The sequence below is a fragment of the Nocardioides luteus genome (genome assembly GCF_014648595.1).
Lineage (GTDB): Bacteria > Actinomycetota > Actinomycetes > Propionibacteriales > Nocardioidaceae > Nocardioides > Nocardioides luteus.
On the sequence record NZ_BMRK01000005.1, the window covers coordinates 68,516 to 122,878 of the forward strand.

59 protein-coding genes and 1 pseudogene (1 of these 60 running past the window's edge) are annotated in these 54,363 nt (G+C 70.4%); 27 read left to right on the forward strand and 33 right to left on the reverse strand.

Annotated features, from left to right (window positions below; genetic code table 11):
• Positions 1-166: 166 nt before the first annotated feature.
• Genes glpX through IEY81_RS08210 form a run of 5 tightly spaced genes read right to left on the reverse strand, consistent with a single transcriptional unit; the run spans position 167 to position 3,883 of the window.
• On the reverse strand, positions 167-1,186 hold the full coding sequence (gene glpX, locus IEY81_RS08190) for a class II fructose-bisphosphatase (RefSeq protein WP_189117986.1): 1,020 nt from the start codon (positions 1,184-1,186) through the stop codon (positions 167-169).
• Between the two features lie 43 nt (positions 1,187-1,229).
• On the reverse strand, positions 1,230-1,928 hold the full coding sequence (locus IEY81_RS08195; protein WP_189117987.1) for a sulfate/molybdate ABC transporter ATP-binding protein: 699 nt from the start codon (positions 1,926-1,928) through the stop codon (positions 1,230-1,232).
• Positions 1,925-2,686, reverse strand: coding sequence for an ABC transporter permease (locus IEY81_RS08200; protein ID WP_189117988.1), 762 nt, complete (start codon positions 2,684-2,686; stop codon positions 1,925-1,927). Before IEY81_RS08200 ends, IEY81_RS08195 begins: the two co-directional genes overlap by 4 nt.
• A gap of 58 nt (positions 2,687-2,744) precedes the next feature.
• Positions 2,745-3,497, reverse strand: coding sequence for a molybdate ABC transporter substrate-binding protein (modA, locus tag IEY81_RS08205; RefSeq protein ID WP_189117989.1), 753 nt, complete (start codon positions 3,495-3,497; stop codon positions 2,745-2,747).
• Positions 3,494-3,883, reverse strand: coding sequence for a TOBE domain-containing protein (locus IEY81_RS08210; RefSeq protein WP_189117990.1), 390 nt, complete (start codon positions 3,881-3,883; stop codon positions 3,494-3,496). The genes modA and IEY81_RS08210 overlap by 4 nt, the downstream gene beginning before the upstream one ends.
• Positions 3,884-4,103: 220 nt before the next feature.
• On the opposite strand from IEY81_RS08210, the gene IEY81_RS08215 reads away from it, so the two are divergent.
• Entirely contained in the window at positions 4,104-4,727 is a 624-nt protein-coding gene (locus IEY81_RS08215; protein WP_189117991.1) for a DUF4245 family protein, read from the forward strand.
• Positions 4,728-4,734: 7 nt separating this feature from the next.
• Here IEY81_RS08215 and IEY81_RS08220 read toward each other — a convergent pair whose 3' ends face one another.
• On the reverse strand, positions 4,735-4,935 hold the full coding sequence (locus IEY81_RS08220) for an exodeoxyribonuclease VII small subunit (protein ID WP_189117992.1): 201 nt from the start codon (positions 4,933-4,935) through the stop codon (positions 4,735-4,737).
• Complete coding sequence (gene xseA, locus IEY81_RS08225) at positions 4,928-6,160, reverse strand: exodeoxyribonuclease VII large subunit (RefSeq protein ID WP_189117993.1); 1,233 nt, start codon at positions 6,158-6,160, stop codon at positions 4,928-4,930. The genes IEY81_RS08220 and xseA overlap by 8 nt, the downstream gene beginning before the upstream one ends.
• A 239-nt stretch (positions 6,161-6,399) precedes the next feature.
• Between xseA and IEY81_RS08230 the strand changes: the two genes are divergently transcribed.
• Together IEY81_RS08230 and IEY81_RS08235 are read left to right on the forward strand one after the other, a co-directional pair.
• On the forward strand, positions 6,400-7,398 hold the full coding sequence (locus tag IEY81_RS08230) for a 4-hydroxy-3-methylbut-2-enyl diphosphate reductase (protein ID WP_189117994.1): 999 nt from the start codon (positions 6,400-6,402) through the stop codon (positions 7,396-7,398).
• Between the two features lie 33 nt (positions 7,399-7,431).
• Positions 7,432-8,061, forward strand: coding sequence for an L-threonylcarbamoyladenylate synthase (locus IEY81_RS08235; RefSeq protein WP_189117995.1), 630 nt, complete (start codon positions 7,432-7,434; stop codon positions 8,059-8,061).
• Positions 8,062-8,084: 23 nt separating this feature from the next.
• Here IEY81_RS08235 and IEY81_RS08240 read toward each other — a convergent pair whose 3' ends face one another.
• The gene (locus tag IEY81_RS08240) at positions 8,085-8,528 is read right to left on the reverse strand and encodes a DUF6542 domain-containing protein (RefSeq protein WP_189117996.1); all 444 of its coding nucleotides are present in this window, start codon (positions 8,526-8,528) and stop codon (positions 8,085-8,087) included.
• A 4-nt stretch (positions 8,529-8,532) separates the two neighbouring features.
• Entirely contained in the window at positions 8,533-9,624 is a 1,092-nt protein-coding gene (locus IEY81_RS08245; RefSeq protein ID WP_189117997.1) for a DNA recombination protein RmuC, read from the reverse strand.
• Between the two features lie 59 nt (positions 9,625-9,683).
• Here IEY81_RS08245 and IEY81_RS08250 point away from each other — a divergent pair, with 59 nt between their 5' ends.
• Entirely contained in the window at positions 9,684-10,010 is a 327-nt protein-coding gene (locus tag IEY81_RS08250; protein ID WP_189117998.1) for a TfoX/Sxy family protein, read from the forward strand.
• A 24-nt stretch (positions 10,011-10,034) separates the two neighbouring features.
• On the opposite strand, the gene IEY81_RS08255 is transcribed toward IEY81_RS08250, so the two are convergent.
• Positions 10,035-10,817: an exodeoxyribonuclease III gene (locus IEY81_RS08255; protein WP_189117999.1), complete on the reverse strand. Its 783-nt coding sequence runs from the start codon at positions 10,815-10,817 to the stop codon at positions 10,035-10,037.
• 45 nt (positions 10,818-10,862) lie between these two features.
• On the opposite strand from IEY81_RS08255, the gene IEY81_RS08260 reads away from it, so the two are divergent.
• The 3 genes from IEY81_RS08260 to IEY81_RS08270 are packed head-to-tail and all read left to right on the forward strand — an operon-like array spanning position 10,863 to position 13,557.
• Positions 10,863-11,654 (forward strand): ABC transporter ATP-binding protein, encoded by a 792-nt coding sequence (locus tag IEY81_RS08260; RefSeq protein ID WP_229787533.1) that lies wholly within the window; start codon positions 10,863-10,865, stop codon positions 11,652-11,654.
• A 47-nt stretch (positions 11,655-11,701) separates the two neighbouring features.
• Entirely contained in the window at positions 11,702-12,448 is a 747-nt protein-coding gene (locus IEY81_RS08265) for an ABC transporter permease (RefSeq protein ID WP_189118000.1), read from the forward strand.
• A 20-nt stretch (positions 12,449-12,468) separates the two neighbouring features.
• Positions 12,469-13,557, forward strand: a complete 1,089-nt coding sequence (locus IEY81_RS08270; protein ID WP_189118001.1) for an ABC transporter substrate-binding protein — start codon at positions 12,469-12,471, stop codon at positions 13,555-13,557.
• Between the two features lie 180 nt (positions 13,558-13,737).
• Here the strand turns inward: IEY81_RS08270 and IEY81_RS08275 are convergent, their stop codons facing one another.
• Positions 13,738-15,612, reverse strand: coding sequence for a glycoside hydrolase family 3 protein (locus tag IEY81_RS08275; RefSeq protein ID WP_189118002.1), 1,875 nt, complete (start codon positions 15,610-15,612; stop codon positions 13,738-13,740).
• 192 nt (positions 15,613-15,804) lie between these two features.
• On the opposite strand from IEY81_RS08275, the gene IEY81_RS08280 reads away from it, so the two are divergent.
• Positions 15,805-16,875 carry a WD40/YVTN/BNR-like repeat-containing protein gene (locus IEY81_RS08280; protein ID WP_189118003.1) on the forward strand — a complete coding sequence of 357 codons (1,071 nt, stop codon included), beginning with the start codon at positions 15,805-15,807 and terminating at the stop codon, positions 16,873-16,875.
• Here the strand turns inward: IEY81_RS08280 and IEY81_RS08285 are convergent.
• Genes IEY81_RS08285 through IEY81_RS08300 form a run of 4 tightly spaced genes read right to left on the reverse strand, consistent with a single transcriptional unit; the run spans position 16,872 to position 20,743 of the window.
• Positions 16,872-17,279, reverse strand: coding sequence for a VOC family protein (locus tag IEY81_RS08285; protein WP_189118004.1), 408 nt, complete (start codon positions 17,277-17,279; stop codon positions 16,872-16,874). The genes IEY81_RS08280 and IEY81_RS08285 overlap by 4 nt on opposite strands.
• Positions 17,276-18,871, reverse strand: a complete 1,596-nt coding sequence (locus IEY81_RS08290) for a PH domain-containing protein (RefSeq protein ID WP_189118005.1) — start codon at positions 18,869-18,871, stop codon at positions 17,276-17,278. Before IEY81_RS08290 ends, IEY81_RS08285 begins: the two co-directional genes overlap by 4 nt.
• Entirely contained in the window at positions 18,868-19,386 is a 519-nt protein-coding gene (locus IEY81_RS08295; protein WP_189118006.1) for a PH domain-containing protein, read from the reverse strand. Before IEY81_RS08295 ends, IEY81_RS08290 begins: the two co-directional genes overlap by 4 nt.
• A gap of 28 nt (positions 19,387-19,414) precedes the next feature.
• Positions 19,415-20,743 (reverse strand): GH1 family beta-glucosidase, encoded by a 1,329-nt coding sequence (locus IEY81_RS08300; protein ID WP_189118007.1) that lies wholly within the window; start codon positions 20,741-20,743, stop codon positions 19,415-19,417.
• 79 nt (positions 20,744-20,822) lie between these two features.
• On the opposite strand from IEY81_RS08300, the gene ychF reads away from it, so the two are divergent.
• Positions 20,823-21,896 (forward strand): redox-regulated ATPase YchF, encoded by a 1,074-nt coding sequence (gene ychF, locus IEY81_RS08305; protein WP_189118008.1) that lies wholly within the window; start codon positions 20,823-20,825, stop codon positions 21,894-21,896.
• Between the two features lie 45 nt (positions 21,897-21,941).
• Here the strand turns inward: ychF and IEY81_RS08310 are convergent, their stop codons facing one another.
• On the reverse strand, positions 21,942-22,487 hold the full coding sequence (locus IEY81_RS08310; protein ID WP_189118009.1) for a TetR/AcrR family transcriptional regulator: 546 nt from the start codon (positions 22,485-22,487) through the stop codon (positions 21,942-21,944).
• 123 nt (positions 22,488-22,610) lie between these two features.
• On the opposite strand from IEY81_RS08310, the gene IEY81_RS08315 reads away from it, so the two are divergent.
• Positions 22,611-23,522, forward strand: coding sequence for an alpha/beta hydrolase (locus IEY81_RS08315; RefSeq protein ID WP_189118010.1), 912 nt, complete (start codon positions 22,611-22,613; stop codon positions 23,520-23,522).
• 46 nt (positions 23,523-23,568) lie between these two features.
• Here the strand turns inward: IEY81_RS08315 and IEY81_RS08320 are convergent, their stop codons facing one another.
• Positions 23,569-24,231 carry a M15 family metallopeptidase gene (locus IEY81_RS08320; RefSeq protein WP_229787535.1) on the reverse strand — a complete coding sequence of 221 codons (663 nt, stop codon included), beginning with the start codon at positions 24,229-24,231 and terminating at the stop codon, positions 23,569-23,571.
• 36 nt (positions 24,232-24,267) lie between these two features.
• Complete coding sequence (locus tag IEY81_RS08325; protein ID WP_229787537.1) at positions 24,268-24,903, reverse strand: TetR/AcrR family transcriptional regulator; 636 nt, start codon at positions 24,901-24,903, stop codon at positions 24,268-24,270.
• Positions 24,904-24,987: 84 nt separating this feature from the next.
• Between IEY81_RS08325 and IEY81_RS08330 the strand changes: the two genes are divergently transcribed.
• Both IEY81_RS08330 and IEY81_RS08335 read left to right on the forward strand, forming a co-directional pair.
• On the forward strand, positions 24,988-26,181 hold the full coding sequence (locus IEY81_RS08330) for an MFS transporter (RefSeq protein ID WP_229787539.1): 1,194 nt from the start codon (positions 24,988-24,990) through the stop codon (positions 26,179-26,181).
• A gap of 161 nt (positions 26,182-26,342) precedes the next feature.
• On the forward strand, positions 26,343-26,990 hold the full coding sequence (locus IEY81_RS08335) for a DUF6518 family protein (protein ID WP_229787540.1): 648 nt from the start codon (positions 26,343-26,345) through the stop codon (positions 26,988-26,990).
• Here the strand turns inward: IEY81_RS08335 and IEY81_RS08340 are convergent.
• Complete coding sequence (locus IEY81_RS08340) at positions 26,965-27,846, reverse strand: helix-turn-helix transcriptional regulator (protein ID WP_189118011.1); 882 nt, start codon at positions 27,844-27,846, stop codon at positions 26,965-26,967. The genes IEY81_RS08335 and IEY81_RS08340 overlap by 26 nt on opposite strands.
• Before the next feature lie 170 nt (positions 27,847-28,016).
• On the opposite strand from IEY81_RS08340, the gene IEY81_RS08345 reads away from it, so the two are divergent.
• On the forward strand, positions 28,017-28,883 hold the full coding sequence (locus IEY81_RS08345) for an SDR family NAD(P)-dependent oxidoreductase (RefSeq protein WP_189118012.1): 867 nt from the start codon (positions 28,017-28,019) through the stop codon (positions 28,881-28,883).
• Between the two features lie 34 nt (positions 28,884-28,917).
• Here the strand turns inward: IEY81_RS08345 and IEY81_RS08350 are convergent.
• Positions 28,918-29,493: pseudogene (locus IEY81_RS08350) on the reverse strand (oxidoreductase); the annotation flags it as partial.
• 15 nt (positions 29,494-29,508) lie between these two features.
• Positions 29,509-29,859 carry a nuclear transport factor 2 family protein gene (locus tag IEY81_RS08355; protein ID WP_189118013.1) on the reverse strand — a complete coding sequence of 117 codons (351 nt, stop codon included), beginning with the start codon at positions 29,857-29,859 and terminating at the stop codon, positions 29,509-29,511.
• A 115-nt stretch (positions 29,860-29,974) separates the two neighbouring features.
• Here IEY81_RS08355 and IEY81_RS08360 point away from each other — a divergent pair, with 115 nt between their 5' ends.
• Positions 29,975-30,754 (forward strand): helix-turn-helix transcriptional regulator, encoded by a 780-nt coding sequence (locus tag IEY81_RS08360; RefSeq protein WP_189118014.1) that lies wholly within the window; start codon positions 29,975-29,977, stop codon positions 30,752-30,754.
• On the opposite strand, the gene IEY81_RS08365 is transcribed toward IEY81_RS08360, so the two are convergent.
• The gene (locus IEY81_RS08365; RefSeq protein WP_189118015.1) at positions 30,744-31,196 is read right to left on the reverse strand and encodes an Lrp/AsnC family transcriptional regulator; all 453 of its coding nucleotides are present in this window, start codon (positions 31,194-31,196) and stop codon (positions 30,744-30,746) included. The two genes, IEY81_RS08360 and IEY81_RS08365, sit on opposite strands and share 11 nt — an antisense overlap.
• Before the next feature lie 69 nt (positions 31,197-31,265).
• On the opposite strand from IEY81_RS08365, the gene IEY81_RS08370 reads away from it, so the two are divergent.
• From IEY81_RS08370 to IEY81_RS08380, 3 genes are all read left to right on the forward strand, one after another.
• Entirely contained in the window at positions 31,266-31,988 is a 723-nt protein-coding gene (locus tag IEY81_RS08370) for an AzlC family ABC transporter permease (RefSeq protein ID WP_229787590.1), read from the forward strand.
• Positions 31,981-32,310 carry a branched-chain amino acid transporter permease gene (locus IEY81_RS08375; RefSeq protein WP_189118017.1) on the forward strand — a complete coding sequence of 110 codons (330 nt, stop codon included), beginning with the start codon at positions 31,981-31,983 and terminating at the stop codon, positions 32,308-32,310. The genes IEY81_RS08370 and IEY81_RS08375 overlap by 8 nt, the downstream gene beginning before the upstream one ends.
• Positions 32,311-32,385: 75 nt before the next feature.
• Positions 32,386-32,715 (forward strand): nuclear transport factor 2 family protein, encoded by a 330-nt coding sequence (locus tag IEY81_RS08380; protein ID WP_189118018.1) that lies wholly within the window; start codon positions 32,386-32,388, stop codon positions 32,713-32,715.
• Positions 32,716-32,721: 6 nt separating this feature from the next.
• On the opposite strand, the gene IEY81_RS08385 is transcribed toward IEY81_RS08380, so the two are convergent.
• Both IEY81_RS08385 and arr read right to left on the reverse strand, forming a co-directional pair.
• On the reverse strand, positions 32,722-33,474 hold the full coding sequence (locus IEY81_RS08385; RefSeq protein ID WP_189118019.1) for a dienelactone hydrolase family protein: 753 nt from the start codon (positions 33,472-33,474) through the stop codon (positions 32,722-32,724).
• A gap of 20 nt (positions 33,475-33,494) precedes the next feature.
• On the reverse strand, positions 33,495-33,914 hold the full coding sequence (arr, locus tag IEY81_RS08390) for an NAD(+)--rifampin ADP-ribosyltransferase (RefSeq protein ID WP_189118020.1): 420 nt from the start codon (positions 33,912-33,914) through the stop codon (positions 33,495-33,497).
• 107 nt (positions 33,915-34,021) lie between these two features.
• Between arr and IEY81_RS08395 the strand changes: the two genes are divergently transcribed.
• Positions 34,022-34,474 (forward strand): GNAT family N-acetyltransferase, encoded by a 453-nt coding sequence (locus IEY81_RS08395; protein WP_189118021.1) that lies wholly within the window; start codon positions 34,022-34,024, stop codon positions 34,472-34,474.
• Here the strand turns inward: IEY81_RS08395 and IEY81_RS08400 are convergent.
• Entirely contained in the window at positions 34,463-35,098 is a 636-nt protein-coding gene (locus tag IEY81_RS08400; protein ID WP_189118022.1) for a dihydrofolate reductase family protein, read from the reverse strand. The genes IEY81_RS08395 and IEY81_RS08400 overlap by 12 nt on opposite strands.
• 88 nt (positions 35,099-35,186) lie before the next feature.
• On the opposite strand from IEY81_RS08400, the gene IEY81_RS08405 reads away from it, so the two are divergent.
• Positions 35,187-36,068, forward strand: coding sequence for a carbohydrate kinase family protein (locus IEY81_RS08405; protein ID WP_189118023.1), 882 nt, complete (start codon positions 35,187-35,189; stop codon positions 36,066-36,068).
• Here the strand turns inward: IEY81_RS08405 and IEY81_RS08410 are convergent.
• Positions 36,049-36,819, reverse strand: coding sequence for a CPBP family intramembrane glutamic endopeptidase (locus IEY81_RS08410; protein WP_189118024.1), 771 nt, complete (start codon positions 36,817-36,819; stop codon positions 36,049-36,051). The two genes, IEY81_RS08405 and IEY81_RS08410, sit on opposite strands and share 20 nt — an antisense overlap.
• 189 nt (positions 36,820-37,008) lie before the next feature.
• Here IEY81_RS08410 and IEY81_RS08415 point away from each other — a divergent pair, with 189 nt between their 5' ends.
• From IEY81_RS08415 to IEY81_RS08425, 3 genes are read left to right on the forward strand one after another with little or no spacing between them, the layout of a single operon-like run.
• Positions 37,009-37,863 (forward strand): CPBP family intramembrane glutamic endopeptidase, encoded by an 855-nt coding sequence (locus IEY81_RS08415; RefSeq protein ID WP_189118025.1) that lies wholly within the window; start codon positions 37,009-37,011, stop codon positions 37,861-37,863.
• Complete coding sequence (locus tag IEY81_RS08420) at positions 37,860-39,020, forward strand: sensor histidine kinase (protein WP_189118026.1); 1,161 nt, start codon at positions 37,860-37,862, stop codon at positions 39,018-39,020. Before IEY81_RS08415 ends, IEY81_RS08420 begins: the two co-directional genes overlap by 4 nt.
• Positions 39,017-39,673 carry a response regulator gene (locus IEY81_RS08425; RefSeq protein WP_268244490.1) on the forward strand — a complete coding sequence of 219 codons (657 nt, stop codon included), beginning with the start codon at positions 39,017-39,019 and terminating at the stop codon, positions 39,671-39,673. Before IEY81_RS08420 ends, IEY81_RS08425 begins: the two co-directional genes overlap by 4 nt.
• A 6-nt stretch (positions 39,674-39,679) precedes the next feature.
• On the opposite strand, the gene IEY81_RS08430 is transcribed toward IEY81_RS08425, so the two are convergent.
• From IEY81_RS08430 to IEY81_RS08440, 3 genes are all read right to left on the reverse strand, one after another.
• A complete protein-coding gene (locus tag IEY81_RS08430; RefSeq protein ID WP_189118027.1) occupies positions 39,680-40,660 on the reverse strand; it encodes a DUF5829 family protein in 981 nt (326 codons plus the stop codon).
• Between the two features lie 67 nt (positions 40,661-40,727).
• Positions 40,728-41,366 carry a LysE family translocator gene (locus IEY81_RS08435; RefSeq protein WP_189118028.1) on the reverse strand — a complete coding sequence of 213 codons (639 nt, stop codon included), beginning with the start codon at positions 41,364-41,366 and terminating at the stop codon, positions 40,728-40,730.
• 43 nt (positions 41,367-41,409) lie between these two features.
• Complete coding sequence (locus tag IEY81_RS08440; protein WP_189118029.1) at positions 41,410-42,330, reverse strand: LysR family transcriptional regulator; 921 nt, start codon at positions 42,328-42,330, stop codon at positions 41,410-41,412.
• Between the two features lie 84 nt (positions 42,331-42,414).
• Between IEY81_RS08440 and IEY81_RS08445 the strand changes: the two genes are divergently transcribed.
• From IEY81_RS08445 to IEY81_RS08460, 4 genes are read left to right on the forward strand one after another with little or no spacing between them, the layout of a single operon-like run.
• A complete protein-coding gene (locus IEY81_RS08445) occupies positions 42,415-44,472 on the forward strand; it encodes an oxidoreductase (RefSeq protein WP_189118030.1) in 2,058 nt (685 codons plus the stop codon).
• Between the two features lie 37 nt (positions 44,473-44,509).
• Positions 44,510-45,811: an aromatic ring-hydroxylating oxygenase subunit alpha gene (locus tag IEY81_RS08450; RefSeq protein ID WP_189118031.1), complete on the forward strand. Its 1,302-nt coding sequence runs from the start codon at positions 44,510-44,512 to the stop codon at positions 45,809-45,811.
• Positions 45,804-46,922: an FAD-binding oxidoreductase gene (locus tag IEY81_RS08455; RefSeq protein ID WP_189118032.1), complete on the forward strand. Its 1,119-nt coding sequence runs from the start codon at positions 45,804-45,806 to the stop codon at positions 46,920-46,922. Before IEY81_RS08450 ends, IEY81_RS08455 begins: the two co-directional genes overlap by 8 nt.
• Before the next feature lie 10 nt (positions 46,923-46,932).
• A complete protein-coding gene (locus IEY81_RS08460) occupies positions 46,933-48,261 on the forward strand; it encodes an NAD(P)/FAD-dependent oxidoreductase (RefSeq protein ID WP_229787545.1) in 1,329 nt (442 codons plus the stop codon).
• Positions 48,262-48,410: 149 nt separating this feature from the next.
• Here IEY81_RS08460 and IEY81_RS08465 read toward each other — a convergent pair whose 3' ends face one another.
• From IEY81_RS08465 to IEY81_RS08480, 4 genes are read right to left on the reverse strand one after another with little or no spacing between them, the layout of a single operon-like run.
• Complete coding sequence (locus tag IEY81_RS08465) at positions 48,411-48,884, reverse strand: DinB family protein (protein WP_189118033.1); 474 nt, start codon at positions 48,882-48,884, stop codon at positions 48,411-48,413.
• 16 nt (positions 48,885-48,900) lie between these two features.
• Entirely contained in the window at positions 48,901-49,482 is a 582-nt protein-coding gene (locus tag IEY81_RS08470) for a histone deacetylase (protein ID WP_189118034.1), read from the reverse strand.
• Positions 49,483-49,502: 20 nt separating this feature from the next.
• Positions 49,503-51,317 (reverse strand): DNA helicase RecQ, encoded by a 1,815-nt coding sequence (recQ, locus tag IEY81_RS08475; protein ID WP_229787546.1) that lies wholly within the window; start codon positions 51,315-51,317, stop codon positions 49,503-49,505.
• Between the two features lie 45 nt (positions 51,318-51,362).
• Entirely contained in the window at positions 51,363-53,843 is a 2,481-nt protein-coding gene (locus IEY81_RS08480) for an MMPL family transporter (RefSeq protein WP_189118036.1), read from the reverse strand.
• Positions 53,844-53,980: 137 nt separating this feature from the next.
• Here IEY81_RS08480 and IEY81_RS08485 point away from each other — a divergent pair, with 137 nt between their 5' ends.
• Positions 53,981-54,363: the 5' portion of a TetR/AcrR family transcriptional regulator gene (locus tag IEY81_RS08485; RefSeq protein WP_189118037.1), read on the forward strand. 196 nt of this gene lie beyond the right edge of the window; only the first 383 of its 579 coding nucleotides appear in the window; the start codon lies at positions 53,981-53,983; its stop codon lies beyond the right edge, outside the window.

The following is a 54,363-nucleotide window of genomic DNA, read 5'->3' on the forward strand; positions in this document are numbered from 1 at the left end:
CATACCCAGGCTTCGGTGGTCGAGCTTGTCGAGACCTGGCTGCCTCCGGTGGTCGAGCCTGTCGAGACCCGGCCCCACCGGTGGTCGAGCTTGTCGAGACCTGGCTGCCTCCGGTGGTCGAGCCTGTCGAGACCCGGCCCCACCGGTGGTCGAGCTTGTCGAGACCTCAGAATTCGATCGAGCTGTAGGCCTTCAGCTTCGCGAGCTGATGCTCGGAGGTGACCTTGCGGATCGTCCCGGAGCGACTGCGCATGACCAACGAGTCGGTGACGACCGCGCCGTGGGGGAGGTACTGCACACCCCGCATCAGGTCACCGTCGGTGATGCCGGTGGCGACGAAGAAGCAGTCGTCGCCGGTGACCAGATCGTCGGTGTGGAGCACGAAGTCGGGGTCGAGGTTGTGGCCGGCGTCGAGGGCGCGCTGGCGCTCCTCGTCGTCCTTGGGCCACAGCCGGCCCTGGATGGTGCCGCCCATCGCCTTCATCGCACAGGCGGCGACGATACCTTCCGGCGTGCCGCCGATGCCCATCAGCAGGTCGGCGCCGGAACCGACGCGGGCCGCCGAGATCGCCCCGGCGACGTCGCCGTCGACGATGAACTTGATCCGGGCGCCGGTCTCGCGGATCTCCTCGACCAGCTTCTCGTGACGCGGCCGGTCGAGCACGATCACGGTGACGTCGGAGGCGGTGGTCTCCTTGGCCTTCGCGACCGCGGCGATGTTCTCGGCGACCGGCAGCCGGATGTCGACGACGCCGGCGGCCTCGGGGCCGGTGACCAGCTTCTCCATGTAGAAGACGGCGCTGGGGTCGTACATGCTGCCGCGCGGGGCGACCGCCATCACCGCGACCGCGTTGCTCATCCCCTTCGCGGTCAGGGTGGTGCCGTCGATCGGGTCGACCGCGACGTCGCAGTCGGGGCCGGTGCCGTCGCCGACCTGCTCGCCGTTGAAGAGCATCGGGGCGTTGTCCTTCTCGCCCTCCCCGATGACGACGGTGCCGTTCATGGCGACCGTGGAGATCATGGTGCGCATCGCGTGGACCGCGACGCCGTCGGCGCCGTTCTTGTCCCCGCGGCCCACCCAACGAGCGGCCGCCATCGCCGCTGCCTCGGTCACACGCACGAGCTCCAGGGCCAGGTTGCGGTCAGGAGCAGTGGGGTCGACGCCGAGTGGCTGGGTGTCGTTCATGGGGTTCAATCTATCGGCCACAGCTCATCGGGTGGCCGGGGTGTCACTTGATCGATCCAGAGACCAGCCTGACGGCGAACGCCGACTGCGGGTCGTCCAGAACCTGCTCGGCGGGGCCGTCCTCGACGATGCGACCGTGCTCGACCACCACGACGCGGTCGGCCAGAGCGCGCGCGTCGGCGGCGTCATGGGTGACGATCACGGCGGTACGGTCCGCGAGCGCCGTGCGCAGCGTCTGCCTCAGGGCGGGGCGCACGTCGACGTCGAGCGAGGCCATCGGCTCGTCGAGAAGGAGGAGCTCCGGATCGGCAGCCAGGGCACGAGCCACCGCGACCCGCTGGGCCTGGCCGCCCGAGATCTGCGTGGGCCGCCGGTCGGTGAGGGTCTCGACACCGACCTCGGCCAGGTGGCGGGTGGCGAGCTCGTGGGCGTGCCGGCGGCGTACGCCTCGGGCTCGCGGTGCGAAGGCGACGTTGGCCAGCACGGACATGTGCGGGAACAGGAGCGGGTCCTGGGCCAGCAGCGCGACCCCGCGGGCGTGCGGGGGAGTGGCGTCGAGGACGCGGTCGCCGAGGCGTACCTCTCCTTCGTCGGGGCGGAGCAGCCCGGCGATGATGCCGAGGATGCTGGACTTGCCGGCGCCGTTGGGGCCGGTCAGCGCGACCGTCTCCCCGGCGGCCACGTCGAGGGTGACGTCGATGCCGCGCTGGGCGATGACGGCACGAAGATGAAGGTCGCTCATATCGCCCTCCCGTGCCGGGCGAAGCCGATGACGGCGATCGCGACGACGACGAGCACCAGCGAGAGCGCGACCGCCGCGTCGGGGTCGTCGACGCGGAGCAGGTAGACCCGTAGCGGCATCGTGCTGGTGACGCCGGGGAGGTTGCCGGCGAAGGTGATCGTGGCGCCGAACTCGCCGAGGCAGCGGGCGAAGGCGAGGACCGAACCGGAGAGCAGTCCGGGGCCGACGAGGGGGAGGGTCACCCGGCGGAAGACAGTGGTCGGGCGGGCGCCGAGGGTGGCCGCGACCGCCTCGTAGCGGGTGCCGCTGGTGCGCAGCGCCCCCTCGAGACTGATGACGAGGAACGGCAGCGCGACGAACGTCTGGGCCATCACCACGGCGAGCGTCGTGAAGGGGATCTGGATGCCGATCAGGTCCAGCGACTGACCGAGCAGGCCGCGGCGTCCGAAGGTGTAGAGCAGGGCCAGCCCGCTCACGACCGGAGGCAGCACGAGCGGGAGCAGCACCAGCGACCGCACCAGTCCTTGGCCGGGGAAGCTGGTGCGGGCGAGGACGGTGGAGAGGGGTACGCCGAGGGCGATGCACAGCAGGGTGCTGGCGAGGGCGGTGCGGAGGCTGAGCCAGAGCGCCTCGAGCGCCGAGGGCGAGGTGATGAGCGCGGGCAGGCTGGGCAGGTCGACGCGGAGGACGATCGCGGCGAGCGGCACGACCAGGAAGGCGGCAGCGACCCCTGCCGGGAGCCACAGCCAGCGCGGCATGCCGACGGACGGACCGGCCCCCCTCTGCCGGTCCGTCCGCCTGCCGTTCCCGAGAAGATCAGGGCCGGATGAAGCCTGCATCGGTCAGGACCTTCTGTCCGGTCTCGCTCAGCACCATCTCGATGAACTCCCGGGCGAGGTCGGCCTCGTCGGTGCCGTCGATGGTGCTGATCGGATAGGTGTTCACGACCCGGTCGGACTCCGCGAAGTCGACGCCGGTGACCGAGTCGCCGGCGGCGGCCACGTCGGTCACGTACACGAGCCCGGCGTCGGCGTCGCCGGAGGTGACCTTGGCGAGCACGTCGCTGACCGACTGCTCCTCGCTGACCGGATCGATGTCGACGCCGGTCCTCTCCTCCATCTGCGCGGTCGCGCTGCCGCACGGCACCTCGACGGCGCAGACGACGACCTTGGTGCCGGGCTCGGCGAGGTCCGCGAAGCGGGAGATCCTCGCCGGGTTGCCCTTGGGAGTGGCGATCTCGAGCGTGTTGGCCGCGAAGTCCTGCGGGTCGGTGGCCAGGTCGCCGAGCTTCTCCATGTTCGTGGTGTCGGCCGAGGCGAAAACGTCGGCCGGGGCGCCGTCCTCGATCTGGGCGACCAGATCCGAGGAGCCGCCGAAGCTGGTGGTCACCTTCACGCCGGGGTGCTCCTTCTCGAACTCCTCGGCGAGCTGGGTGAAGGTGTCGGTCAGCGAGGCTGCCGCGAAGACGGTCAGCTCCTGGTCGTCCGCGCCGCTCGCGCTCCCGCAGCCGGCGAGGGCGAGGATGGCCGCGGTGGCGACCGCGATACGGGTCCAGCGCCTCGTGGTCATGGGCGCTCCACCACGACGTTGGTCGACTTGATCGACGCGACCGCGCTGACGCCGGGCTCGAGGCCGAGCTCGGTGGCGGCCTCGGCACTCATCAGCGAGACGATCCGGTAGGGACCGCAGACCATCTCGACCTGGGCCATCACCGTGTCCATGGTGGTGCGCGTGACGATCCCGAGCATCCGGTTGCGAGCGCTGACGGCCCGCGCCCGGTCGGGAGCGGGGGCATCGGCCAGCTCGGCGGCGAGCTCGGCCAGAGCGATGCCGTCGACGACCGCGCGCCCGTTCTCCGTGGTCGCCTCGATCCGTCCCGCGTCCACCCAGCGACGCACCGTGTCATCGCTGACGCCGAGGAGCTCGGCGGCTTCGGCGATGCGGTAGCTGGTCACGTAAGGAGTATCGCATCTGCGGAGGAATCCGGCAGGATCTGTCCTCATCTGCGGAACAATGGCCTTCGATGATCGAACCTGTCGAGACCGTTGTTGGAGTGTGTGTCGCTCCGGTGGTCGAGCCTGTCGAGACCGTCTTTCGAGCGTGTGTCGCTCCGGTGGTCGAGCCTGTCGAGACCACGATTCGAGCGAACATGAGACGAGTGGGACCATGGAGGGCGTGAGCGACACCGATCAGCAGCCTGCCCAGCCCTCGAGCGAGCAGCCGAGCGAGCAGCCGGAGACCCCGGCCCGCAGCTACCCGCGTACCTTCGGCGCACTGATCGGGTCGATGATCTTCCTGCTCGTCCTCGTCGTCCCGATCGTGCTGATCGTGCAGTGGCGCGGCAACCTCGAGCGCGAGGTCAGCGGTGCCAACCAGACCTACAAGGCCGACTGGGCCGAGGCCGTACGCAGCGCCCAGGCCGCCGACATCGACGTGATCTACCCCCGCGAGCTGCCCTCGGGATGGTACGCGAACACCGACCCGTCCTACCAGGGCGGCGAGGAACCGGCCTGGACGATGTCGTTCGTCAAGGGCGAGACCTCCTACGTCGGCCTCGAGCTCTCCTCCCGCTCCGCGCAGTCGCTCGCCCAGAAGAACATCGACACCCAGGCCAAGGAGGGTGACGAGGTCGAGATCGAAACCGACGTCGCCACCACCTGGACCGAGTGGTCCGACTCCGACGGCGACAGCGGCTACTCGACCGAGGTCGACGGCCAGACCCTGATGCTCTGGGGTCCCAAGGACGGCGACGTACGCGACTACCTCGACCTGCTCACCGACGAGCCGCTGGCGAAGTAGCTGCCGCTCAGTCGTCGGCGATCGCGGCGTCGATCTTCTTCCGCGCGCCGTCGAGCCACTCCTGGCAGAGCGTGGCGAGCTTCTCGCCGCGCTCCCACAGCGCCAGCGACTCCTCGAGGGTGATGCCGCCCGCCTCGAGCTTGCGGACCACCTCGACCAGCTCCTCGCGGGCCTGCTCGTAGGAGAGGTCGCTGTTGTCGTCAGTCATCCGTGGGGTCCTTCTCGATCGAGTTGATGGTGGTGGTCAGGCGGCCGTCGGCGAGGCGGATGCTGACCGCGGCGCCCTCGGCCGCCTCCGCCACGCTGGTCAGCACGTGCCCGTCGGCGTCCTGGGCGACGGCATACCCCCGCTTCAACGTCTCCAGCGGCGAGAGCGCGCGGGCCCGGGCACGGTGGTGACCGATGTCGTCGGCGGCCCGGTCGAGCGCGTGACCCACGGTGCGGCGGGCGCGGTCGCGCAGCATCGTGACCTCGTCCCGCCGGGCGTCGATCAGCGAGCGGGGGTCGGCCAGCACGGGGCGCGAGCGAAGCGAGTCGAGCAGCGTCTGCTCGCGGTGGATCAGGGCTGCGATCCCGCCGCGGAGCCGGTCCCTGCCGGTGGCGACGATCCGCTGCTCCTCGACGACGTCGGGCACCACGAGCTTGGCGGCGTCGGTCGGCGTCGAGGCGCGTACGTCGGCGGCCAGGTCGAGCAGCGGTGAGTCGGGCTCGTGGCCGATCGCGGAGACGATCGGGGTGCGCGCGGCGTGCACCGCACGGATCAGGTGCTCGTCGGAGAAGGGGAGCAGGTCCTCGACCGAGCCGCCGCCGCGGGCGACGACGATCACGTCGACCTCGGCGTCCCGGTCGAGCCGCTGCAGCTTCTCCACGACGTCGGCAGCGCTGCGGCTGCCCTGCATCGCCGCGTACGCCACCTCGAACCGCACCTGCGGCCACCGCCTCCGCGCGTTCTCGAGCACGTCGCGCTCGGCAGCCGAGTTGGCGGCGGTGACGAGGCCGACCTTCGTCGGGAGGAAGGGGAGCGGGCGCTTGAGCTCGGAGGCGAAGAGCCCCTCGGCGGCCAGCAGCTGCCGGCGCTGCTCGAGCCGCGCGAGCAGCTCACCGAGCCCGACCGGCCGGATGTCGCGGGCCTGCAGCGAGAGCGTGCCGCGGTTGGCGTAGTAGGACGGCTTCGCGTGGATGATCACCGAGGCGCCCTCGACCAGCGGCGGGTTGAGGCTGTCGAGCAGGAACCGGGTGCACGTCACCGGCACCGAGATGTCGGCCACCGAGTCGCGCAGGGTCAGGAACACCGTCTGCATCCCCGGCCGCCGGCTCATCTGCGCCACCTGCCCCTCCACCCACACCGCGCCCAGCCGGTCGATCCACGAACCGATCGCGTTCGCGATCTGCCGCACCGGGGCGGGCGACTCGGGGGAGGTTTCCAACGCCATGCGGGCAACCCTAATCCCCCCGAGTCGGCGCATCTGCCCCACGTGAGGACGCCGAGTCGGCGCGTCTGCCCCACGTGAGGATGCCGAGTCGGCGCGTCTGCCCCGAGACGTCAATCCCCGGTGGGGCAGTTGCGCCGACTCGGCGCCTGTCGATGGGGCAGATGCGCCGACTCGACGTTGCTGGGTGGGGCAGATGCGCCGACTCGGCGGTCTCATGCCCGGGTCCCTAGACTGGAGGCATGAGTATCGACCTCGGCACCCCACGCCTGATCTCCGACGACGAGAAGGCTGTCCTCCTCGCGGAGCCCCGGGGTTACTGCGCCGGGGTGGACCGGGCGGTGATCACCGTGGAGCAGGCTCTGGACCTCTACGGTGCGCCGGTCTACGTACGCAAGGAGATCGTGCACAACAAGCACGTCGTCGACGATCTCCGCAACCGCGGAGCGGTCTTCGTCAACGAGCTCGACGAGGTGCCGACCGGTGCGACCGTCGTCTTCTCGGCCCACGGTGTCTCGCCGGCGGTCCACGCCGACGCGGTCCAGCGCGACCTGAAGACGATCGACGCGACCTGCCCGCTGGTCACCAAGGTCCACCTCGAGGCGAAGCGGTTCGCGCGCGAGGGCTACAGCATCCTGCTGATCGGCCACGCCGGTCACGAGGAGGTCGAGGGCACCATGGGCGAGGCGCCGGAGGCGACCACGCTCGTCGAGGGCCCTGGCGACGTCCCCGGCATCGAGGTGCCCGACCCCTCCAAGGTCGTCTGGCTCTCCCAGACCACCCTCTCGGTCGACGAGACCATGGACACCGTGGCCGCGCTCCGGGTGAAGTTCCCCGAGCTGCTCGACCCGCCCAGCGACGACATCTGCTACGCCACCCAGAACCGCCAGCAGGCGGTCAAGGAGATCGGCGCGGCCAGCGACCTGGTCATCGTCGTCGGCTCCGGCAACTCCTCCAACTCCGTCCGCCTGGTCGAGGTCGCTCTCGAGGCCGGTGCCAAGGCCTCCTACCGCGTCGACGACGCCAGCGAGATCGACGAGGCCTGGCTCGAGGGCGTACGCAGCGTCTCGGTCACCTCGGGTGCCAGCGTGCCCGAGAAGCTGGTCGAGGGGGTCGTCGACTTCCTCAAGGGCCACGGCTTCCCGGACGCCAAGGCTCACAAGAGCGCCGAGGAGTCGCTGATCTTCGCGTTGCCCAAGGAGCTGCGAAAAGACCTCAAGGCAGCTGCCGCAAGGGGTTGATCCCCAGCGGGCAGAGGGCGTTAGGGTCGAGGGGTGGCCCGATTCCTCGACGTACACCCTGACAATCCGCAGACTCGTCTGATCAGCCAGGTCGTCGATGCGCTGCGTGACGACCAGCTGATCGCCTATCCCACCGACTCCGGCTATGCCCTCGGCTCCCGGATCGGCAACAAGGACGGCCGCGACCGGATCCTGCGTATCCGCGGCCTCGATGACCGGCACCACTTCACGCTGATCTGCAGGGACTTCGCGCAGCTCGGCACGATGGTGCACGTCGACAACAGCGCCTTCCGGGCGATCAAGCACGCGACGCCCGGCCCCTACACCTTCATCCTCCCGGCCACCCCCGAGGTGCCGCGGCGGCTGATGCACCCGAAGAAGAAGACCGTCGGCGTACGCATCCCCGAGCATGCCGTGGTGCAGGCGCTGCTCGAGGAGCTCGGCGAGCCGTTGCTCTCCTCGACGCTGATCCTTCCCGGCGACACCGAGCCGCAGGTCTTCGGCTGGAACGTCAAGGAGGAGCTCGACCATCAGGTCGACATCGTCATCGAGGCCGGTGAGACCCCGGCCGAGCCGACCACCGTGATCAACTGGGCCGACGGGCAGCCCGAGATCATCCGTGAGGGCGCCGGCGACGTGTCCGGCTTCCTCGCCCTGGACTGACCCTCGGTCGGACCCCAGATCGCTCAGGAGGCGAGCGCGCGCTCACGCTCGACGTCCGCGCTCGCCTCGCCGCGCTGTCGCAGAACGCGGCGGCGCATCGCCAGACAGCCGAGGCAGCCGGCGTAGCCGATGAAGAGGCTGACCGCGTGATGGCCGAGGCCGCTGAAGATCGCCTGGATGAAGCCGTCCTCGGCATCGGCGATCGACCCGGGCTGGGTGGCGGCCAGCAGGATGAAGATGCCGAGCATGATCAGCGGCGGCAGCACGCCGACCACGAAGAAGTCGCTGGGCCTGACGATCAGGGCGAGGGTCAGGGCGATCGCCACGAAGGTCAGGTCGAAGAGCAGGCCGATCTTGTCGTCGATGAGCAGATCCACGAAGGTCACCGTCAGCGAGGTGGCGGATCCGAGCGCGACGACATGGCGGCCGGACTCGCGTCCTTCCTCCCAGATGGTGCGCTGACTCATGGGGTCACGGTCTCTCGTATGCAGCCTGTGTATCCGATCCCACGGTAGGGCCCGGCACACCGTCATTCTCGGCGGCGCGCCGATCATCCTCCCTTACGCTGCTCAGCCGCTCAACCGCACGTATCTCCACGGGTCGGGGCGTCTGGAGGTCGTCATCGGTCACCGACAGCTCGTTGAACCTCCTGGCGGCCACCAGGACCCGGTTGTCCAAGGACCCGATCGCTTGGTTGTAGCGGGTCACCGCGGTGTTCAGCGAGCGCCCGATCCCGTCCAGGTGGCCGGACATCGTCGAGAGGCGTTGGTGCAGGTCACGGCCCAGTCTATGGATCTCGCGGGCCTGCTCGGCGAGGGCCTCGTGGGACCAGCCGTGGGCGACCGTGCGCAGCAGCGCGATCAGCGTCGTGGGGGAGGCGAGCACGACCCGGCGCTCCCCGGCGTACTCGATCAGGCCCGGCTCGGTCTCGACTGCCGCAGAGAGGAACGATTCGGCCGGCACGAAGAGCACGACGAACTCGGGAGACTCCTCCAGGAAGCGCCAGTAGGCCTTCGAGGCGAGCTGGTCCACATGCGTACGCAACTGGGCGGTGTGCCTGCGCAGGTGGGCTCGATAGTCGTCCTCGTCGTCCGCGGCCGCCGCGTCGAGGTAGGCGTCGAGCGGGACCTTGGAGTCCACGACCAGCTCCTTCCCACCGGAGAGGTGCACCACCAGGTCCGGACGCAGGCGTCCGTCCTCGAGATGGACCTGCTCGGAGAAGTCGCACTTGTCGACGAGCCCGGCCAGCTCCACCGCACGACGCAGGTGCATCTCGCCCCAACGGCCCCTGACCTGGGGTTTGCGGAGCGCGGTCGACAGCGACCGGGTCTCGAGCTGCAGCCGGCTGACCTCGGTCTCGAACTGGCCCTGCCAGCGAGCCCGCTCCCGGTCGAGATGCTGCATCTGGTCGCTGAGCCGGTCGAGCCCCTGCATCACCTCGGCCTGGTCGACCATCCCGGCCCCGACCGCGTCCACGCTTCTGGCACGCACCCACAGCACCCCGAGCACGACGCCCAGGGCGAGACCGATCATCAGTCCGAGCACCAGGATCCAGATCTCCATGTGCTGATCCTCGCAGGGACCACCGACACAATTGCGTCGACTCGTGGTTGCATGGGGACATGGCCTACGACGCCGAGCTCGCCGAACGTGTCCGCGCCCTGATGCCTGCCGAGGTCACCGAGCAGAAGATGTTCGGAGCGCTGGCGTTCATGGTCAACGGCAACATGGCCTGCGCCGTCGGCCCCGACGACCTGCTCGTACGCACCGGCAGGTCCGCCTACGAGGCCGCCATCGCCGCCGGCGCCGAGCCGATGACGATGGGGGAGCGGACGATGTCCGGCTACGTCAACGTCGCCGCCGACCTGGTCGCCGGTGACGCGCTCGCCGACTGGGTCCGGCGTGGCATCGCAACCGCGCAGTCCCTGCCGCCGAAGCCTCCGAAGTAGGTCGCCCGCAAGGGACGGCCGGTCTCAGTCGGACAGGTCGACGATCACCGGGGCGTGGTCGGAGGGAGCGCCGGTGCCGATGGCGGGGTTGCGCTCGTCGAGGTCGACGAAGGCGTTGGTGACTCGCGAGGCGAAGGCGGGGGAGCCGAGGACGAAGTCGATGCGGAGACCGCGGTTGCGCTCGAAGCGCTGTCGGTAGTAGTCGAAGTAGGTGTAGGCCTCCGGGCCGGGTACGTAGGGGCGTACGACGTCCTTGAAGTCCTTCTCGATCGCGAAGAAGGCGTCGCGCTCGGCGGGGGTGAGGTGGGTCTTGCCGACGAACTGCTTGGGGTCGAAGCAGTCCTCGTCGTAGGGGCAGACGTTCCAGTCGCCGACCATCGCCGAGGGGCCGTCGTGCCAGGCCGTGGCAGCCTTCTGCAGGGCGGCCAGCCACTCGAGCTTGTAGGCGTAGTGGGGGTCGTCGGGCTTGCGGCCGTTGGGCACGTAGACCGAGGTCACCCGCACCCCGCCGCAGTCGGCCGAGAGCGCGCGGGCCTCGGCGACGTCCTTGAACGTCGGCATCCCGTCGAAGCCGACCTGTACGTCGGAGAGGCCGACGCGCGAGACCAGCGCGACGCCGTTCCACTGGTCGTACCCCACCGAGGCGACCTCGTAGCCGCGCGCCTCGATGCCCATCGTGGGGATCTGGTCGGGCCGGGCCTTGGTCTCCTGCAGCGCGAGCACGTCGATCGAGTGGCGCTCGAGGAAGGCCTCGACGCGGTCGATGCGGGAGCGGATGGAGTTGATGTTCCAGGTGGCGATACGCACGCCCGTCAGACTATCGAGGTCTACCACTGGACTAACGTTTGAGGCGTGGCCAGCGCGACGATCGAGATGCACGGGGTCCGCCGTCTCTACCAGCAGGCCGATCTCACCGACACGATCGCCCTCGACGGCATCGATCTCACCATCGAGCCCGGCACCTTCGTCAGCATCATCGGCCCCTCCGGCTGCGGCAAGTCGACGCTGCTGCGGCTGATCAGCGGCCAGGAGCCGACGGACGCGGGCCGGATCACCGTCTGCGGTCTGACGCCCACGGAGGCGGCCGAGGCGAAGGCCTTCGGATTCGTGCCGCAGTCGCCCGCGCTGCTGCCCTGGCTCAGCGTGCTCGGCAACGTGACGCTGCCCCACAAGGTCAACCGGCGTCACGACCGCGGCCTGCCCGACCTGGAGGGGATGCTGCGCGAGGTCGGTCTGGGGGAGTCGATCCACAAGCTCCCTGCCGAGCTCTCCGGCGGCATGAAGCAGCGGACCGCGATCGTACGCGCCTTCGGGCTGCGCCCCGACGTACTCCTCCTCGACGAGCCGTTCGGTGCACTCGACGAGTTCACCCGCGAGGCGCTCCAGGAGCAGCTGCTGCAGCTGTGGGAGCAGACCCGCGCGACCGTCGTCTTCGTGACCCACTCGATCGCCGAGGCGGTCCGGCTCTCCGACAGGGTCGTGGTGATGGCGCCGCGGCCGGGCCGGGTCACCGACGTCATCGACATCGACCTGCCCCGCCCGCGCCACCAGGAGGTCATCACCTCCCCGGAGTTCCACGCCTTCGAGCTCACCCTGCGCGAGCGGCTCAGGGACGCGTTCAGCGGAAGCGGGCTCCAGAGGTGAGCCGCGACGGACAGGGGGTCTCGACGAGATCGACCGTCGTTCGCCGCATGCTGCGCCCGGCGTACTGGCTGCCGTTCGTCCTCCTCCTGGTGGTGCTCGGGCTCGGCTGGGAGCTGGGCGCGCGGCACGTGCCCTACCTGTTCGCACCCCTGGGTGACATCGCGGGCGTGCTGACCGGCGACCCCGGCTACTTCGTCTCCAACACCCTGGTCACGCTCAGCGAGGCGCTGGTGGGGCTCGGGATCGGCTTCGTCGCCGCCTTCGCGCTCGCCGTCGTGGTGAGCGAGGTCGGTGTGGTGCGGCGGGCGGTGATGCCGGTGGCCGTGGTGCTCTCGGTGACGCCGCTGGTCGCGATCGCGCCGCTGCTCGTGGTGGCGCTCGGGTTCGGGATGGCGCCGAAGGTGGTGCTGACCGCGCTCGTCTGCTTCTTCCCGATCCTGATCAACGTCGCCGCCGGGCTGCGAGCGGTGCCGGGCCCGGTGCTGCAGGTCTATCGCACGGTCGCGGCGAGCCGGCTGGAGGTGCTGCGACACCTGCGGGTGCCGGCCTCGCTGCCGTACGTCTTCGCGTCCCTGCGCATCGTCTTCCCGCTGTCGCTGATCGGCGCCGTCGTCGCCGAGCTCTCGGCCGCGGGATCGGCCGACGGGCTCGGCAGCGTGATCCAGGTGGCCAGCTCGCAGAACAGACTGGCTACCGTGTGGGCAGCGATCTTCGTCCTCGCGGCGCTCGGTTCGCTGCTGTTCTGGCTCGTGACGCTCGCCGAGCGGCGAGTGCTCCACTGGCACGAGTCCTGATCCCCTTGAAGGAGCCCCTGATGCCTCGCGTACGTCTGATCGCCGCTGCCCTCACCTCGGCGACGGTCCTGCTGGGTGCCCTGACCGCCTGCGGCTCGTCGTCCGACTCCGCAGGCGAGGAGGGGAGCGCGGTCTCGGCCGAGCGCTGCGAGCAGAACAAGGACGCCGGGAAGATCACCTACATGTCCGGCTACTACTGGCAGGCGTCGGCCTCGATCATGGAGGCGATCGCCGCCGACCGGCTCGGCTACTTCGAGGACCTGTGTCTCGACGTCGAGCTCCAGCCCGGCTCGGGCGACGTCTCCCAGAACGCCAAGCTGATCGCCGCCGGGAAGGTGCAGGTCGGCCCGCTCTCCGAGCAGGACATCATGACCTCGAACGCCAGCGGTCTCGAGGTGCTGGGCGTCTCGTCCTACTCCAACGCGGGCCTGGACGTGCTGATGACCGGCACCGGCATCACCGACCTCAAGGAGCTCGAGGGCAAGACCCTCGGCCACAAGGGGTGGGTGCCCGTCGGTGTGCAGGCGATGCTCGCCGAGGCGGGCGTCGATATGTCCAAGGTCAAGCAGGTCAAGGTCGGCTACGACCCCGGCGTCCTGACTCGCGGCCAGGTCGACGCGCTGGTCGGCTTCGTCTCCAACGAGCCCAACCAGCTGAAGGAGGCCGGGGAGGACGTCACCGTCTGGGAGCCGACCGACTTCGACGTGCCGGGCTCGCTGGGCGCCTACTCCGTCAACCCGGCCTGGGCGAAGAAGCACCCGACCGCGGTGCAGGACGTCCTCCGCGCCGTCTTCAAGGCCTACACCTACTGCGCCGCCGACGAGCACGTCGGGGAGTGCATCGGCTACCAGCACGACCTCGCCGGCGCCGAGTCCGACGAGAAGCACGAGACCGCCATCTGGCGCACCGAGGTCGAGGTCGCTGCCGACAACCCGCTCCCGGTCAGGTTCGGCTCGGTCGACCCCGACAACGTCGCCGCGCTGGCCGAGGTCGTCACGACGTACGCAGGGCAGAAGGTCACGCCCGAGCAGGCCGCCTCCTGGTTCGACACGTCCTTCGCCGAGGCCGTGGTCGACGCGGACGGCAAGGTGATCTGGCCCGCCCCCTGACCGCCGAGACGTCGATTCTCGACGCCGAGACGTCGAAAATCGACGCCGAGAGGTCAGAGTTCGAAATGCCGGTTCATGGGCAGCGGCAGTTTCCCGCCATGGCGGGAAACTGCCGCGTTCCGATGACCATTCGGCGTCAGAATTCGACCTCTCGGGGCCAGAAACTGACCGTTCGGGGCGCTAGTAGGACAGGCCGTGACCGAGCGGGAAGAGACCCGGGATCTCGACCGGGAGCTTGCCGGTCGGGTCGACCTCACCGTGGATCACCTTCACCAGCGACTCGATCTGGTGGGAGGTGTAGCCGTAGGTGTCCAGGACGGTCGCGGCCTCGGGGAAGGACGCCACGTCGTAGGGGTTTCGCATCGCGGCCACGACCACCGGGGTGTCGGTGGCCAGCAGCGCCTTGACCAGCTTGGTCTGGGCCACGGCGGCCGGGGTGGGGTCCCCTGTCGCGGGGTTGATCTGCCAGGCGTTGTTGGTCGAGACCACGACGAGGTCCTTGCCCTCGGCGGCCGCGACGGCGGCGTCGATGTTGGCGTCGGTCGGGGTCGTACCCGACTGCAGCACCTCGGTCGTGGCTCCGCGCTCCTCGAACCCCGCGGCGATGCCCGAGGTCGTGTCGACACCCCAGCCCGCGACCAGGACGTCCTTGGCGCCGGCGTCGAGCGGCAGCAGGCCGTCGTCGTTCTTCACCAGGGTCGTGGTGCGGTCGGAGATCGCCTGGGCGTCGGCCTTGTGCGTCGGGTCGGCGAAGACGGCCGAAGCGGCGGCGGGGTCGACGAACGGGCTCTTGAAGATCTCGTTGTCGAGCTTGTGCTTCAGGATGCGGTAGACCGACTCGTCGAGCCGCTTGCGGGAGATGGTGCCGTCCTTGACGGCGTCGACGACCGCGGCGTACGCGGTGTCCATCTGCGGCGGGATGAGCAGCTGGTCGGCACCGGCGAGGAAGGCCTCGACCGGCGCCACGTCGGCCGGGTAGGTGTCGCTGGCACCCTGCATGTCGAGAGCGTCGGTCACGATCAGGCCGTCGAAGCCCAGCTCCTCGCGGAGCAGGCCGGTGAGGATCGGCTCCGACATGGTGGCCGGCTCGCCGCTCGGGTCGATCGAGGGCACGGTCACATGGGCGGTCATGATCGCGTCGATCCCGGCGTCGATCGCAGCCTCGAAGGGCGGCAGGTCGATCGCCTCGAGCTCCTCGCGGCTGTGGGTCACCTCGGGCAGGCCGTAGTGGCTGTCGGTGCCGGTGTCGCCGTGGCCCGGGAAGTGCTTGGCGATCGAGGAGAGGCCGCCGTCGTCGAAGCCGCCGACCTCGGCGGCCACGATGTCGGAGACCGCGCCGGCGTCGGCACCGGCGGAGCGGATCCCGATCACCGGGTTGTTCGGGTTGAGGTTGACGTCGGCCACGGGCGCGTAGTCCTGGGTGATGCCGACGGCGGCCAGCTCGGAGCCGATCACCTCGGCGGACCGGGCCGCATCGTCGGTCGAGCCGCCGGCGCCCAGCGCCATCTGGCCGGGCATCTGGGTCGCGCCGCTGGCCGGACCGAACCGGGCCACGAGCGCACCGCCCTCCTGGTCGACGGCGATGTTGAGCGGGATCTTGGGGCGCTGCTCGAGCGCGGCACGCTGGAGACCGTTGGAGAGGGTCGCGACCTGGGCCGCGTCACCGATGTTGTCGGGGCCGCGCGTGGTGAAGTAGATGACCCCGCCGGGCTGGTACTTCGCGATCGCCTGCGCCGGGGTGTCGACGCCGTAGAGCTTCTGGTTGCCGGCCTTCGCCGCGTCGCTGACGTCGTCGGCGTCGCGTCCGTAGACCTCGATGACGAAGAGCTGACCGATCTTCTGCTCGAGCGACATGTGTCGCATCAGCGAGGTGATCTGGCCGTGCTGGTTCGGGTTGTCAGGTTTGCCGGGCTTGTCCGGCTTCTTGCTCGCCGTGATGGCGGGCCGGTCCGAGTCGGTGGCGTGGCTCGCTGTGTACGGCATGGCGACCGCCACTGCCGCGGCAAGACCTGCCGCCGCCATCCTTCCGCCCCTGGTCAGCGTCGTTCTGCCCATGACAACTCCTCAGTCTGAGCCGCCCGTGCGCGGCACGGCGACTCACTCTAGGTCCTTCCAACCGGTCATGGAAGAAAATTCCAGAGTCTTTGGAAATCGCACGCAGATTCGCCTGTGTGGACCGCGATCTCGGCGGACGAATTTTGCCGAAGCGGGTGGACAGAATGCCCCGGCAGGGACAAGGTGACCTTCGTGCGCATCGTTGTCGGAGCCGCAGCGGCGGCCACTCTCGCCCTCACCACCCTCACCCTCGCGCCGGCGGCGCAGGCTGTGCAGACCGGCCAGCCGGGTCACCCAGGGGGTGCGTACGACTGGACGGCCGTGGACGTCGACACGACCCAGGGCTTCCGGGCGCTCGACGCCGTCGACGCGGACACCGCGTGGCTCGGCGGCGACGGCGGTGGCGTGTTCCGTACGACGGACGGCGGCCAGAGCTGGGACGAGGTCTCCCCGCCCGGATCGGAGGGGCTGCTCTTCCGTGACGTGGAGGCGCGCTCGGCCGATGAGGCGGTCGTGCTCTCGATCGGCGAGGGCGAGGCCAGCCGGATCTACAAGACCGTCGACGGCGGTGCGACCTGGACCGAGACGTTCCGCTCCACGGAGGCGGCCGCCTTCTACAACTGCGTCGACTTCTGGCCCGGCGGCGAGCGCGGCATCGCGATGAGCGACCCGGTCGACGGCGAGTGGCGGATCATCACCACCGACGACGGTGGCGACAGCTGGGAGATCGCGGACACGCGCGGCCTGGAGGCGCCGGGCGAGTTCGGCTACTCGGCCAGCGGCACCTGCCTGGTCACCGCCGGTGGGCGCGACGCCTGGATCGGCGGCGGTGGCGCCGCCTCGAAGATCTACGCCACCCACGACGGCGGCCGGTCCTGGTCCTCGGCCGACTCCACGATCGCGACCGGCGAGGCGGCCGGCGTCTTCGGCCTCGGCTTCCGAAACCCGCGCCAGGGCATCGCCGTCGGCGGCGACTTCGGCTTCGAGGACGACGGCGTCGACCGTGCTGCGTACTCCACCGACGGCGGCCGCACCTGGACCAACTCCACCTCTGACCTGGGCGGATTCCGGGAGGCGGTCTCCTGGATCGGCGGCCGCACCGCGATCGCGGTCGGGCCGAACGGCAGCGACATCAGCCACGACAACGGCCGTACGTGGGAGCCGTTCGGCGCCGCGCAGACGCGGTTCCACGTCGTCGACTGCGTCCACGGCACCTGTTGGGCCGCAGGTGCGGGCGGACGCGTCGGGGTGCTCGCGCGCTAGATCGTGAGCCCGATCTTCATCGGGCCGTGCGGCTTCCGCTCGTGGTCGCCGAGCTCGATGCAGAACTCGTTGCCCTCCGGGTCCTGGAGGGCAACGAAACCGCCGCCGTCCTCCGTGCGGTGGTCGCCGAGGATGGTGGCACCGAGCCCGAGCGCGCGCTCGACGAGCTCGTCGCGGGTGGTGTCCACGGGCTTGATGTCCATGTGGAGCCGGTTCTTCGCGGTCTTCGGCTCGGGCACCGGGATGAACAGCAGCATCGTCTCGGTCGACGGGTAGCTCTTGGCGACGACGACCTCCGGGTCCTCGTCGTAGAAGAGGTGCCAGCCGGTGATGGCCGACCAGAACTCGGCGAGCCCGCGGGCGTCGGCGCAGTCGAAGGTGAGGTGGCGGATGTGGATCGTCATGAGCCCTCCTGGGGGCGTGCAGCGAGAAAGTCCGAGACCGTACGCGGCGTGGCCGCCGCCGCGAGCGCGACGGCGGTGTCGAGCGGCACGTCGGGGAGGTCGACGTGCTCGTGGCTGGCCGCGGTCATCGCGGTGACCTGGGCGAGACCGATGCGGCGGTCGAAGAAGGTCTGCCTGACCCGCCAGCCGATGATGCCCTCGGTCTGCAGCGCGGTGCGCACCGCGGTGTAGGAGCCCGAGCGGACCACCAGATAGCGGTCGGTGAGGGCGTGGCCGAGGTGGCGGTGGCGCAGCTCGGCGCCCACCACGGTGAGGACGAGCGCGAGCACGAACATCCCGACCGGGAGCCACCAGAGCCAGGTGTCGGCGAGCACGCCGACCAGGACCGTGGGGACGAGCGCGATCAGCGTCCACACCGCGGTGGCGACGCTCGCCCGGAACCAGTAGCGCTGGCGCGGCCTCGGTCCGTGGCCGGTCAGCGGCACGGTGAAGGCGTCCTCGCCGAGGATGTCGGTGCCGACCTCCGAGACGACGCGCTCCGGCGCGGTCGGCAGGACCGCGGGGGAGTTGTCGTCGAGGCCGGTGGTGAGCAGGTTGAGGTCGGCTCCGCCGGCCAGGCCGATCAGCGGGCCGACGGTGGAGGTGGCGCCGCGTACCTTCGCCTCCTCGACGGTCGTCGCCCGGGTACTGGTCAGGCCGAAGCTGCGGCGCAGCGTGGTGCCTTCGCGGCCCGCTTCGCGCACGACCTGGAGGTCCCACCACCGCACCGCGTAGCCCACGCAGGAGCCGAGCGCCCAGATCAGCGCGGCGACGATGATCGCGATCGGGATCGCGATCAGCAGCATGTGCAGCAGCGTTTCCACCGGGCGCCCGTTGATCTCGCCGTCCTGCACCCGGATCCCGATCGTCCGCTCCCACGGGATGATGTCGGAGAACGCGCCGAAGAACGCCGCCAGACCACCCAGCGCGATCGCCAGGTTGCGGAGGTTGAGCGGGGCGTACCTGATCCAGGACCAGTCGAGCCGGGCGATGACCTCACCCTCGGCGGTGGCGCCTGTCGAGACCTCGCCACCGGTGGTCGAACCCTCGCCGGTGGTCGAGCCTGTCGAGACCCCCTCTGTGGGCGCCTCCGGAGCGGCGTGGAGGAGCTCGCGCCGCAGCCGGAAGGCCGCCTCCTTGGTCAGCGAGTCGAGCGTGATCTGCCCTTCGTCGACACCGGTGCCGACGTCGACCTTCGTGACCCCGAGGACACGGTGGACGAGGGTGGAGTTGAGGTCGACGCTGCGTACGCGGTCGAGGCGGGCGGTCAGGGTGGTGCGGTTGAACAGGCCCTTGCGGACCTCCAGGTGGGTCGGGGTCACCCGGAAGGTCGTGGTCAGCCACGGAACGAGGCCGGCGACGGCGGCGAAGACCGCGATGCCGGCCGCGACCAGCAGACCGATGAGCACGTTGGCCTGACCGGCACCGAAGGCACCGATCACAGCCGGGATGAGCGCCTGGCGCAGTGTCGAGATCGGGCTGACCACCGCGGTCCAGCCGGCCAGGCGCTGCCACTCGGCGTCGGGGACCTCGGGTACGTCCGGCGTGCTCACGTCGCGTCCTCGGGGGTCGCGGCGGTGATGGCGACGAGCTTCGCGACCACCTCGAGCGCGAGCGCGTCGTCGAGGCAGGCGATCTGGACGGTGCCGGCCGAGGAGGCGGTGGAGACCTTGACCGTACGCAGCCCGAACCGTCTCATCAGCGGCCCCTGCGTCGAGTCGACCGTCTGCACCCGGGAGAGCGGCACGATCTCGTCGACGACGGTCAGCCACCCGTGGCGTACGTGGACGGCGATGTCGGTGACCTCCCAGCGGTGGATCCGGAACCGGATCGTCGGCACGAACGTGAGCCCCGGCACCGGAGCCAGCACGAAGATCACGACGGCGACCCACATGATCCAGGTCCAGAAGCCGTGCGGGACCAGGATCGCGGTCACTGCCACACCGATCGCGAGCACCAGCCAGATGACCGCGCTGATCGCCTCCGACAGACGCCAGTAGGCAGGTGCTCGTTCGGAGACCTGATGGGCGGGTTCGCGCAGGCGCAGCGGCGTGTCAGGGGCGTTCACGGGCGCGAGCCTATTGCGTCGCGTCCGTTTACCGTCTGGATTTGTGACCGGCGATTACGGATGCGTACCACTCGAACGAGTCGCGCGGGGTGCGCACCAGGGTGTCGTAGTCGACGTGCACGAGACCGAACCGCTGGGTGTAGCCCTCGGCCCACTCGAAGTTGTCCATCAGCGACCAGCAGTAGTACCCGGCGATGTCGATGCCGTCGGCGACTGCGCGCTCGACCTGACGGAGGTGCAGGTCGAGGTAGGCGATCCGGTCGGCGTCGCTCTCTCCGGGGGCGGTGTCGTAGGAGGCGCCGTTCTCGGTGATCACGAACGGCGGGTGGCCGGGATAGCGCTGGTGCAGGGCCGTCAGCAGGTCGTGCAGACCGTCGGGCACGACCGGCCAGCCGAAGTCGGTGGTCGGATAGCCGGTGATCGGCGGCTGCTCGATCGGGTTCGCGGCGCCTTCCGGGGCGGCCGCTGCTGCGGTCGGGTTGTAGTAGTTGAGCCCGTAGAAGTCCAGCGGCGTGCTGATCACGTCCAGGTCGCCGTCCTGCACCGGGAAGAGCGCGGCGAGGTCCTCGGGGTAGCGGCCCAGCAGCGCCGGGTCGGCGAAGGAGTGGTTCCACAAGGTGTCCAGCAGCCCGGCGGCCGCCCGGTCTGCTTCGGAGTCGGTCGCCGGCCAGACCGTCATGTGGTTGGTCGCCGTGCCGATGCTGGCTGCGCCCGCGGCCCGCAGCGCCTGCACCGCCAGGCCGTGCCCGAGGAGCAGGTGGTGACCGGTCGGCAGGCCGTCGAAGACCAGCGTCTCACCGGGGGCGTGGGTGCCGAGGGCGTGGCCGAAGACGGTCACCACGTTGGGCTCGTTCACCGGGCACCAGTGGGCGACGCGGTCGGCCAGGCGATCGGCCAGCAGGGCTGCGAACTCCCCGAACCTCTGCGACGTCTCCCGGCTCAGCCACCCGCCGTGAGCGTCCTGCAGGGCCTGTGGGGTGTCCCAGTGGAACAGCGTCGCCATCGGTGCGATCCCGCGGTCGAGCAGCCCGTCGACAAGCCGGTCGTAGAAGTCGAGGCCCTTCTGGTTGACCTCGCCCGCGCCGGTCGGCAGGACGCGAGACCAGGAGATCGAGAAGCGGTACGCATCGAGCCCGAGCCGCGCCATCAGGTCGAGGTCCTCCACGAGCCGGTGATAGTGGTCGCAGGCCACCGCGCCGCTCGAGCCGTCGAGGATCCGTCCCGGCTCGGCGCAGAACGTGTCCCACACCGAGGGTCCGCGCCCGTCCTCGTCGGCCGCCCCCTCGATCTGGTAGGCGGCGGTGCTGGCGCCGAAGCGGAAGCCGGTCGGGAGGCTGGTGCCGGGTAGCTCGCTCACGGCTGCAGTCTGCCCGGTGCGTCTGGCAGCCGTCCGCGGTTTCGGGGGATGGCGACGTACGACTCTAGGATTGTCGATCGTGGCACTCACCATCGGCATCGTGGGACTTCCCAACGCGGGCAAGTCGACCCTCTTCAACGCTCTGACCAAGAACGACGTCCTCGCGGCGAACTACCCGTTCGCCACCATCGAGCCCAACGTCGGCGTCGTCGGTGTGCCCGACGACCGGCTGGCCGAGCTGGCGAAGATCTACGGCTCGCAGAAGCTGCTGCCGGCCACGGTGCAGTTCGTGGACATCGCCGGCATCGTGCGCGGCGCCTCGCAGGGTGAGGGCCTCGGCAACAAGTTCCTCTCCCACATCCGCGAGTCCGACGCGATCTGCCAGGTCACCCGGGTCTTCCGCGACGACGACGTCACCCACGTCGACGGCAAGGTCGAGCCCGCCAACGACATCTCCACCATCCAGACCGAGCTGATCCTCGCCGACCTCGAGACCGTCGAGAAGGCGATCCCGCGGCTGGAGAAGGAGTCGCGCAAGGCTTCTGACCTGAAGGCGAACCTCGCCGCCGCGGTCGAGGCCAAGGAGGCCCTCGAGGCCGGCACCCCGATCATCGCAACGTCGATCGACCGCGCCCTGATCCGCGACCTGATGCTGCTCACCGCGAAGCCCTACATCTTCGTCTTCAACTGCGACTCCGACGAGCTCGCCGACGAGGCGCTCAAGGACTCGATGCGTGAGCTGGTCGCCCCCGCCGAGGCGATCTTCCTGGACGCGAAGTTCGAGGCCGAGCTCGTCGAGCTCGACGAGGACGAGGCCCGCGAGTTCCTGGCCGACGCCGGCGTCGAGGAGCCCGGCCTGGACATCCTGGCCCGCGTCGGCTTCGACACCCTCGGCCTGCAGACCTACCTCACCGCCGGTCCCAAGGAGGTCCGCGCGTGGGAGATCCCCAAGGGCGCCACCGCCCCCGAGGCCGCCGGTGTCATCCACACCGACTTCCAGAAGGGCTTCATCAAGGCCGAGATCGTCTCCTACGACGACCTCATCGCCGCCGGCTCCGTCGCCAAGGCCCGTGACCTCGGCAAGGTGCGCATGGAGGGCAAGGACTACGTCATGGCTGATGGTGACGTGGTGGAGTTCCGCTTCAACGTGTAGCTCGCCAGCGCAGAGGCGTTCAGGCCTCGCGACCTGAGGTGATGGTCACCGGCGGGTCCACTGCTCGGCGAGCCGTCGGCAGATCGCCTGTTGCTGCTCCTCGTCGAGGCTGTGGGTGAGCAGCCCTTCGACGGTGAAGACGCCGATCTTGATCTCGGCCTCGATGTCGGTGCTGTCGACCCCGAGCTCTTCGAGCGTCGCGCGGAACAGGCCTTCGGCGGTGCGGTGGAATCCTGTGTGCCATTCGTCGACGGCCGGCGAGTGGGCCGCGCGCGTGTGGACGGTGTTGACGAGTCGCTGCATCTGCTGCAGCTGTCGGACGACCCAGCTGAGCTGCTCCTCCAGAGGGGCTGTCGCGACCTGCTGATACTCGGCCAGGGCGTCACTCAGCACCGTCTCGAGCACGGCGACCAGGACGTCGTCCTTGTCGGCGAAGTACCAGTAGATGGTGTTTCCGGCGACTCCGGCGGCCTTCGCGAGAGCTGCCATGGAGGTGGCCTCGTATCCGTCCTCGATGAACAGCCGGCGGGCCTCGGTCAGCAGCTCCGCCCGCTTCTCCTCGCGGTCCTGACGACGCCTGTTTGCGGGCACGTCAGGACCTTATCGATCGCTTGAACGCTGTTCAAGACAGGCTCTTGAATCGCGTTCAAGACGTTGGTACGGTTCCGCCGGAGTTCTTGATCGCCATTCAACACGATTCTGAAGGGGTCACGCATGACCGGATACGGTCGAGAGGACATCACGATCGACTCACACGGAACGGCGTGCGCGGCCTGGCTCTACCGCCCGGCCGCCGCCGAGAATCCGCCGGTCATCGTCATGGCGCACGGTTTCGCAGCGATCCGGGCCCTGCGCCTGGACGCGTACGCCGCCCGGTTCGCCGACGCCGGCTATGCGGTGCTGGTCTTCGACTACCGAGGGTGGGGCGACAGTGCGGGGGACCCGCGTCGCGTACTCGACATCAAGGCCCAGCAGGCCGACTGGCGCGCCGCCATCGCCTACGCCCGCAGTCTCGATGGAGTCGACACGAGTCGGGTGGTGCTGTGGGGCACGTCGTTCGGCGGCGGCCACGCGCTGCACGTGGCCGCCGAGGATCACGATGTGGCCGCCGTCATCGCCCAGGTGCCGCACATCAGCGGACCGGCGTCGGCCTTCTCCCAGCCGTTCCTGCATGTTCTGCGATTGATCGTTGCCGGGGTGTGGGATCAGGCTCGTGCGCTCGCCGGCCGGGAGCCCTACCGGGTCGCCGCAGCCGGCTATCCGGGCGAGCTCGCCATGATGACCTCGCCGGACGCGGCGCCGATGGCGATCCGCCTGGCCGGCGACCGTTACGAGGAGCTGCTCCCGGAGAACGACGTGGCAGCACGCATCGCGCTACGTGTGCCGTTCTATTCACCCGGCCGGCGAGCCCCCAGGGTCATGGCGCGCACCTTCGTCCAGATCGCAGAACGCGACATCGTGACCCCTGTCGAAGTAGCGCTGAAAGCAGCCCGGCGTATCCCCAGGGTCGAGATCCGAACCTACGACTGCCAGCACTTCGAGCCCTACCTCGATCCCTATTTCGACACTGTCGTAGCCGACCAGCTCGCCTTCCTGGCGTCCCACGTGCCTCTCGCCCGGCCCTGAGTGTTCTCTGCGACGTGGTCCACCAGCTCCACCGCGGAGGTCCGGGTCAGCCGTCGGCGAGGCGGGTCGGCCCGAAGAGGGCGTGGGGGCGATCGGTCATCAGAGCCCAGTAGCGGTCGCCGTACGACCAGTGCCACCACTCGGTGGGGTAGTTGACCAGCCCGGCGGTAGAGAGCGCGGCGGCCAGGGTCTCCCGGTTGCGTCGCGCCTCGGCGGTGATGTTCTCGGCGGCGAAATAGCAGGCGCCGTCGCTGGCCTCGGGGGTGGCGTCGATCGGGGTGCCCATGTCCAACGCCCGGCCCTGTTCGTCGATCAGGGTGAGGTCGATGGCGGCCCCAGACACGTGCGGAGCGATCGTCGGCGGCGACACGAAGCCGCTGGCCTCGAGGTAGGCGGCCTCCTCGGAGAGCGCGGGGTTCGCATCCATCAGCCGCTGCTTTCGACGGTTGAAGTAGAACTCCTGCTGCTCAGGAGGTCGGTAGCCCTCGGCGATGAGCACCTGTAGGCCTGCGGGCAACGACTCCTGGGCTCGCAGGAGTCGCTCTGCGACCGACCGTCGCAGGAACGCGTAGTCGGGGTTCTGCGGGTTCTGGTCGGGTGTCGACGCCAGACCTTCGAGGTCACGGGTGTCGACCAGGTCGTCGCCGCAGTCGTCGACAGGGATCGCGGCGACGCGCGGGTCGCCCATCAGCACGATTTCGTCCGCCACGACGGGTCAGCCTGCCACACCGCCGGTGAGAATGGGTCAGCTGTGAGGTGTCGCGGCCGGCTCGGCCTGAGCCGATGGCGCTCCGCAGTCCTCGAGCAGCCGTTGCGAGAGGCCGCGGGCTCGGACGAGCAGACGGTCGTCGCCGTCGACGCCACGGTGGGCGATGGCTCCCTCGAGCAGCAGGTAGATCTCCTGGGCGACCGCGAGCGGATCCTGGTCGGCCGCGAGACCGGGGGAGACCAGCTCGACGAGGCGATCGAGCACGGCTCTCTTGTGGGCGCGAACGACCTTGTACGCCGGGTGGTCATTCGCCAGCTCGGCGGCGGCGTTGAGGAAGGCACAGCCGCGGTCGGTCGGTGCCGAGAAGAGGGAGTAGGAGTCGAAGAGGGCGAGGACCGGTGAGTCGGGTGCTCGGGTGACGCGCTCTTCCATCTCCTCCCACCAGCGCTGATGGCGGGCCTGGAGGTAGGCGACGACGAGCTGGTCCTTGGAGCCGAAGCGGTCGTAGAGGGTGCGCTTGGTGATGCCGGACTCGGCGGCGATCGTGTCGACCCCGACCGCGTGGATGCCGTGTCGGTAGAACAGCTCCGAGGCGACGTCCAGGATGCGCCGCGCGCCGGGCGTCAGCCGAGGTGCCTGCAGCACTTCAGAGGTGTCGTCGTCAGTTCTCAATGCGCCCTCCTCGACCGCGTTGACTTCACAGATCAGTATACGTACCGTGGAGAGAGTTCACAGATCTGTGAGATTGGAGTGATTGTGGAGGGAACCGACGCAACCGTCGAGGAGCGTCATCGAGCCGTTCTCGGTCGGCGGCACACCCTGTGGCTGACCGGGTCGGGGCTCTCGCTGATCGCCGTCTGCTACGGGATGGCCCGGTTCGCCTACGGCCTGTTCGTGCCGGATTTCCGCGCCGAGTTCGCCCTCGGCGCCGGCACTGCCGGCGTGATCGCCTCCGGCTCCTACGTCTCCTACTGCGTCGCGATCATCGCCGCCACGGCGCTCACGCCTCGGTTCGGTGGGCGGGCCGTCGCCGTGGCCGCGGGCGTGATCGCGACGGTCGGCGTGGTCACGGTGGCCGTCGCGCCGACGGCCGTGGTCCTCGCGGCCGGCGTGCTCGTCGCGGGTTCGAGCACCGGCGTGGCCTCACCGCCGCTGGCTCACGCGGTGGCCCACACCGTCCGGGAGCAGCTGCGCGACCGTACGCAGGCAGTGATCAACGCCGGCACCGGAGTCGGCGTCGCGGTCGCCGGTCCGATCGCGCTCCTCACGCACGAGCAGTGGCGGGCCGCCTGGGTCGTGTTCGCGATCATCTGTGCGCTCGCGACCCTCTGGGCCGCCCTTGCCGTCCCTCCCGGACAGACGGGTCGCTCCGTACGACCTGCCGCCGGACGTTCGCGGCCGACCCTGGCGGTCGGCAGCGGCAGCCTGATCACGGCCGCGGCGCTGCTCGGCATCGCGAGCTCGGCCGTGTGGACATTCGGCCGGGACGTACTCGTCACCAGCGGCGGGATGAGCGGGTCGTCCTCCTCGGTCGCCTGGATCCTGCTCGGCACCTTCGGGGTGCTCGGGGCAGCCGCCGGCGACCTGGGTCGTCGCTTCGGGATCGGGAACAGCTGGACGGCGACCGTCCTGGTGATGGGTGCGGCGACCGCCCTGCTCGGCGTACTTCCCGGCAACCTCGGCACCGCCCTGCTCGCCGCGGCCGCCTTCGGCGCCTCGTACATCGCGGCGAGCGGGTTCCTGCTGATCTGGGGCACCGAGATCTACCCGGACGCGCCCGCGACCGGAGTCGGCCTCGCCTTCCTCGTCCTCGCCCTCGGCCAGGCCGCAGGCGCCCCGCTCGTCGGTGCCCTCTCGGAGCGCGGCAGCCCGCTCGTCGCTTTCCTCGCTGCCGCCGCCGTTGCTGTACTCGGGGCCGTGGTTCGGCCACGCGGACACCGAACTTCGTGATCATGTCGTTTAACGCGTGGGTGCAAGATCACTACGACCTCGACATCGAGACCGACCGGATCGAGGCGCAGCTCGACGCGATCCAGCCGATCCAGGCGGCTTCCTGAGCCCTCGGCGAGTCTGCCTCGCACGGCTCGATCCCCTGCCGCTAGCATCCCCGCGTGGACCACGACGTCGAGTACGCCAGCAAGGACTCCTCCGCCGAGAAGACGGAGGGCTCGGGGTTGCGTGGTGGGCTCGCGGCCGCGCTCTTCGTCGCGGGAGCCAGCTTCGTGCTCGGCGGGATGACGTCGTTCGCGCAGGGGTTCCTGCCGGAGTCGCTCGGGTCGTTCGCGAACTCGGCGAGCGGGTGGACGTTCATCACCGCGGTCCTGATCTTCATCGCCAAGCCGCGGTGGCTGCTGGCTGCCGTGCTCGGGGCGGCGAGCTTCGTGCTGCTCACCGTCGGATATGCGGTCGTCTCCCAGATGCGGGGTCTCTACTACAACCCGCTGATGTTCTCCGTCATCGGCGTGATCGTCGGGCCGTTCGTCGGCGTCGCCGCCAGTTGGCTGCGGGCCCAGGGCCTGCGGATGGCGCTCGGCACGGCGCTCCTCGCAGGCATCGGCATCGGTGAGGGGATCTACGGGCTGACGGTCGTCGCCGACACGACGAGCCCCGTCTACTGGACCCTGAGCATCGTCGTGGGCGTGGCGCTCCTGGTCGGCAGCATCGTGCGCAGGCTGCGCGGGGCCGTCCCGCTGATCGTGGCCGTCGCAGGCACGGCCGCCGTGGCTGCGGCGTTCAACGTGGCGTACTCGAGTCTCTGACGGCTGGCGGCTTCTCCGACGTCACCCAGCTCGCCAGCAGGTCCAGTCCCTGCCGAGCGGTCGTGCCCGGCTCCGTCGTGTAGACGAAGAGGGTCTGGTCGGGGTCGCCGGGGAGGCTGAGCGACTCGTAGGAGATGGTCAGCTCACCGGCGATCGGGTGGCGGAGTCGCTTGGTCCCGTGGGTCCGCTGGAAGACGCGGTGCTCCTGCCACCAGCGGCGGAAGTCGGGGCTCAGCTCGGTGAGCTCTTCGACGAGCTCGGCGGTCGCCCGGTCGTCGGGGTTGTTGCCGGCGTCGAGCCGCAGGCTCTCGACCGCCGCCCGAGCCTGGACGTCCCAGTCGACGAAGAGGGTGCGGGCCTCGTCGCTCAGCAGCATCCAACGCGCGTAGTTGCGCTCGCGGTGCGGGAGGTTCTCGAAGTCCGCGAGCAGCGCCCGAGCCATCCGGTTGCTGGCCAGGATGTCGGTACGCCGCCCCGTGATGAAGGCGGGCAGCCGGTCGAGCGACTCCAGGAACTGGTGCAGCCCGGGCCGGACGCGTTGGACGCTCGGAACCCTCGAGCTGGTCGACGGCAGCGGGGTGCCGACGAGGTGTCCGAGGTGGGTGCGCGCGGCGTCGTCGAGCTGCAGGGCGCGGGCGATCGCGTCCAGGACCGCTCCGGACGGGACGATGCGCCGGCCCTGCTCGAGCCGCGTGTAGTAATCGGTCGAGACGCTGGCGAGCAGCGCGACCTCCTCGCGGCGGAGCCCGGGTACGCGGCGTACGCGGCCGTCGGCTGGCAGACCGGTGCGCGAGGGGTCGACCGACGCCCGTGCGTGGCGCAGGAAGTCGGCCAGCTCGAGGTTCCGATCGGACATGGCCTCAGCGTGGCACAACGTGCTGCGTACCGCCTGGGTCTGTGAGTCCTAGGCAGTCTCGTCCCAGGTCGACGAGGGTCAGTTGTACGGCTCTTTCAGCAGCTTTTCGGGACCAGACTCGATGACGCCGGAAGCGACCGCTGCCGGCTCCGTCGAGCAAAGGAATCACGATGACCTATCCCACCGACAAGCCGGCCACCTGGTTCGTCACCGGAGCCTCCCGCGGCCTCGGTCTCGAGCTCGCCAAGCAGCTGCTCGAGCGCGGCGACAAACTGGCCGCGACCACCCGCTCCGCCCAGCGTCTGATCGGGTCGCTCGGCGAGACCGACACCTCTCGGCTGCTGACCTTCGAGCTGGACCTCACCGACGAGGCCGCGGTCGCTCGGGCCGTGACCGAGACCGTCGAACGGTTCGGCTCCCTGGACGTGGTCGTCAACAACGCCGGCTACGGCTTCCTCGCCGCGGTCGAGGAGGTCAGCGACGTCCAGGCCCGCGAGATGTTCGACGTCCAGATCTTCGGTGCGTGGAACGTCCTGCGACAGACGCTCCCGGTGATGCGCCGGGCCCGGAGCGGGCACATCATCAACGTCTCCTCGATCCTCGGACTCACCGCCTTCCCGGGCTGGGGGCTCTACAGCGCCGGCAAGTACGCCCTCGAGGGACTCACCAGCTCGCTGGCCCTCGAGGTCGCCGACCTCGGCATCGACGTCACCCTCATCGAGCCCGGCTACATGCAGACCGACTTCCTGCGCCCCGTATCCCTCGGCCTGCCGACGACGACGGTCGAGGGTTACGCGGCGATCCGGGAGATGACCGACGCCCACCTGGCGATGCCCGGCACTCAGCTCGGCGACCCGGCGAAGGCCGCGGCGGCGATCATCTCCGTCGCCGAGTCGGGCACCGCACCCCTGCACCAGCTGCTCGGCTCGGACTCGTACGCCCTCGCCGGCGGTGCCGTCGAGGCGCTCAGGAACGACATCGAGGCGGGAAGGAAGCTCGCCGAGACGACCGACATCGCGGAGCTGGCTCAGCGATAGTCGACGGAGCCGGGGAGGCCGCGGGCGCCCCGGCTCAGCTCTCGATCGGGAAACGTACGCCGGTGAGCTCCTCGGAGACGGTCCACAGCCGCTGCTGGGTCTGCAGGTCGTAGGAGGCGGGGCTGGAGGTGACCGGCTTCGGGTGGCCACGGAGCTCGCCGCGGCTGCTGGGTCCGTAGTACTGACCACCCATGACGGCCGGGTCGGTGGCGGCGCGCAGGGTGGGCAGGGCGCCCATGGCTGCCGGCTGGGTGATCAGCGGGCCCAGCGCCGTGAAGAGCAGCCTGACAGCGGCAGGGGCGTGGCGAGCGAGCTCGGTCGCCGAGACTCCGGGGTGGGCGGCGACAGCGGTCGTGGTGCCGCGGCCGGAGAGCCGGCGCTGGAGCTCGTAGGTGAACATCAGGTTGGCGAGCTTGGCCTGGCCGTACGCAGCGACCCGGTCGTAGGAACGGTCCCACTGCAGGTCGTCGAAGTGGATGTCGGCCCTGATCCGGTGGCCCATGCTGCTCACCGTGACGACCCGGGAGCCGGGCACGGGCAGCAGGTTGTCCAGCAGAAGTCCGGTGAGGGCGAAGTGGCCGAGGTGGTTGGTGCCGAACTGCATCTCGAAACCGTCGGCGGTGGCTCACGCGGGCACCTTGTCGAGGAACCCGCGTACGTCCTGGATGCGCTGCTCCGCATCGACGACGACCACGTCGAAGCCGACGATGACCGGCTCCTCGCCGGCCGGCCCGAGACCCCACTGGAAGCGGGCCTGCTGGTGGTGGGCGTCGACCGCGCCGACCGGGGTGAAGACGAAGTCGGGGAACTGCGCGCGGGCGGCGCGGACGGTCGCCGCGACAGCCTCCCGGCCCTCGGCCACGGCGAGCGGGTCGACGTAGAGGCAGTCCTCGGACCAGTGCTCGGCGAGCAGCTCGGGAAGCCGCTCGTCCGTGGCGTTCCAGGTCTCGAGGTAGCGCGTCACGATGTCGTTCATGGTCTCTTCCTTCTCTCGACGGGGTTCGTGGAAGAAGGTTCGCCGCCCGCCGGTGCATCAGTCGATGACCTCAGAGGTCATGGCCGCCGAGACCCGGGGTGACTAGCCTCGAGCCGTGACCGCAACCGTGACGCCGTCCTTCGTCGGCAGCGAGCTCCGTCGCTGGCGCGAGCTGCGTCGGCTGAGCCAGCTCGCGCTCGCCGCCCGGGCCGAGGTGAGCACCAGACACGTGAGCTACGTCGAGAACGGTCGCTCCCGGCCGACGCCGGAGATGATCCTTCGGCTGGCCGAGGTGATGGAGGTGCCGATGGCCGAGCAGAACCGGCTCCTGCTCGCCGGTGGGTTCGCGCCTCGCCATCCCCAGCGCTCCACCGACGACGATGCGCTGGCCGAGGTGATGGCGGGTCTGCGGCGCTTGCTGGACGCCCACGAGCCCTACCCGGCCCTGCTCCTCGACGACCGCTGGGATGTCGTCGACGCCAACGGTCCCGTTCACATGCTGCTCGACGGTTGCGACGCCGACCTGCTCGAGCCTCCGCTGAACGTGATCCGGCTCTGCCTCCACCCGCGAGGACTCGCCCAGCGCATCCGCAACCTCCCCGTCTGGCGTACCCACCTGCTCCAGCAGCTCGACCGCCGCATCGCGCACACCGGCGGCGACCAGTCCCTGGTCGCGCTGCGGGACGAGGTCACGGCCTACGCCGCCGACCAGCCGTCGGCGCGGCCCGTGGCCGACCCGGTGGTCCGGATGGAGATCGAGACGGGCGGCGACGTCCTCTGCTTCTTCAGCGTCGCCGGCCAAATCGAGAACGCCTCCGACGTGACCCTCGACGGCCTCCACCTGGAGACCTTCGTGCCCGCCGACGAGCGGACGCGGCGGCTGCTCAGCCCTTGATCAGCCGCATCGTCTGGTGGGAGAGCAGCCGGTTGACGGCGGGCAGGCGGGAGATGGTGCCGAGGATCAACCGCTCGTACGCCTCGGGGTCGGCGACCTGGACCCGCAGGTAGTAGTCCGGCTGGCCGAGCATGCGGCGCATCTCGGTGACCTCGGGGATCGCGACCGCTGCGGCCTCGAAGTCCTCGATGGTCTTGGCGTCGTTGACGGCGATGTCGAGGGCGACGATGACTTCGAACCCGCGGCCGCCGCTCTTCGGGTCGATGCTGGCGTGGTAGCCGCGGATCACGCCCTCGCTCTCCAGCCGTTGCACGCGCCGGAGGCAGGGCGCAGGGGTCAGCCCGACCCGCCGGGCGAGCTCCGCGTTGCTCAGTCGGGCATCATTCTCCAGTTCGGCAATGATTGCTCGATCCAGGTCATCAATAGACTGATCGTTGCGCATTCGGCCAATTTAGCATCGCCGATCGGCAACCCATGCGCGATCAGACTTTCCTAGACTTGCGCTGTGCAGATGTTGGAGATGGAGACGGCCTCACGAGAGCAGCCGAGCACCCGCGAGGAGGTCGTCGCAGGATGGCGGACCGTGCTGCCGGCGTGCGTCGCCGTGCTGCCGCTGGGGCTGGCCCTGGGTGTGCTCGTCGTCCACACCGGCTTCGCCTGGTGGTGGGCGCCGGTGCTGGGCGCCGTCGTGTTCGCCGGGACGATGGAGTTCCTGCTCATCGGTCTGCTGGCTGCCGCGGCGCCCCTCGCCCAGATCGCGGTCAGCACGCTGCTGGTGAACTTCCGCCACGTCTTCTACGCGATCTCCTTCCCGCTGCACCGGGTCCACGGCGGCGGCTGGAAGGCCTACAGCACCTTCGCGCTGACCGACGAGGTCTACGCTCTCACCGCGACGCCCGAGTCCGCGTCGTGGTCCCGCGCTCGCATCCTCAGCATCCAGGCCCTCTTCCACGTCGCCTGGGTGGTCTTCGTGGCGATCGGCGCCGGGCTGGGGTCGCTGATCCCGGCGCAGGTCGTCGGGCTCGAGTTCGCCGTCACGGCGCTGTTCGTGGTGCTGGGGCTGGAGGCGTACAAGGTCCGGCGGTCGCTGCCGGTGCCGGTGCTCGCCTTCGGCTGCGCGATCGTCGCCGCCCTGATCTCGCGCGAGAACATGCTGCTGATCGCGATGGGCATGTTCGTGGCCGCTCTCGTCGGTTCGTACGTCCTCTCCACCCGGAGGCGCCACGGTGTCTGATCCCGTCTACATCCTGTCCGGCATCGTCGTCTCGGCGGCGGTCACCTGGCTGCTCCGCGCGGCACCGTTCGCGATGCTCGCGCCTCTGCGGCACAGCGCGCTGCTGGCCCACGTCGGCGAGCGGATGCCGGTCGGAGCGATGGTCATCCTGACCGTCTACGCCCTCCGCGACACCGACCCGACCGTGCTCGTCTCGGCCGGCCCGGCCGCGCTCGCCCTCGCGATCACCGTCGGGCTGCACCTGTGGCGCGGCAGCATGACGCTGAGCATCTTCGCCGGCACCGCCGCGTACGTCCTGGTCACCTCGTTCATCGCCGCCTGACTCGTTTCGCCGCGACCCGAGCCGGATCAGGACGTACGCTGCTGGGGTCCGAACGTCCGTCGGAGGAGTGCGCACATGACAGAGCAGACGATCCCCGAGCCGGTGGCGGCCTTCATCGAGGCCGTCAACCGCCACGACGAGCCCGCGTTCCTCGACGCCTTCACCGAGGGTGGTGCCGTCGACGACTGGGGCCGGGTCTTCACCGGGCGCGATCAGATCAAGGCGTGGAGCGACAACGAGTTCATCGGCGCGAACGGCACGCTCACCGTCGAGGAGGTGCGCACCGAGAACGGCACCATCACCGTCGTCGGCGACTGGCGCTCCACCCACGCCAACGGCCGTTCGAAGTTCGACTTCGACGTCGAGGGCGACAAGATCACCCGGATGACCATCCGCGAGGGCTGACCCCGCTCAGCCTCGCCCGCCGCCAAGGACGGTGTCGAGGAGCGGGAGCAGACGGTCCCAGTGACGCTTCAGCCCGGCCGGGTCGTACGCGTCGGTGTCCGACATGGTGAAGCCGTGGACGGTCTCGGGGTAGATCTCGGAGGTGTGGTCGACGCCGGCGTCGTCGAGCGCCTGGTTGAGCTCCGCCAGCGACTCCTCGGTCAGGTCGCTCGCGGCGTGGCCGAAGTGGGCGCGGGCGCGCAGCCGCTGGAAGGTCTCCGGACCGTCCGCGTTCACCGGCGCGTGGAACCCGGCGACGGCAGCCACCTGGTCCGGGTGGGCCGCGGCGGTGCGTACGGCGAGGAGACCGCCGATGCAGTAGCCGGTCACCCCGACCGGCCCGTCGCCGACCTCGGGCTGGGCGCGGAGGTGGTCGAGGTAGGCCCCGGCGTCGCTCAGCGTACGCTCGACGGTGTGGGCTCCGATCAGCGGCATGAACCGGTCGATCAGACCAGGCCGGACGTCCTCGCCGATGTGGTCGGGGAGCTCGACGACAGGTGCGGGTCCTTCGCGGTAGAAGAAGTTCGGCACCAGCACGTAGTAACCGTGCGAGGCGAGCTCACCGGCCATCTCGCGGATGACCGGCCGGATGCCGAAGGCGTCTGCGTACATCAGTACGCCGGGGTGCTGCTCCCCGTCGTCGGGGAAGGCGGCGAAGGCGTCCGCCGTGCCGTCGGCGGTGGGGATCTGCGCGGGGATCTGCACGGTCTTCGTGGGCAAGTGATCTCTCTCGTCGGGTGTCAGTTGATGATCTCGGCGCGCTCGGTGCGGATGGCGACCAAGCGCTCGCGCCACATCTGCAGCGCCTCAGGGGTCAGCCGGGTCCAGTCGAGGACCTCGGCCACGATCCGCAGCGGCTCGGTGCTGCGGAAGGAACGGGTCGGGTTGCCCGGGAACTTCTTGTCGGTGACGTTGGGGTCGTTCTCGAACTCCCCGGTCGGCTCGACCTGGTAGACCCGCGGCTCGGCCTCCCCGTCGGCCAGGTCGACCGCGAGCTCGGCGGCGAGGCCGGCTCCGTCGCGCAGCGCGGTGAAGTAGATGTGGTTCATCGTCACCTCGGGCCGGTAGTTCGACGGGAACCCGGGGGTGAGGAGGTCGCCGACCTTCAGGTCGGCCGTCGTGCCGTGGAAGAAGGGTCCATCATCGAGCGGCTCAGCCATGCTCGCAGGCTAGCAACAGCGCTCTGGCCGACGCGCCTCATTTCGGTCGCAGGCGGGCGTACGATCGGCCTGCACATCATCCGGTCGCGGCGGAAGGACAGGGGTCCATGACCGACGAGATCCGGCCGGCACGGCCGCAGGACGCCCCGCGGCTGAAGGAGATCGCGCTCGCCGCCTACGGCGTCTACGTGGAGCGGATCGGTCTCGAGCCCGCACCGATGACGGCCGACTACGACGAGGCGATCGCGTCCGCAGAGGTCTCGGTGGCGACGGTCGACGGCGAGATCGCCGGCTACGTCGTCGTACGTCCTGGCGACCGCGAGCTGCTGGAGAACGTCGCGGTCGCGCAGGGTCATCAGGGACAGGGGATCGGGCGAGCCCTGATCGACCACGTCGAGAAGCGGGCGAAGGAGCGCGGCGCGACGTACGTCGAGCTCTACACGCACGAGCTGATGACCGAGAACCGGCAGCTCTACGCGCGGCTCGGCTATCAGGAGTTCGGCTTCATCGTCGAGGACGGCTTCCGCCGGGTGCTGATGGAGAAGCGGCTAGCCGGCTGACTTCCTGGTGAAGGTCAGGTGGGTGACGCCGCTGGGGGCCGAGACGGCCTCGATGCCGTAGTCGTCCTCGACGGCCTCCAGACCGTCCCAGACACGTGAGCCGCGGCCGAGGACGATCGGCACCTGGACCAGGTGCATGAAGTCGACGAGCCCGGCGGCGACGAAGTCGCGCACCACGGTGGCGCCGCCGCCGATGCGTACGTCCTGCCCGTCCGCGGCCTCGAACGCCGCAGCCAGCGCCTCGGCGGGCGAGGCGTCGAGGAAGTGGTAGGTCGTGCCGCCCTCCATCGCCAGCGGCGGACGGGGGCGGTGGGTGAGGACGAAGGTCGGCGAATGGAACGGCGGGTTGTCGCCCCACCAGCCCTTCCACTCGGGGTCGTCCTGCCACTCCGGCGGGCCGAACTTGTTGGCGCCCATGATCTCGGCGCCGATGCCGACGGTGTTGCGCTGCGCGAACGAGTCGTCGACACCTGCGGACCCGGACTCGTCCCAGAAGCGGGTGGCGAACATCCATTCGTGGAGCCGCTCGCCGGCGTGGCCGAACGGCGCCTCCAGCGACTGCGGCTCACCGGTCGCGAAGCCGTCGAGCGAGATCGAGAAATTGTGGACTCTGGCGTGTGGCATGGGTTCCTCCGTGGACCATGACGACGACGAGGTCTGCTCGTCGTCCGAACGAGCGTACTGCTCGCGGCGCTGGACCGGCGATGGCAATATGGCGGACGTGCCCGCCCGCCCCCACGTCGTCATCTGCGGTCCCGCCTCCTGGAACCACCTGATCGCGCTCGACGAGCTGCCCGAGCCCGTGCCCCACATGCAGTTCGCGCGCCGGGCCTGGCACACGGTCGGCGGCACCTCCGCGGGCAAGGCGCTGCACCTGTCCGATCTCGACGTCGACGTACGCCTGTGGACGTCCGTAGGCGACGACGCGGACGGCGCACGGCTGTGCGAGCACCTCAGGGAGGCCGGCGTCGTCGTCGAGACGGTCGACAGCGAGCAGACCGAGCAGCACGTGAACCTGATGGCCGACGGCGGCCGCATCTCGTTGTACGTCTCGACGCCCTCACCCCCGACCGACGACGCCGTGAGGGCAGCCGCCGGCGCGGTCGGCGCCGCTGACCTCGCCGTCATCGATCTCAGTGAGCTCGGCCGACTGGTGCTCGACGCCATGCCCGAGCCGCGGACGCCGCTGTGGACGGACCTGCACGACTACGACGGCACAGCGGCGTTCCATGAGCCCTTTCTTCGCGCTGCCGATGTGGTCTTCATGAATGACGACGCGGTCGAGGATCCTTGGGTGCTGATGGAGTCGTGTCTCGATCGCGGGCCCCGCCTGGCGTTGTGCACGCTCGGGGCGGAGGGCGCGATCGCGCTGGAGGCAGACGGAACCCGCCACGAGGTGGCTGCGACGCCGGCGACCGTGGTCGACACGAACGGTGCCGGCGATGCGTTCATGGCAGGCTTCCTGGCCGCGCGGCTTCGTACGACTTCAGTGGGCGCGGCGCTCGACGCAGCCGTGGCGCAGGCGCGGGTCGCAGTCGAGTCGGAGCATCTTCATCCGGCGCTGGCCCAGAGCGTCAGTCCGCGTTTCCTCTGACGCGACGAGCGAACGTCAGGAGCGCGGCGACCATTGCACCGACCACGATCGCGCCGGCGAAGGTGGTCATCGCGATCTCGTCGTCGCCGACGAAGGCGAGCGCGAGGTTGGCGCCGAGGTGGATGAGGGTGCAGGACGCCATCCGCTGCCAGAACGAGCCGACCATGACGTACGCCATCGTCAGGGTCAGTGCGACGGTGCCGACGACGAACGCGGCGAGCTGGAGCGGCGGGAGGGCGTAGTACTGGACGTGCCACAGGCCGAACAGCACACCGGTGAGGACGGCGGCTGTCGGGCGGGAGAGCCAGCGCTGCAGGCCGTGGAGCAGCACGCCGCGGAACCCGATCTCCTCGGTGAGGGCGCCGAGCGTCTGCAGCAGGAGGAAGACGACGATCGGCACGCCGCCGACGTGGCCGGGCGCCGACGGTGCGCTGCCCCGGGCGACCGAGATCACCGCAAAGTACGCGGCGACCACCGCCAGCGCCAGCAGCAGGGAGACGGTCAGCGCGGGGGAGGCGACCGTCGGCAGCGTCCAAGGCCCGCGGCCACGGATCAGGGGCCACGCCGCTGCCGCACCGATGGCCGGCGCGAGCATCACCAGCGAGAACGCCTCCATGTCGAGGGATGTCATCGGCTGGATCGCCAACAGGGCGACAGCGGCGACCAGAGAGGCGACCAGCCAGACGGTCAGGGTGAGTGCGACACGGCGGGTGGAGGCTGGCGTGAGCGCGGACTGCGCGGTCGTCGTCATGGGCCGAGACTGGCAAAGGTCCCCGAGGCGGACAACGTCTTTTCACGTCCGCGGATGACCCCTCGTGTTGTCCCCCGTGAGAGCTACACGCAAGTGACCTCCCGAGCGTGACGACGCGGAGGTGCGCGGTCCGTAGCGTTCCGGGTCGGTCGCGGGCGTACGGCTCGCGTCATCTCCGAGGGAGTTCTCATGAAGTTCGTCTGGCAGTTCCTGGCCGCGATCGCGGTCGCGGCGGTCGGGGGCCGGATCGTGCTCGCGCTCGACGACAGGCCGTGGCTGTGCCTCGTCGTCGGCGTCGTCACTGCTGCGCTCGCGGTGCTCGTCTACGGGCTGGTCGTCCGGTGGACCGAACGACGGGAGGTCTCGGAGGTCGCTCCGGGCGGTGCCGCGACCAAGCTGGTGCTGTCGACTCTGCTGGGTGTGGGGGTGTTCGGTTTCGTCATCTCCAACATCTACTTCCTCGGCTTCTACGAGGTGCGCGGGATGGGTTCGGTGTCCGCCGCCGCCGGCCTGTTCGGGTTCATGGCGGCCGCGGCCGCGACCGAGGAGGTGCTGTACCGCGGGGTGCTCTTCCGTCGGCTCGAGCACTGGACCGGCACCTGGGTCGCCGTGGTCGTGGTCAGCGCGCTGTTCGGTCTCAGCCACATCCTCAACCCGAACGCCGACTGGTGGGGTGCGCTGATCATCGCGCTCACCGGCGGCCTGATGCTCACCTCCGCCTACGTCATGGCGCGCAACCTGTGGGTGCCCATCGGCGTCCACTTCGGCTGGAACTTCGCCGCCGGTGGCATCTTCAGCACCGAGGTCTCCGGCAACGACACCCCGCCCGGACTGCTCGAGTCGGTGACCTCGGGGCCGAGCCTCGTCACCGGTGGTGGCCTGGGCCCGGAGGGCAGCATCTACACACTGGTGGGCTGCGGTCTGGTGACCATCGCCTTCCTCTGCGTGGCCAAGCGGCGCGGCCGAGTGCTCGCGATGCGCCGCAGCAAGCGTCCCGCCGAGCCGGTCGCGGGTGCGGAACCCGTCGCTACACTGCCCCGGTGACGAGCACCGTACGCCGGGTCCTGGACGGGTGGCGCGGACGCGACGTCGCCGTCCGGGACCTTCCGCTGGCTCTGCTCGTGCTGACCGTGTCGCTGGTCCTGGCTCCCTACGGCACCGGCACCGAGCTCGGTGGCCTGCCATCGCGGCCGTTCGACGGCGTGAGCGCGGTGATCATCGTGGCCGAGTGCCTGCCGCTCGCCCTGCTGCGCAGCCGCCCGCTGGCCTGCCTGGTGCTGGTCTCCGGCGGGTTCGCGGCCGACCAGCTGCTCGCCTTCCACTCCGTCGCAACCCTGGCGCTGCCGGTCTCGGTGCTCTGCGTCAGCGCCTACCTGGACGCGCGCCGACGCCTGGCGATCGCGTTGCTCTCCGCGGCGTACGTCCTGTTCGCGGTGGCGCTCTACGTGGTCGGGCGGGGGAGCGAGACGGCGATGGAGTTCGTGACGTTCTACGGCGTGCTCGCGATGCTCTGGATCGTCGGCTCGTGGCTGCGGGCGAGGCGGCAGGCCGAGGAGGAACGGCGACGTCGGATCGCCGAGGAGACCCGCGCCGCAGAGCGCGCCCGGATCGCCCGCGAGCTGCACGACGTCGTCACCCACCACGTCACCGCGATGGTGCTGCAGGCCGAGGCCGCGCAATACCTCACGAAGTCGCCCGACCGGCTCGCCCAGAACCTCTCCGACGTCGCCGGCACCGGCCGGCGCGCGATCACGGACCTACGGCACCTCCTCGGTCTGCTCGACCCCGACCACGGTGCGGGCGAGCGGACTCCGTCGGTCCAGGGCGTGGAGAACCTGGTCGAGCAGGCCAGACGGGCCGGTCAGCCCGTCGACCTCGCTCGCGAGGGATCGCCCGCGTCGACGCCCGGCGGTGCCGAGCTCGTCGCCTACCGGGTGGTCCAGGAAGGACTGACCAACGCGCTCAAGCACGCCCACGGCAGGCGTACGCAGGTGGATGTGCGCTACGACGAGGCCGAGATCGTGGTGCGGGTCAGCACCTCCGGTGCGGTGCCTGCCGCCACGCCCGGAGGCGCCGAGGGCGGCCGCGGTCTGGCGGGCCTGCGGGAGCGCGTCGCACTGCTCGGCGGCGACTTCGAGGCCTCCGGACGCCGCGACGGGTTCGTGGTGAGCGCCCGCATCCCCGCAGGGAGCAGGTCGTGAGCGCCGTCCGGGTCCTGGTCTGCGACGACCAGGCGATGATCCGCGCAGGGCTGACCACGATCATCGACGCGCAGGACGATCTCGAAGTGGTCGGGGAGTGCGGCGACGGGGTGGCCGCGGTCGAGCTGGCGCGCACGCTGCGTCCCGACGTGGTCGTCATGGACATCCGGATGCCCGACCTCGACGGCATCGAGGCGACCCGGCGCATCGCCGGGGCCTCGGTGAGCGAACCGGTCAAGGTGCTCGTCGTGACGACGTTCAACCTGGACGAGTACGTCTACGAGGCGCTCCGCGCCGGAGCGAGCGGATTCCTGCTGAAGGACGCGCCGCCGTCCCAGCTCCTGCACGCGATCCGGACGGTGGCCTCGGGTGCCGCGCTGATCGACCCCGAGGTGACCCGGAAGCTCGTCGGCTCCTACGCCGACCGGATCCGTCCGGCGACGAGCAACCGCAGCGACTCAGCGCTGAGCCCGCGCGAGACCGAGGTGCTCCGGCTGGTCGCCGAGGGGCTGTCCAACGCCGAGATCGCCGACGTGCTCGTGCTGAGCCAGCAGACCGTGAAGACCTTCGTCTCCCGCATCCTCACCAAGCTCGACCTGCGCGACCGCGTCCAGATCGTGGTCTACGCCTACCGCAACGGCCTGGTGGGCTGACCGGTCTCAGCCGCCGAAGGCGGGATGCCGCGGCTCGCCGGACGCGTGGGACCGGCTGCCCGCCGCGGGCTCGATCGGGTCGAAGGTCCACAGTGCGTACGCACCTGGCCCGACGTGGAGCGTCGAGCTGCCGATGGTCTCGGTGCGAGGCTCCTCGGCAGGCTCGTCGAGCGCGAAGACGACGTGACGGATGCCCGCCTCCGGAGCCGGCACCGGGAGCAGCCGGATGGTGGTCATCCCGTCGAAGGCGAGGACGCCGCCGTCCTTCAGGACCCGGATGGTGATGCCGGCGGCGCGCCACAGCGGCACCATCTTCTCGATGTCGGCGGAGGTGGTGGCGATCTGGATGCCGATGACGTCGCGCATCTGGTGGTCGAGGTACTGGTCGCGGTTGTAGCGGTCGCGGCTGACGTCACCCTCGTAGGCGGGAGGAGGGAAGTCGAGGCGCGGGTCGGTGAGGAACTCGTCGCGATACTCCATCGCCCAGGAGAAGAAGGTGTCGTAGGTCGCGGTGGTGTAGGTGACGTCGAACCACGGGATCGGCTTGCCGTCGCCGAGGTCGGTCACCTGGGTGAACTCGACCGGGTCGACGCCGAGCTCGTGGAGGTTGGCCGTCGCCGTGGCCAGGTCGCCGTCCTTGTCCGCCGAGACGGCCAAGCCGGTGTCGCCGGCGACGGCGTCGGGGCTGTCGCCCGGACCGAAGAACTCCAGGTAGGTCTCCTTGCCGAGCAGGTAGCGACCGGTCCAGGTCGAGGTGCCGTCGTTGCCCGTGCTGACCCGACGGTCGGCGAACCGCCCCAGGAACTCCGAGTGCTCGATCGCGTCGGCCGTCTCCCGGTCGACCATCGCCCAGGCGTGGTTGAAGGCCAGCAGCGGGTCACGACGCTCCTCCTCGGCCTGGGCAGGGGCCGCCGAGACGCCCGAGGTGATGGTCAGTGCGGCGACCGCAGTCGCGATGAAGCCCGAGATTCTCCATGGAGTCCGCATGGCTCCCAGTCTCGGCGACCGGCACGCTCCTGTCACCGACATCCGGCGGGAGGTCGTGCGTGTCGGGTCAGGCGCCGTGGGAGGCGGTGGCCATGGTGGCACCCAGACCGATCATGATGACCCCGCCGCCCGCACCGAGCCCGTCGAGACGCTTCGGCTTGCGGGCGAACCACGCCTTGGCCCGGCTCGCCGCCACCACCCAGCCGGAGTCGCAGGCGAAGGCCATCGCCGAGAAGATCGCGCCGAGCAGCAGGATCTGCGGGACCGCGGGCGCGGAGGTGTCGATGAACTGGGGCAGGAACGCCAGATGGAAGACGATCGTCTTCGGGTTGGTCGCCCCGACGATCATCCCGGTGCGGATCGCGCCCCAGGCGGTCGTCCGGGTGACCTCCCCGCCGTCGAGCGCAGCCCGGGCGTCGGCACGGTGGCGGATCGCCTGGACGCCGAGATAGATGACGTACGCAGCCCCGACCAGCTTCACGACGCTGAACGCGACGGTGGAGGCCGCCACCAGCGCGCCGAGCCCGATGGCCACCGCGAGCACCTGGCCGAACTGGCCCAGCGCGTTGCCGCCGACGGCGAGGACGGCCTCACGACGGCCGGCGGTGAGCGCGCGGCCGAGCGCGAAGAGCACGCTCGGGCCGGGGATCAGGATGAAGACGAGGGAGGCGAGCCCGAAGGCGGCGAACTGGCTCAGGGACGGCATGCTCTCCATTGTCCGTCGCGATCGGGCACGCGGCGAACGGGTTTCAGCCCTTGTCCGGGTCGGCCAGCGAGGCGGCGATCCGTCTCAGCTCGGTGAGGGCGCAGGCGATCTCGGGCTGGCGGGAGGTGCCGCTGCGTACGCTCGTCCGGACGTGACGGACCGGGCTGGCCTCGCCGCGCAGCGGGATCCGCACCAGGTTGTCGGCGTGGGGGATCCGGGCGAGACGCGGCACCAGCGCGACACCGAACCCGGCCGAGACCAGGGCCGCGCCGGTGTCCCACTCGACGACCTCGTGGGCGTGCTCCGGCGTGAAGCCGGCGGCGGCGCAGGCGGAGGTGACGAGCTGGTGGTACGGGCGGCCGGGATGCTCCATGATCCAGTGCTCTTCGGCGGCGTCGGCGAGCCGGACCCGGGAGCGGCCGGCCAGCGGGCTGTCGGCGGGGACCAGCAGGTCGAGGGCGTCCTCCATCAGCCGTTCCTGCTCGAAGCGTGGGTCGGCGGTGGGCGGCAGGTCGGAGGTGCTGACCACGACGGCGACGTCGACCTGGTCGGCCAGCAGCATGTCGAAGCAGACCTCGGGGTCGGCCTCGATGATCTTGATCGTGGACTGCGGGAAGCGCCGGTCGACCGCGACCGCGGCCGGCGGCAGCAGGGCCGAGGCCGCGGTGGAGAAGCCGGCCAGCCGGAGGTAGCCGCGAGCGGCGCCGGAGGCCTGCTGCACGTCGGCGCGGATCTCCTCCCACTGGGCGAAGAGGCCGTGGCTGCGCTCGAGCAGGGTGAGCGCGGCTCCGGTGAGACGTACGCCTCGGCCGTCCGGCACGAGCAGCTGCGCACCCACGTCGCGGGCGAGCGTGCGCAGCTGGTGGGAGATGGCCGAGGGGGTGTAACCGAGATCGGTGGCAGCGGCCGAGACGGTGCCCCGCTCGGCCACCATCCGGAGCACCTGGAGCCGCTGGTCGATCATGCTTCGATTGTGCAACCAGATCGCACGGTAAACAGCGGAAATGTGCGCTTTTCTTGAACAGTGCGGCGGCGTCACGCTGGTCATGTGTCCCCCAGCGTCGACCCCCTCCTGGCGAGCTTCCGGCTCCGGAGCCTCACCCTGCGCAACCGCGTGGTGAGCACCTCCCACGAGCCCGCCTACACCGAGGACGGGATGCCGAAGGACCGCTACCGCCTCTACCACCTGGAGAAGGCGCGCGGCGGGGTCGGGCTCACCATGATCGGCGGCTCGGCGGTGGTCTCGCCGGACAGCCCGCCGGCCTTCGGCAACATGCTGCTCTACCGCGACGAGGTGGTGCCGTGGCTGCACCGGCTGGCCGACGACGTCCACGAGGCGGGCGCCGCGGTGATGTGCCAGATCACGCATCTGGGGCGGCGTACGAGCAACTTCACCGGTGACTGGCTGCCGCTGGTCTACCCCTCGCGTCTGCGCGAGCCGCAGCACCGGTCCTTCCCGAAGGTCGCCGAGGCGTGGGACGTGGACCGGATCGTGCGCCACTACGCCGAGGCCGCCGAGCGGTGCCGGGCGGCCGGGCTCGACGGGATCGAGATCGAGTCCTACAGCCACCTCTTCGACGCCTGGGTCTCCCCGGCGACCAACCACCGCTCGGACGCCTTCGGCGGAGATGCCGAGGCCCGGCTGACCTTCCCGCTGCGCGTCCTCGCCGCGATCCGGGAGGCCGTCGGCCCCGACTTCCTGGTCGGCGTGCGGATGGCGATGGACGAGGGCCTGCCCGACGGCCTCGGGCTGGACGACACCGAGCAGGTGATGCGCCGCTACGTCGGCGCGGGCGTCGACTTCCTCTCGGTCATCAAGGGTGGCCTCGACTCCGACGCCCGCCTGGCGGCCGCGATCCCGTCGATGGGCACCCCGTCGGCGCCGTTCCTCGACTTCGTCGGAGAGGTACGCCGCCGGGTGGACGTCCCGGTCATGCACGCCGCTCGGATCAACGACGTCGCCACCGCTCGCCACGCGATCCGGGAGGGGCTGCTCGACCTGGTCGGGATGACCCGGCCCCAGCTCGCCGACCCCCACCTGGTCGCGAAGGTCGCGCGCGGGGAAGAGGACCGGATCCGGCCGTGCGTGGGCGCGAGCCACTGCCTGGACGCGATCTACGAGTCCGGCGACGCCAAGTGCATCCACAACCCGGCGACGGGCCGGGAGCAGTCGCTGCCGCACCTCACACCGAGGGCCGCGCGGCGTCGACGCGCGGTGGTCGTCGGCGCCGGCCCGGCGGGCCTGGAGGCCGCCCGGGTCCTGGGCGAGCGCGGTCACGAGGTGACCGTGCTCGAGGCCGCCGCCCGGCCCGGCGGACAGCTGCTGCTGGCCTCCTCGACCAGGCACCGCCGCGACCTGATCGGCATCGTCGACTGGCGCATCGCCGAGGCCAAGCATGCCGGTGTCGACTTCCGACTCGGGACCTACGCCGACGCCGACCTCGTGCGCGGGCTCGCCCCGGACGTCGTGGTCGTGGCCACCGGCGGGGTGCCCGACCGCTCCTGCGTGCCGGTCGGCGCCGAGCTGGTCAACGACACCTGGGACGTCCTCGACGGCACCCTGTCCGCCGGGGCCGGGTCCGTTCTCGTCTACGACGACAACGGCGCCGAGCCGGCGCTCGACGCCGCCGAGCAGCTGGCGACGCTCGGTGCGCGGGTCGAGCTGGCCACCCCGGAGCGTACGGTCGGGATCTCGGTGGGCTCGATGAACAGCCCCGCCTATCTCGGGGTCTTCGCCGCCCACGACGTCACCCTGACCGTGGCGCGGAGGCTGGCTTCGGTGCGGCGGGCTCCCGCCGGCTCCGAGCACCGGCTGATCGCCACCCTGACCAGCGAATATGCGGAAGGTGCCGAGATCGAGCGACACGTCGACCACGTCATCGTCGAGCACGGCACCATCCCCAACGACGAGCTCTACCACGACCTCGTCCCCGGCTCGATCAACCTCGGTGAGGTCGACCAGGCGGCGCTGCTCTCCGGCGCGCCGCAGACGGTGTCCCGCAACCCTGCGGGCAGCTACCAGCTGTTCCGGATCGGCGACGCGGTCGCCAGCCGGAACGTCCATGCCGCGGTCTACGACGCCTTGCGGCTGTGCCTCACGATCTGACCCGATCGTCTCGACCGAATCACTGGGAGCGATGAGAATGACCGAACTCCTCGGCGATCCAGCCACCGTCCGACGTACCTCGATCCTCGACCACCTCGACCGCAGGACGCCCGGCCACTCGCTGCCCGGCGTCCTCTACACCGACCCGGAGGTCTTCGCGAGCGAGATCGAGCTGCTCTGGCGGCGCCGCTGGCTCTTCGTCGGCACGGTCGCGGAGGTGCCCGAGCCGGGCGACTACCTCACCTTCGACGTCGCCGGCTCCTCGGTGCTGGTGATCCGCGACGACGACGAGCAGGTGCGGGCCTTCCACAACGTCTGCCGTCACCGCGGCTCCCGGCTGGTCACAGCCGGCCAGGGCAGTGTCGGCAACCTGGTCTGCGGCTATCACAGCTGGACGTACGCCACCGACGGCTCGCTCCGCTACGCCCCGCAGCTCTCGCCGAGCATCGACACCACCTGCCTCGGGCTGCGGCCGGTGGCACTCCGCGAGGTCGGCGGCCTGCTCTACTGCTCGCTCGCGGACTCGCCCGACGACGATCTCGACGCGGTGGCCGCGCAGGTGCGTGACTACCTGACGCCGCATCGTCTCGACCGGGCCAAGGTCGCCGCGCAGGTCGACCTGGTCGAGGAGGGCAACTGGAAGCTGGTGATGGAGAACAACCGGGAGTGCTACCACTGCGAGGGCGGGCATCCCGAACTGACCTGCACCTTCTTCCCGACCTGGGGGCTGCGCGAGGACCAGGTCCCCGAGCGGCTGCGCGGTGACCACGACCGCTACCTCCTCGCCGAGGCGGATCTGGCGCGGCGCTGCGACGAGCTCGGAATCCCGCACCGGCTCCTGGAGGACCTGGTCGGCCGGCCGCTCGGCTTCCGGATCCAGCGCGAGCCGCTCGACGGAGCGGGGGAGTCCTTCAGCCCGGACGGGTCGCGGCTGGTCGGGCGGCTGCTGGGCGACCTCGCCGACCCGCGGCTCGGCCGGTGCACCTTCCACACCCAGCCCAACGCCTGGATCCACCTGCTCGCCGACCACGTGGTGACCTTCTCGGTCACCCCGATCTCACCCGACCGCACCCTGGTCCGCTCCACCTGGCTGGTCTCGGCCGACGCCGTGGAGGGCGTCGACTACGACGTCGAGTCGCTGACCGCGGTGTGGCGGGCGACCAACGCCCAGGACGCGGTCTTCGTGCGCAACACCCAGCTCGGCGTCGCCGACCCCGCCTACGTCCCGGGGCCCTACAACGAGGCGGAGCGGCAGGTCGACGACTTCGTGCGCTGGTACGAGGCCCAGATCCGCTCCGAGGCCCGGATCCCGTCGCCGAGAGGTGGGTCCGATGGCTGAGCCGTGGCCGGTCTCGGTGGCGCTGCCACCGCGTGCCCTCTACGCCGTCCTCTCGCCGCTCGGTGCGGGGATCCTGCCCGAGGAGAGGCCGTTCGAGGGCGAGCTGCGGTGTCGCCGGGTGCGGCGGGTGACCCACGACGTGGTCGAGGTGACCCTCGAGCCCGTCGACGGGGCTCCCTTCGCCTTCGCGCCGGGCCAGTATCTGACCCTCCGGGCCGCGATCGCGGGCGAGCAGGTCGAGCGCTGCTACACGATCTCCTCCCCGCCGACCCGACCGCATCTGCTCACCATCACGGTCAAGCGGGTCCCGGGCGGGCCGATGTCCTCCTTCCTGCACGAGTCGCTCGCCGTGGGCGACCGGCTCTGGGCCAGCGGGCCACAGGGCGGTTTCTCGGTGGCTGAGCACCCCGCCGCCTCCTACCTGCTGCTCTCCGGCGGCAGCGGGATCACCCCGACGCTCTCCACGCTGCGGACGCTCGCCGACCTCGCCGAGCCGTCCGACGTCGTGGTCGTCCACCATGCGCGGACGCCGGCCGACTTGATCGAGCGGGCTGAGCTGGAGGCGCTCGCGGCCGCCCACGGCGGGATGCGCATCGTCTGGGTCGTCGACGAGCCCGACGCCTCCTGGCGTGGGCCGAGCGGGCTGATGAGCCCGCAGCAGCTCGTCGACCTGGTGCCTGACCTGGGCGGACGCGAGGTCTTCTGCTGCGGCCCGGCGGGCTACATGGGGGAGGCGCGGGCCGCCTTCGACGCGCTCGGTGGGGATCCCGCGCGCTGGCACGAGGAGAGCTTCGTCCTCACCGAGACGCCTGCGGAGGGCGCTCCCGCGTCGGAACGGGCGGCCGGGGCTGCGTACACGGTCCGGCTGCAGCGCAGCGGCCGCGACCTGGCGTGCGGACCCGACGAGACCGTGCTGGAGGCGGCGCGGGCCGCCGGCGTACGTCTCCCGTCGTCGTGCGCGCAGGGGCTGTGCGGCACCTGCAAGTCGACGCTCGTCTCCGGCGAGGTCGACATGCACCACGCCGGCGGCATCCGGCCGCGCGAGATCGCGGCCGGGAAGTTCCTGCCATGCTGTTCGAGACCGCTCGGCGACCTCGTCGTCGACATCTGAGGAGGACCCTGTGCCCGAGAATCTCTCAGCCGCCGACCTGACCGCCGACGCCGTCGTCGTCGGCTCCGGGGTGATCGGGTCGGCGGTCGCGTACGAGCTCGCCCGCGGCGGTCGCGACGTCATCGTCCTCGACAAGGGAGCCGGTGCCGGCTACGGCTCGACCAGCGCCTCCAGCGCGGTGATCCGCTTCCTCTACTCCACCTACGACACGACCGCGACGGCGTGGGAGGCGAAGTTCATGTGGGAGCGGTGGGCCGAGCATCTCGACCTCGATCCTGCCGAGGTGCCGCTGGCGCGGTTCCACCGCACCGGCGCCCTCCACCTCGACGTGCCGATCGTGCCAACCGAGGCGAGCCGGGAGCGGCTGGCCGCCGTCGGGGTGCCGTTCACCTATCTCGGCCCCGAGGAGATCTCGGCTCGGTTCCCGCACATCGACGTCGGCGCCTACTGGCCCAACAAGCCGATCACCGACGACGCGTTCTGGGCCGACGCCACCGCGACGCTGGGGGCGATCTACACCCCCGACGCCGGCTACATGGACGACCCGCGGCTCGCCGCCGACAACCTCGCCGAGGCCGCCCGTCGCCGCGGCGCCCGCACCGTCTACCGCGCCGAGGTGGTCGCCGCCGAGCGGGTCGGCGACGTCTGGCGTCTCGGTCTGGCCGACGGCCGCCGTGTGGAGGCTCCGGTGGTGGTCAACGCCGCCGGGCCGTGGTCGGCCGGCTTCAACCGGCTCGCCGGGGTCGGGGAGGAGTTCACGATCGGGGTGCGGCCGCTGCGCCAGGAGGTCCACCAGGTCACCCAGCCGGCGGGCTACGGCACCGACGAGGAGCCCGGCGCCGCCGTCTTCGACATCGACCTCGGGACGTACATGCGCCCCGGCCCTGCCGGCGCCTGGGTGGTCGGCGGCACCGAGCCCGAGTGCGACCCGTTCGAGTGGCTGGAGACGCCCGACGAGGTGAACGCCCACGTCACCCGCGAGCGCTACGACGCCCAGGTCACCCGCGCGGCCCGGCGGCTGCCCGAGCTCCGGGTGCCGAACCAGCCCTCCGGCGTCGTCGGCGTCTACGACGTGGCCGACGACTGGACCCCGATCTACGACCGCACCGACGCCGACGGCTTCTACGTCGCCATGGGCACCAGCGGCAACCAGTTCAAGAACGCCCCGATCGCCGGCCGTTTCCTCGCCGCCATCGTCTCCGCCGTCGAGGAGGGCCACGACCACGACACCGACCCGGTCGTCTACACCGGCGACCACACCGGCCTGAAGATCGACCTCTCCGCCTTCTCCCGCAAGCGCCCGGTCAACCAGGCGACCACCCGAACAGTCCTAGGCTGACCCCCCTCCCGCCGACCCGTCGAAAATCGACGCCGAATGGTCGAAAATCGACGTCGAGACGTCAGTTCTCGGGATCTCGCCGTCAGGAATCGACGCCTCGGCGTCGATTCCTGACCTTTGGGCGCCGATTTTCGCCGTCTCGGCGGGGGTCAGGGGCGAGCGGCTCGGATCTGCTCGACCAGGATGTCGCCGTGGCCGGCGTGGCGGGCCAGCTCCTGGATCATGTGGGCGTAGACGAACCGTAACGAGACCGAGTCGCCGTGCCAGTCGTACTCCTCGTCGAGATCGCGGCCGGCGGTGACCTTGCGGGAGTGGGCGCAGGCCTCGAGGTAGGTCGACCGGACGGAGTCGACGGTGTCCTCCGGTGCCAGTTCGAAGCTCTCGTCGACGGTGTCGGGGATGCCGAGCTCGCGGCGGGGGATGCCGGCGATGCGGGAGTGGAACCACACCCGCTCGACGAAGGTGGCGTGCTTGACCAGGCCCAGCGGGGTGGTCAGGGACGGCACCAGCCGGCGCCGCGCCTCCTCGTCGTCGAGCCCCTCGAGGAGGCCTGCGATCTCCTCTCGCTGGAGGTCGACCATTCCTTCGAGGAGCGCACGCTCGTCCGCCTGTCCGATCTTCATGCGCGAAGGCTAGCGGTCAGCAGCGATCCAGGAGGTACGTCTCGGTCTGCTGCTCGTCCCAGCCGCGGGACTCGTGGAGCCCGCGAGCGAGCATGGCGGCGTACGCAGCCGAGGGTCGGTTGTGCTCGACGGCGTCGAACCCGTGCGGCGCGGTGAAGGTGAGCATCGGCAGGCCGTCGCGGCGGCCGACCTCGACGAGGGTCTCGTAGTGACCCGGACCCGCCTCGTGACGGCCCTTCTCGAGTCCTTCCATCACGATCTTCTCGATCGGGTCGCCCGGCGCGGGCAGCCGGTCCATCTCCTGGGCGGCGACGTCGGCGAACTGCTCGGCGGTCATCCGGTAGGCCCGGGCGGCGGTCCAGGAGCCGATCGCGTCGTGGTCGTAGAAGGCGACCCCGCCGGTCCAGGTGGTCGACTCACCGGCGAAGTAGAGCCGGCCGGGGAGATCGACGGCGACGTCCTCGACCGGCATCACCGGTGTGCGGGCGCCGACGTAGGACCGCAGCGCACCCTCGGGCTGTCCACCGAGGAGGTAGGCGCCGAGACGGTCGCGGCACATGTTGGATCCATAGCTGACGTACCAGACATCGGGGCTCATCGCCCGGGAGTGTCGCACACTCAGAGGACGGCGAGCACGCCCTCGGCGTACTTGTCGAGCTTCGCCTCGCCGATCCCGCTGATGGTGCCGAGCTCCTCGCGGCTGCCCGGAAGCCGGGTCGCGATCTCGCGGAGCGTGGCGTCGTGGAAGACGACGTACGCCGGCACGCCCTGCTCCTTGGCGACCTCGCCGCGCCACGCGCGCAGGCGCTCGAAGACCTCGGCGGCCTCCGGGGTGAGATCGGCTGCGGCCACCTTCGGCTTGCGGTCGCCCGAGCTGCGCCGGGCCTGTCGCGGCGGCTCCTTGCGGAGCATCAGCTGCTGCTCCGAGCGCAGCACCGGGCCGGCGAGATCGGTCACCGAGAAGACGCCGTAGCGGGTGTCGACGGCGAGCATCTCCCGGGCCAGCAGCTGCCGGATCACGGAGTGCCAGTCGCTCTCGGCCACGTCGGTGCCGATGCCGAAGACGGAGAGCTCGTCGTGACGGAACTGGCGGACCTTCTCGGTCTCCTTGCCGCGCAGGATGTCGACGATCTGCCCGGCGCCGAAGCGCTGGCCGTTGCGCTCGCGGTCGAGCCGGATGACGGTGGAGAGCACCTTCTGGGCCGGGATGGTGCCGTCCCAGGACTCCGGCGGCGTCAGGCAGGTGTCGCAGTTGCCGCACGGCTCCGCGACCTGCCCGAAGTAGCGCAGCAGCTGCACCCGCCGGCAGTCGACGGTCTCGCACAGCGCCAGCATCGCGTTGAGGTGCTGGTTGAGCCGGTGCTTGTGGGCACGGTCGCCCTCGGAGGTCTCGATCATCTGCCGCTGCTGGACGACGTCGGCGAGGCCGTAGGCCAGCCACGCGGTCGAGGGCAACCCGTCACGGCCGGCGCGACCGGTCTCCTGGTAGTAGCCCTCCACCGACTTGGGCAGGTCGAGATGGGCCACGAAGCGTACGTCCGGCTTGTCGATGCCCATCCCGAAGGCGATGGTGGCGACCATGACGATGCCGTCCTCGCGCAGGAAGCGGGACTGGTTCTCCGCGCGGGTGCGGGCGTCGAGACCGGCGTGATAGGGCAGCGCCGAGATCCCCTGGCCGACCAGGGAGGCCGCGGTGCGCTCGACCGAGGCACGGGAGAGGCAGTAGACGATGCCGGCGTCCCCGGGGTGCTCGGTGCGGATCAGGTCGAGGAGCTGCTTGCCCGGCTTGTCCTTCGGGGCGATCCGGTACTGGATGTTGGGCCGGTCGAAGGAGGCCACGAAGTGGCGGGCGTCCTCCAGGTCGAGCCGGGAGGCGATCTCGAGGCGGGTCTCCGCGGTGGCGGTCGCGGTCAGCGCGATCCGCGGCACGTCCGGCCAGCGCTCGTGCAGGTGGGAGAGCTGCAGATAGTCGGGGCGAAAGTCGTGGCCCCACTGGGAGACACAGTGGGCCTCGTCGATCGCGAAGAGCGAGATCTTGGCCTGGTCGAGGAGCCGGCCGGTCTCCGGCACCCGCAGGCGCTCGGGGGCGAGGTAGAGCAGGTCGAGCTCGCCGGCGAGCAGCGCCTGCTCGACCTGCTGCCGCTCATGGGGCATCTGGGTGGAGTTGAGGAAGCCGGCACGCACCCCGAGCGCGGAGAGCGCGTCGACCTGGTCCTGCATCAGCGCGATCAGCGGCGAGACGACCACGCCGGTGCCGGGCCTGACCAGCGACGGGATCTGGTAGCACAGCGACTTCCCGCCGCCGGTCGGCATCAGCACGAGGGCGTCGCCGCCGGTGGCGACATGGGCCACGATCTCGGCCTGGTCCCCACGGAACTCGTCGTAGCCGAAGACGCGGCGCAGGACATCCAGCTCCGGGGTCAGCTCACTCACGCGAGCGAGCCTATCGGCCACCACCGACGGTTCGGCGCCCCACGCTCAGACGCTGACGGTCTTCCGCTCGACGGGCTCCTCGGTGACGGCGGCGTCGGGGTGGGCGCGCTCGAGCGCGGCACCTTCGACGTCGACGTTCGGGAGGATGCGGTCGAGCCACTTAGGCAGCCACCACGCGGAGCTGCCGAGCAGGTGCATCAGCGCCGGCATCAGCAGCATCCGGACGATGAATGCGTCCAGCAGCACGCCGAGCGCGAGGCCGAAGCCCATCGAGCGGATCATCACCGACTCCGCGAACACGAAGCCGCCGAAGACCGAGACCATGATCAGGCCGGCCGCGATCACGACGGAGCGTCCGGCACGGAACCCGCGGGCGACGGCGACGCGGGCCGGGTCGCCGTGGACGTACGCCTCCCGCATGCCGGAGGCCAGGAACAGCTGGTAGTCCATCGCCAGGCCGAAGAGGATCCCGACCAGCAGGATCGGCAGGAAGCTCAGGATCGGACCGGTGCTGTCGATGTTGAGCAGGTCGGCGCCGACGCCCTTCTGGAAGACCGCGACCACGACGCCGTACGTCGCGAGCAGCGAGAGCACGAAGCCACCGGTCGCGATGAGCGGCACCAGGAGCGAGCGGAAGACCAGGATCAGGATCAGCAGCGAGAGACCGACGACGACGCCGAGGTAGGGAAGGAGTACGTCGTTGAGCCCCTGCGAGACGTCGATCGCGACCGCGGTGGCGCCGGCGACGCCGAGGGTGATGTCGCCGTTGACCGCGGGCATGTCCCGGATCGCGTTGACCAGCTCGTTGGTGGAGACGCTGTTGGGGCCGTGCTCGGGGATGACCTGGAAGGCGGCGGTGCGGCCGTCCTTCGAGACCGCGGCTGGCGCCACGGCACGTACGTCATCGAGGTCTGCCAGCGCCTTGGCGACCGTCAGCTGGTTCTGCTGGACGGCGGCCTCGCTGAGGCCCTCCGGCAGATCCGCCGCGACCAGGAGCGGGCCGTTGGCGCCGGCGCCGAAGCTGTCCTCGGTGATCGTGTAGGCCGTGCGGGCCAGCGAGCCCTCGGGCTCGGAGCCGCCGTCGGGCAGGCCGAGGCGCATGTCGAGGGCCGGGACGGCGAGGGCGAGCAGGGCCACCACGGCGGCGACGACGGTGATCACGGCTCGCCCGGTCGAAATCGGCTTGGCGTGAGCCTCGGCCTCGTCCTGCTGGGCGACCTTCTTGCGGGCGCGCTTGGAGACGATCCGGCCGCCGACCAGGCCGAGGACGGCCGGGGCGAGAGTGATCGCGACCAGCACGGCGATCGCGACGCAGGCGGCGCCGACCGAGCCCATCAGACCGAGGAAGGGGATCCCGGTCATGTTGAGCGCGACCAGCGCCACGATCACGGTGGAACCGGCGAAGACGACGGCCGTTCCGGCGGTGCCGTTGGCGAGCGCGATCGACTCGGTGACGTCGGAGCCGTGCAGCAGCTGCTTGCGGTGCCGGTTGAGGATGAAGAGCGAGTAGTCGATGCCGACCGCGAGGCCGAGCATCAGCCCCAGGATCGGGGTCATCGAGGCCATCTGCAGGACGCCGGAGAGGGAGAGCGCGCCGAGCGCCCCGATGCCGACGCCGGTCAGCGCGGTGACCAGCGGGACGGCCGCGCCGATGATGGTGCCGAGCATGACCAGCAGGACGACCGCGGCGACGCCGACGCCGACGATCTCACCGGGGCCGACCGGGTTGGGGGTCTCCTGGGAGATGTCGGCGGAGACGCCGACCTCCACGCCGTCGATCGGGATGTCGGTGAAGTGGTCGACGGTGGCCTTCTTGGTCTCCTCCGACATCTCCAGGCGACCGACGGAGTACGCGACGTTGACCAGGGCGGCGGAGCCGTCCGCGGAGACCATCCGGATCTCCTCGGAGAGCTCGAGGAGCTCGGCGCCGTTCTCCGCCTTGGTGGTGTTGGCCTTCAGGTCGGCGGCGCTGTCGTCGAGCTTCGCCTGCTGCTTGTCGAGCGCGGCCTGCTGGGCGTCGAGCTCGGTGGAAGGCAGACCGGCGGCCTTCAGCTGCTTGCGGGCGGCGTCGAGGTCGGTCTGGGCCTTGTCGAGCTTGCCCTGGGCGCGGTCGAGCTGGGTGCGGCCGGCCTCGAGCTGGGCCAGGCCGGCGGTGACCTTCTCGGCCTGCGCCGTGCGCTGCGCCTCGGTCTGGAAGGGGTCGGTGACCGTCGCGACGTCGGGGAGGTCCTCGGCGCTGGAGATCAGCGCTTTGATCTCCTTCTTCTGGGCAGCGCTGAGCGGGGTGCCGTCCTCGGTCTGGAAGGCGATCGTGCCGGAGCCGCCGGCCAGGTCGGGCAGGCCCTTCTGCAGGTCGTCGACGACCTCGGACGAGGGCAGCCCCGGGATGTCGAAGCTGGTGGTGAGCTCACCGGACCAGGCGACGTACGCCCCGGCAGCGCCGGACAGAGCCAGCACCCAGGCAAGGATCACAAGCCAGGCGCGGCGTGCGGCCGTCTTGCCCAGTCGATACAACAGCTCCGCCATGGCGGCATCCCTCCGGTAATTCGCAACGGTCCGTCCAGTTAAACACCTCGATGTCTGTGGACAAGGGTTCCCGAAGGAGTGATGTGTCACACGTGAGCCTTCGCCTCGGGATGCTTCGGGCTCCTAAGATGCCCCTCATGCCAGCGTCAGCAGGAGTGCGCCGTCGAGGTGCCGTACGCAGCGAGGAGGCGCGGACCGCGGTCCTCGCCGCGACCGGGCGGCTCTTCGCCACCGAGGGCTACGACCACCTCACCATCGAGGGGATCGCGGCCGAGGCGGGCGTCTCCAAGCAGACGATCTACCGCTGGTGGCCCTCGAAGAGCGCGGTGGTGGCCGACGCCTTGATCGAGGACCGGCTGCTGCCGGACCACCCGGTCGTACCCGACACCGGCGACATCCGCGCCGACCTGATCGCGTGGGTGCAGAGCGTCATCGAGCTGGTCGCCCAGCCCGGCTACGAGGGGCTGGTCCGCTCGCTCATCGCGGCTGCCTGCGAGAACCCCGACATCGGGGCCCGCCT

Excerpts from the sequence above, each read along its gene's own strand:
- glpX (WP_189117986.1), bottom strand. The coding sequence starts at position 1,186 with ATGAACGACACCCAGCCACTCGGCGTCGACCCCACTGCTCCTGACCGC.
- IEY81_RS08195 (WP_189117987.1), bottom strand. The coding sequence starts at position 1,928 with ATGAGCGACCTTCATCTTCGTGCCGTCATCGCCCAGCGCGGCATCGAC.
- IEY81_RS08200 (WP_189117988.1), bottom strand. The coding sequence starts at position 2,686 with ATGCCGCGCTGGCTGTGGCTCCCGGCAGGGGTCGCTGCCGCCTTCCTG.
- modA (WP_189117989.1), bottom strand. The coding sequence starts at position 3,497 with ATGACCACGAGGCGCTGGACCCGTATCGCGGTCGCCACCGCGGCCATC.
- IEY81_RS08220 (WP_189117992.1), bottom strand. The coding sequence starts at position 4,935 with ATGACTGACGACAACAGCGACCTCTCCTACGAGCAGGCCCGCGAGGAG.
- xseA (WP_189117993.1), bottom strand. The coding sequence starts at position 6,160 with ATGGCGTTGGAAACCTCCCCCGAGTCGCCCGCCCCGGTGCGGCAGATC.
- IEY81_RS08230 (WP_189117994.1), top strand. The coding sequence starts at position 6,400 with ATGAGTATCGACCTCGGCACCCCACGCCTGATCTCCGACGACGAGAAG.
- IEY81_RS08240 (WP_189117996.1), bottom strand. The coding sequence starts at position 8,528 with ATGAGTCAGCGCACCATCTGGGAGGAAGGACGCGAGTCCGGCCGCCAT.
- IEY81_RS08245 (WP_189117997.1), bottom strand. The coding sequence starts at position 9,624 with ATGGAGATCTGGATCCTGGTGCTCGGACTGATGATCGGTCTCGCCCTG.
- IEY81_RS08250 (WP_189117998.1), top strand. The coding sequence starts at position 9,684 with ATGGCCTACGACGCCGAGCTCGCCGAACGTGTCCGCGCCCTGATGCCT.
- IEY81_RS08265 (WP_189118000.1), top strand. The coding sequence starts at position 11,702 with ATGCTGCGCCCGGCGTACTGGCTGCCGTTCGTCCTCCTCCTGGTGGTG.
- IEY81_RS08270 (WP_189118001.1), top strand. The coding sequence starts at position 12,469 with ATGCCTCGCGTACGTCTGATCGCCGCTGCCCTCACCTCGGCGACGGTC.
- IEY81_RS08275 (WP_189118002.1), bottom strand. The coding sequence starts at position 15,612 with ATGGGCAGAACGACGCTGACCAGGGGCGGAAGGATGGCGGCGGCAGGT.
- IEY81_RS08285 (WP_189118004.1), bottom strand. The coding sequence starts at position 17,279 with ATGACGATCCACATCCGCCACCTCACCTTCGACTGCGCCGACGCCCGC.
- IEY81_RS08315 (WP_189118010.1), top strand. The coding sequence starts at position 22,611 with ATGACCGGATACGGTCGAGAGGACATCACGATCGACTCACACGGAACG.
- IEY81_RS08340 (WP_189118011.1), bottom strand. The coding sequence starts at position 27,846 with ATGTCCGATCGGAACCTCGAGCTGGCCGACTTCCTGCGCCACGCACGG.
- IEY81_RS08345 (WP_189118012.1), top strand. The coding sequence starts at position 28,017 with ATGACCTATCCCACCGACAAGCCGGCCACCTGGTTCGTCACCGGAGCC.
- IEY81_RS08355 (WP_189118013.1), bottom strand. The coding sequence starts at position 29,859 with ATGAACGACATCGTGACGCGCTACCTCGAGACCTGGAACGCCACGGAC.
- IEY81_RS08365 (WP_189118015.1), bottom strand. The coding sequence starts at position 31,196 with ATGCGCAACGATCAGTCTATTGATGACCTGGATCGAGCAATCATTGCC.
- IEY81_RS08370 (WP_229787590.1), top strand. The coding sequence starts at position 31,266 with ATGTTGGAGATGGAGACGGCCTCACGAGAGCAGCCGAGCACCCGCGAG.
- IEY81_RS08380 (WP_189118018.1), top strand. The coding sequence starts at position 32,386 with ATGACAGAGCAGACGATCCCCGAGCCGGTGGCGGCCTTCATCGAGGCC.
- arr (WP_189118020.1), bottom strand. The coding sequence starts at position 33,914 with ATGGCTGAGCCGCTCGATGATGGACCCTTCTTCCACGGCACGACGGCC.
- IEY81_RS08395 (WP_189118021.1), top strand. The coding sequence starts at position 34,022 with ATGACCGACGAGATCCGGCCGGCACGGCCGCAGGACGCCCCGCGGCTG.
- IEY81_RS08400 (WP_189118022.1), bottom strand. The coding sequence starts at position 35,098 with ATGCCACACGCCAGAGTCCACAATTTCTCGATCTCGCTCGACGGCTTC.
- IEY81_RS08405 (WP_189118023.1), top strand. The coding sequence starts at position 35,187 with ATGGCGGACGTGCCCGCCCGCCCCCACGTCGTCATCTGCGGTCCCGCC.
- IEY81_RS08410 (WP_189118024.1), bottom strand. The coding sequence starts at position 36,819 with ATGACGACGACCGCGCAGTCCGCGCTCACGCCAGCCTCCACCCGCCGT.
- IEY81_RS08415 (WP_189118025.1), top strand. The coding sequence starts at position 37,009 with ATGAAGTTCGTCTGGCAGTTCCTGGCCGCGATCGCGGTCGCGGCGGTC.
- IEY81_RS08430 (WP_189118027.1), bottom strand. The coding sequence starts at position 40,660 with ATGCGGACTCCATGGAGAATCTCGGGCTTCATCGCGACTGCGGTCGCC.
- IEY81_RS08435 (WP_189118028.1), bottom strand. The coding sequence starts at position 41,366 with ATGCCGTCCCTGAGCCAGTTCGCCGCCTTCGGGCTCGCCTCCCTCGTC.
- IEY81_RS08440 (WP_189118029.1), bottom strand. The coding sequence starts at position 42,330 with ATGATCGACCAGCGGCTCCAGGTGCTCCGGATGGTGGCCGAGCGGGGC.
- IEY81_RS08450 (WP_189118031.1), top strand. The coding sequence starts at position 44,510 with ATGACCGAACTCCTCGGCGATCCAGCCACCGTCCGACGTACCTCGATC.
- IEY81_RS08455 (WP_189118032.1), top strand. The coding sequence starts at position 45,804 with ATGGCTGAGCCGTGGCCGGTCTCGGTGGCGCTGCCACCGCGTGCCCTC.
- IEY81_RS08465 (WP_189118033.1), bottom strand. The coding sequence starts at position 48,884 with ATGAAGATCGGACAGGCGGACGAGCGTGCGCTCCTCGAAGGAATGGTC.
- IEY81_RS08470 (WP_189118034.1), bottom strand. The coding sequence starts at position 49,482 with ATGAGCCCCGATGTCTGGTACGTCAGCTATGGATCCAACATGTGCCGC.
- IEY81_RS08480 (WP_189118036.1), bottom strand. The coding sequence starts at position 53,843 with ATGGCGGAGCTGTTGTATCGACTGGGCAAGACGGCCGCACGCCGCGCC.